Below are 55,283 nucleotides of genomic sequence, written 5' to 3'. Positions count from 1 at the left end.
GAAGGGGTCTACGAGATCCCCGTCGGGCCGGTGCACGCCGGGCTCATCGAACCCGGGCACTTCCGCTTCTCCGTCGTCGGCGAGACCATCATCAAGCTCAAGGCCCGCCTGTGGTTCGTCCACAAGGGCATCGAGAAGCTCATGGAGGGCCGCACCCCCGACCGCGGACTGCCGCTCGCGGAGCGCGTCAGCGGCGACACCGCCGTCGGCCACGCCCTCGCCTACTGCCTGGCCGTCGAGGAGGCCACCGGCACCCGGGTGCCTGAGGACGCCCGGCGCGCCCGCGCGCTGCTCCTCGAACTGGAACGCCTCCACAACCACGTCGCCGACCTCGGCGCCCTGTGCAACGACGTCGGCCACGGCATCCTCAACGCCCGCGCCCAGCACGTCCGCGAACAGCTGCTGCGCCTGAACCAGGAGGTCACCGGCCACCGGCTGCTGCGCGGCGCCGTCGTCCCGGGCGGCGCGGCCCTCTGCTCGGTGCCAGGCACGGCGCGGATGCGGGTGCTCGGCCGGGAGATCGGTGACCTCGTCACCCTCGCGCTCGGGCACACCACCGTCCGCGACCGCTTCACCGGCACCGCCCGGCTCGACGTGGCCGCCGCCCGCGACCTGGGCTGCCTCGGCTATGTCGCGCGGGCCAGCGGACTGTCCGCCGACGCCAGGACCCGCCACCCGTTCCACGACTACGGGCCGGCGCTCACCGTGCCCGTCCACACCACCGGGGACGTCCTGGCCCGCTTTCTCGTGCGGGCCGAGGAGATCGACTCCTCCCTCGCCCTCGTCGAGGAACTCAACGAGCGGCTCATCACCGGCCGCTGGGTGGCGAACCTCGCGCCCGGCAGGCCCGGAGCCACCGCCGCGGGCACCGGCATCGTCGAGGGCTGGCGCGGCACGATCACGACGCGCGTCGAGCTGCGCGGCCGGGACCACACGCTGACCCGGGTGAAGACGGCCGACCCGTCCTTCTTCAACTGGCCGGCGCTGCCGGTCGCGCTGGCCGACACGATCGTCCCGGACTTCCCGCTGACCAACAAGAGCTTCAACCTGTCCTACGCGGGCAACGACCTGTGAGGCCCGGAGAGGGGGATCAGGCTCCCTCGTCACCGGGGTCGATGTCGTGCTCACGGGCCATCCGCAGCGCGTCCTCCAACTCCCCCTCCGCCACGGCGGTCCCATAGGCATCGGCCGCCGCCCGCGCTGCCACCAGCGCGGCGCGGGCTTCGCGGACCCGCTGCCGCATCGCTTCGGCGAACACGCTCACGGCGCCCCCAAGGGGAACGGTGGGAAGGATTCCTCAAGTCTAGGCTCAATCCACGGCTTTGCCCCTGCCCCTTCTCGGCTGTCCCGGTGCGCGGCGCTCCCGGCGGCGGCTACCGGCGGTTCAGCAGGCCCTTGAGCGCCGCACCCGTGGTCCTCTTCCCGGCGGGCATCCGGAGCGAATCGGTCAGCGAGGGGCTGCGCAGCAGGTCGCCGGGGGTGACGAAGTTCGGCTCGGCCTCCATGGCCCTGATCTTCTCCAGGGCCCGCGCGGGCGGGAGGGGCGCGCCGGAGCCGTCCTGACCGTCGGCGCCCTGACCGTCGGCGCGGTGCAGGGCGGTGCCGAAGGCGACCATGGACGACAGCAGTTCCTCGTCGCTCGGATCGGACGGACCGGCCGGGACGGGGACGTGCCGCGCCAGGAGATCGGCCTTGCCGAGGGCCGTGGCGTAGGCGGAGACCAGCGGGGCGAGCGCGGCCTCGGCGTCCGCCGGGGCCGGCCGTCCGGCCGCGGCCCCGGTGGGCAGCGGCAGGCGCGGGACGGCCGGGTGGGCGCGGGCCCAGCCCAGGAGGGTGCCGTCGGGGTGCGTGTCGTCGTCGGCCGTCCTCAGGACGTAGGGGGCGCGGGGCCGGGCCTCGTGGTGGCAGCGGTAGACGAACTCGGAGCAGATCATGGGCTGCCGGCCGCGTTCGGCCATCGCGTTCACCGCTGCCGCCGCCTGGTCCAGGACGGTCCGCACGAGCCGGCGGCCCCCCAGCGGCAGCGGAATGTGGCGGGTGACGCACAGGACGGCCAGCAGCACGATCTGCTGGTGCGCGTAAGAGGTGTGACCCGCCAGATAGCGGCGCGCGACGTCGAGGACGGGGGCCGTGTCCGCCGGAGCGGTCAGGGTTCGGCAGACCGTCAGGTCGTGGCCGTCCATGGCCTGGGCGAACGTGACGGTGCGCAGCCCCTCGCCGACGACCTCGGCCAGCGCGTCCTCGCCGACGGCGAGCGCGGCGTGGCTGACCTCGGAGTCGTCCATGAGGCAGATCGCGCGGGAGACGGACTCGGTCCCACGGGTCAGGACGACGTCCCCGGGCTTGATCTGTTCCGGAAGAGGCATGCGGCGTTCCCGTCTGGAGGGGAGGGGCGGGCCCCTGTCATGCCCCCTGGACGGGTACGGCAAGCGAGCGGTCGCAGACAATGCACCGGATAGGGGAACGCCCCCGAGCGCGGGGGCCGCTCCACGACGTCGGCGACCCCTGCCGGGGGGTGCGCCTCGACGACCGCCGGGCGGCCGGCCGGCGATCAGGCCGCGCCCTCGGCCGTCCACCCCGGGACCTGGAAGCGGGGCGTGAGGTCCGCGCTCGCGACCTCCTCGCCGCAGCAGCGGCAGACGACGACGGAGTCGAGGTCGGCACCGCAGGTGTGCTCCAGGACGGTCGGCGGCACGTCCGCGAGGTGGCGGTCGCCCCAGCGCATCAGCATCAGGAGCACGGGGCGCAGATCCTGCCCGGCGGGGGTGGGGCAGTACTCGAAGCGGGCGGGGCGCTCGTGGTAGGGAACCTTCTCCAGGACCCCCGCCTCCACCAGGCGGCGCAGCCGCGCGGCGAGGATGTCACGAGGGGCTCCGGTGTTGCGGGCGATCGCGTCGAAGCGCCGGACGCCGAAGAAGACCTCGCGCAGCACCAGCAGGGAGTACTTCTCGCCGACCACGCCGAGTGCGTCGGCGATCGAACATGGGCGCGCTGTCGTCATGCCCCTCATCGTAAAGCAGCCGGATTTGCTTCCCCAACCCTGCGTGGAACACGGCCGATCCGGCCTCTGCCACCGCTCTCAGGGGCGGGCGGCGGCGATGAGCTGGCGCAGGGCGCCGTGGAAGACCTCGTGATCGGTCATGGCGGGCAGGATGACGCTCATGTGGCCGGTCAGGACCGGGAATTGCTCCGGGTTGAGCGCGGCCAGGGCGGTGCGCGTGGTGGTGACGGTGGCCTTGGGGTCCCGGTGGTCGACGAAGGCCGCGCTGCCGAGCGTGAGCAGATACATCCGCCGGTAGGCGTGGAACGCCTGCTCCGGGGTCATTCCGGCGGCGATGCTGTCGGCGAGCGTGGGCTCGACCAGCCGGGCGAGCAGCTGGGGCCCGAGCCAGGGCCGGGAGCCGCGCAGCGCGACCAGCCCGGGGTGGGCGGTCAGCAGCGCGTAGAGCGCGGTGAAGCGCGCCTCGGTGGCCTCGGCCCACGGTGTGCCCGGGGGGATGTCCGGCAGCCCGGCGGCGAGGTGGTCGGTGCACAGGTCGAGCAGCCCGCCCAGATCCGTGCAGCGGCGGTGGACGGTCGCGTGGGAGACGCCCAGCCGGTCGGCGACCGAACGGAAGCTCAGGGCCGCGGGGCCTTCCTCGTCGATGACCGCGAGGGCGGTGCGGGCGATGCGGTCGGGGGTGGCCAGGCTCAGGGAAAGGGAACGTCTCGGCATGTGTGACACTGTAACGTACGCTGTAACACAGCGATCGGCCCGATGGCCGCCACGCGATTGAAGGGGGACCTTCCCGTGCACCGCCTCACCTACGACGACATCCGGCAGGCGACCAAGCGGGCCACCGGACACGTCCGGCCCGTCACCCTCGCCCCGGCGGACCCGGCCGGGGCGTACGAGCTGTGGTCGGCCATGGAGTTCATGCAGCACACCGGGTCCTTCAAGGCGCGCGGCGCGCACAACTTCCTCGCCGCCCACCGCGAGGCCGGCACCCTGCCCGCCACGGGCGTCACCATCGCCTCCGGCGGCAACGCCGGGCTGGCCTGCGCCTGGGCCGCCCGGCGGCAGGGCGTCCGGGCGACGGTCTTCCTCCCCGCCACCGCCCCGCACGTCAAGGTCGCCAGGCTCCGCGGCTACGGCGCGGACGTCCGGCTCGTCGGCACCGAATACGCCGAAGCCCTGGCCGCCTGCGAGGAGTTCGCGGCCGCCACGGGGGCCCTCGCGAGCCACGCCTACGACCATCCGCTGATCGCCGCCGGGGCCGGCACCCTGCTGGAGGAGATCGTGGAGCGGGTGCCCGGCCTCGACACCGTCGTCGTCGCGGTGGGCGGCGGCGGGCTGTTCGCCGGGGTCGCCACGGCCGCCCGGCACCACGGGGTGCGGACCGTCGCCGTCGAGCCCGAGAACTGCCGCGCCCTGCACGCCGCCCTGGAGGCCGGGCGGGTCACCGAAGTGCCGGTCGACTCCGTCGCCGCGGACGCCCTCGGCGCCCGGCGCGTCTCCGGGACGGCACTCGCCGCCGCGCAGGACGACGGCGTCACCTCGGTCCTGGTGCCGGACGCCGCGATCGTCGCCGCGCGCCGGTCCCTGTGGGACGACCGCCGCCTCGCGGTCGAACACGCGGCGGCGACGGCGCTCGCGGCGCTCTCGGGCCCCGCGCCCGCCTACGCACCGGCCGGGGGGGAGAAGGTCGCGGTGGTGCTCTGCGGGGCGAACACGGACCCCGGCGACCTGGTGGACCCCCGGTAGACGGGTTCCGGGCGACCTTGCGCTGAGCGAGCGTCAGAGCTGCTGCGCCCGCTCGTGGACCGCGCGAGCCGCCGCACCCAGCACGGGGCCGAACATGGCGGTGCTGTGCTCCAGCGCGTCACCGTGGCTGTTGACCGAAACCAGCGTGCCCAGGCCCGACTTCGCGTCGAAGTCCGCCAGCCACGGGCCGCCGCTCGCCCCGCCCGTCATGTCGCAGGGCATCCGCAGCTCGTCATCCGGGGCGGCAGTGGCCGGGCCCGTACAGGAGAGCAACTGCTGGCCACGCTGCGGGCGCGTCGCCGGATAGCCGAACGCGGTCACCCGGCCGCCCGGCTCACGGTCGAAGGCCACCTGCTGACCGCCCACCGCATCCGTCAGCCGCCTGCCCTTGACCGGGTCGACGGTCAGCGCCGCGACGTCCGCGCGCGCGTCCTGCGCCCATGAGGCGGGGGTGACCGTGGCCCGTACGGGGAAGACGCCGTAGGGCGTCTGCGCGCTCTTCGAGTAGCCGGGCACGAAGACCAGGTCCATATGGGTGTTGGCGGGGGAGGCGCCGCGCCGTACGCAGTGACCGGCGGCCAGCACGACCGAGCGGTTGCCGCTCTTGACCGCCGTGGCCGTGCACCAGGTGTCGTCACCATTGGCGTTGACGAAGAAGAGGCGGCCGACCGTCTTCACCGGCGCGCCCTTCCACTCCTTGGTCAGCGGCCCGGTCTGCCCCAGGTCCACGTTCTCGCTGACTTGCCGCATCCGCGCGGTCGTCCAGTAGGCCAGCGCCTCCTGACGCTCCTTCACCGTGTACGTCACCTCGGCCGTGGCCGGTGCGGCCGCAGTCGCCGGGGACGGTGCCGCGCCCAGGGCGACGGCGGAGGCGAGGGCGACGGCGGACAGCCGCCCGAGCGGTTTCGAAGCGCGCATGGTTCTCCTCGGAATAAAGCGGAATGATCGGGTCTGTCGCGCTGGGAGACGGTCCGTCAGCCGATGGGGTTCCCCGGCGTACGGCACCGGGCCGGACGGGACGCGCGCCTGCCTGCCAACCGGCCGGGACAGCCTCTCGCTAACGGCCCCCGGCGGTGTCATCATCGGTGCCGTGGCACTGAGCTATCAGTCGATCACCCTGCGGGCCCTGCGGGACAAGGGCCCCGACTGGACCCTCCGGGACGGCGCGACCTGGTGCATGGTCACCCCACCGCGCCACGACCGCCGCCCGCAGGGCTGGAAGCTGCACCTGTCGGCGACGCCCGCATCCGCACCCCACGTCCTGGAACGCGCGGCTCCGGTCCTGGTGGCGCACGGATGCGCCTTCAAGTTCGCCGTCTCGCCCCGGGTCGCCGCCGAACTCACCTCCGTCCGCGCCTCCCGGGCGCAATCGGGCAAGTTCCTCACCGCCTACCCCGCCGACGACGACCAACTGCGCGTGCTCGCCGAGGAACTCCACCGTGCCACCCTCGGCCTCGCCGGACCCACGATCCTTTCGGACCGGCGCTACCGGCCGGACAGCCTCGTCCACTACCGCTTCGGCTGCTTCGCCCGGCCCCACGAGCTGGGCGACGAGGGCTTCTACGAAGGGCGGCTGCAGGCCCCCGACGGCACCTTCGTCACCGACACGCGCAACCCCTGGTTCGAACCACCGCCCTGGGCCGCATCACCCTTCGACCCGCCCGCGCCCGGACGCCCGCGCGGCGGCCCCGTCCTGCTCGTCGGCCGCTACCTCGTCAGGGAAGCCGTCCGGCACTCCAACCGCGGCGGTGTCTACCGCGCCCACGACCGGCGCACCGGTGAGGACGTCCTGCTCAAGGAGGCGCGCCCGCACATCGGCGCCGGCCTCGACGGCAAGGACGCGCGGGACTGGCTGAGATACGAGGCCACCGTCCTGGCCCGGCTCGCCCCGCACCGCGTCACCCCGGCCGTGCGCGAGGTGTTCGAGGCGGCCGGGCACGTCTTCCTCGTCGAGGACCTGATCGACGGCAAGAGCCTCCAGCAGTGGGCCGCGGAGCACGCGTGGCGCGACAGCGGCCGCCTGCCGGTGCCCACGGCATGGGAGCTCGCGCGCGAACTCACCCGCCTGATGGGCGAGGTGCACACAGCGGGCTTCGTCCTCCGCGACTTCAAACCGGGCAACGTCGTCATCGGACCCGACGGCACCCCCGTCCTGGTCGACCTGGAATGCGCGGTCCGCGCCGACGCCACCGCGTACGTCGCGGGCACCCACGGCTTCACCGCACCCGAATACCTCGACGGACCCGGCCGCGACAGCGACACCCCGCCGCCCGCGCCCGGCCCCGAAGCGGACTGCTACAGCCTGGGCGCCACCCTGCTCCACGCCACCACCGGCATCAGCCCCGTGCTCGCCCCCGACACACCACCCGGCCGCACCGCCGGCGACCGCCTCGCGGCCCTCGTCGACGCGGCCGCCCCCGCCTTCCCCGCACTCCGGGCGCTCGCCCCCCTCGTCCTCGGCCTCACCGCGGACGGCCCCTCCCGCTGGCCCCTGGAGAAGGCCGCGGCCTTCCTGCGCGCCGACCCCGTCGTACGGCCCGTGACCGCCGGACCCGCGCTGACGCCCCGTCGGACCGACCGGCTCATCGGCGACGGCCTCGCCCACCTGGCGGCCACCGTGGAACCCTCCGCCGAGTACCTCTGGCCAGGGCCGCGCGCCCTGCCGTACGGCGACCCCTGCAACGTCCAACTGGGCGCCGCCGGTGTGCTGGCCGTGCTCGACCGGGCCGTCCGCACCGGCGAGATGCCCGCCGAACCCCTGCTGCGCACCACGGCGCAGTGGCTCGACGAACGGCTCACCCTGCCCAGCCGGATCCTGCCCGGCCTCTACTTCGGCCGCTCCGGCGCCGTATGGGCCCTCCACGGCGCCGCCCGCACCCTGGGCGACACCCTCCTGGCCGAGCGCGCGCGGGAGTACGCCCTGCGGATCCCCCTCGACTGGCACAACCCGGACATCTGCCACGGCCTCGCGGGCGCGGGCCTGGCACAGCTGCACCTGTGGCACACGACCGGGGACCGGCGGTTCGCGGAACGCGCCTCGGAGTGCGCGGACGGGCTGCTCCGGCTGACCGCGCACGCGGACCGCGGGGTGGACTGGGCCGCAGGCCCCGAACACCGCACCGAACTCGCCGGTTCCGCGTTCTACGGCTTCGGACACGGCGTCGCCGGGAACGCCACCTTCCTGCTCGCCGCCGGCCGGGACCTGGCCCGCCCCGAACTCGTCGACATCGCGGCCGGCGGCGGCCACGCCCTGTGCGCCGTCGCCGAACGCCACGGAGACGCCGCGCACTGGCCCAAGGGACCGGGCCGCGCCGAGCGCACCGGTCTCGACTTCTGGTGCAACGGGACCTCGGGCGTGGGGACGTTCCTGGTCCGGCTGTGGCAGGCGACGGGGGAGGCGCGCTTCCGTACGTACGCCGAGCTCGCGGCCGTCGCGGCCCACCGCGACCGCTGGCGGGTCGGCCCCGGCACCTGCCACGGCGTCGCGGGCAACGCCGAGCTGCTGCTCGACCTCGCCGAGGCGACGGGGGAGGAGCGCTACCGCACCTGGGCGGAGGAGGCCGCGACCTGCCTGTATCCGAGGGCCGTGGAACGCGACGGCCGGCTGGTCGTCCCCGACGACACCCTGCGCGAGGTCTGCGCGAGCTACAACGTCGGGATGTCCGGCGTCCTCGACTTCCTCCTGCGCCTCAAGCACGGCGGCCCCCGGTCCTGGCTGGTCGACTGCGGCCACTGACGGACCGCTCCGCCGCGAGCGGAAAGAGCCCCGGAAGGAGGTGAGAGCCATGGAGAACGAGGTACTTCAGCTTCAGGAGCTGCCGGAGACGGACGAGCGCGAGCTGGAGCCGATGATGTGCTGCGACACCGACCACACCAGCGGCCAGTGCACGGATCCGCCGCGCTGTCGCCCGTCCTGACCGCGCCCACCGGTTCCGGGTGGCCGCGCGGCCACCCGGAGCCAACCGATCCGACAGAGGAGCAGAGGAGCAGAGGAGGAGCCGTGGCCGACGGCCACTGGGCGGCGGTGCTGCACGGGTCGACGGCCGCCGCGGCCCTCGACCTCGCCACCGCCCTCGCCGGACGGCCGCGCCCCGTGCCCCGCAGGGTGCGCCCCGACCTCGCCGCCGGCGGGCCCGGACTCGCCCTGGCGTACCACCAGTTGGACCGCTGCCTGCCGGGGCGGGGATGGGGCGCCATGGCCGACGGCTACCTCGCCGCGGCTGTCCGCGGCGCCGAGCGGGAGGGGCCGGCGTTCCCGGGGCTCCACGGCGGGCTCGGCGGCATCGCCTTCGCCGCCCGGTCGCTCACGCCGCCCGGAGCGGACCCGCTCCCCGAGGTGCACGACGCGGTGCTGAGGTCGACATCCTTACGGATCAAGGCACTTGGTGACGCACCCCACGGCGTGCCCGTCCGCGTCTTCGACCTGATCTCCGGACTCACCGGCACCGGAGCGTACCTCCTGTGCCGGCACCACGAACCGGCCTCCCGCGCCGCACTGCACGCCGTGCTCACCGGGCTGGTGGCGCTGAGCGGCGAGCGGGACGGCACCCCGCACTGTCTGACCCCCGCCGAGCACATCGGCGACGCCGCCACGCGAGCCCTGTTCCCGGGCGGAGTGCTCAACTTCGGTATGGCGCACGGAATCTCCGGGCCACTCGCCCTGCTGTCGTCCGCCGTCTCCGCCGCCGTCACCGTGCCCGGTCAGCGGGAGGCCGTCGAGCGACTCGCCGCCCGGCTGGCCTCCGGCCGGACCGATGACGAGTGGGGGCCGCACTGGCCGGGCCGGGTGGGGCCGGACGGACGCCCCGCCGCGGAGGGGCGTGCCCCGGCGACATGGTGCTACGGAGGCCCCGGCATCGCACGGGCGCTGTGGCTGGCGGGGACGGCGCTCCAGGACGCGCGGCTGTGCGACCTCGCCGTACGGGCCCTGAGGGCCGTGCACCGGCGCCTCGCGGCGCGGCCGGACGCCGAGTGCGCGGCGGGGCTGTGTCATGGGACGGCCGGGTTGCTCCAGGTCACCGTGCGCTTTGTGCAAGACACGGGGGACGCGGAGCTGCGCCGTGCGGCGGCGGGGCCGGCGGGGCGGCTTCTGGGGTGCCGGGCGGCGCTTCCGGCTGCCGGGCCGGGGTTTTTGGACGGTGCCGCCGGGGTGGTGCTCGCGCTGCTCGCGGCGGCGACGGATGTGGAGCCGGTCTGGGACCGGGCATTGCTGCTGGCGTAGCCCCGCCGGACACCTCTCTCCCCGGCCCCGCCCCGTCACCGCAGCAGAACCGGCAGATCCTGGAGCCAGTTCATCGTCATGCTCGGCCGGCGGCGGATCTCCGGCACCGGCACGGCGAGCCGCAACCGCGGAAACCGGTCCAGCAGCTTGTCGAAGAGGATCTCCATCTCCGTATAGGCGAGCAGCGCCCCCACGCAGCGGTGCGCGCCGTGCCCCATGGCCAGGTGCTGATGATCGGTGCGGGTGATGTCGAAGCGGTGCGGATCGGGGAAGCGGCGCGGATCGCGGTTGGCCGCGGAGACGGCGATCAGCAGGAACTCCCCGGCGGGGATGGACACCCCGTCCTCCAGATCCACGCGCTCGGCGGTGTAGCGCGGGCCGACCGCGCGGAACGGCCCGTCGTGGCGCAGGCACTCCTCGATGGCACCGGTCAGCAGCGACCGGTCCGCGCGCAGCGCCTCGTACTGCTCGGGGTGGCTCAGCAGCGCGAACATCCCGTTGGAGATGGCGTTGGCCGTCTCGATGCCCGCGATCAGCAGCAGGAACGCGGTCGAGGCGAGCTCGGTGCGGCTGAGCGGCCGCCGCCTGTCCGGCTTCGAGCCCAGCGTGGACAGCAGGCCCCGGGCGGGGTGCGCGCGCCTGCGGTGGTCGAGCCGCTCGCTGAAGTCGGCGAGGATCAGCGAGGTCTGCCGTGCGTTCTCGGTGCCGCGCCGGCACATCAGGGTGTCGAACCAGGCCGGGAAACCGGGCTGTTCGTCCTCGCGCAGGCCCAGGAGCTCGGAGACCACGGCGACGGTGAAGGGGTAGGCGATCCGGGCGCGGAACTCGACCGGTCCCACGTCCCCGGCGGCGTCGAGCTCGCCGAGCGTCTCGTCCGCGAAGAGGTCGATGCGCGGGCGCAGGGCCTCGATCCGGCCCCGGCTGAGCGCCTGCTGGGTGCCCTGGCGCAGCCGCTGGTGCTCCGGCGGATCGGTGTTGATCATATTGGCCCGGATCCGGGTGCTCATCTCGCGGCGCCGCTCGGTCCGGACGAGGTGCTGCTCCCTCAGGTCGGGGCGCTTCCAGTCGTCCTTGCGGACCGAGGGGGAGGACAGCAGTCTGCGGGCCTCCTCGTAACGGGGGATCAGCCACAGGCGGGTGCCGCTCACCCCCGTCACCAGGGTGGCGGGCGCACGGGAGCGCAGGGTGTCGAAGACGGGGTGGGCGTCCTGGAAGAAGGCCGGGGTGAAGACCCCGGGCGGGGCGGCGGTCCGGTCGGTGGTCACGGCGAGCCTCCTCGGACAAGGGTGGACAGGGGCCGCCGGCAGGCTCTCGGTGTCGAGGAGCGTGGCTCGTTCCTTGCGCTGGACGACCCTGGGTGCGATGGGAGTTGAGGGGCGGCGGGGTGGCGCGACGCCCGGGAGCCTACCCAGGGTGTCCAGGTGATTACACATGGCGACGGTGTTTGTGGAGGTGCGGCGTACGGTCCGTGCGCGCGAAGAGGGGCGTGCCCTGGGGCGCGGTCCGCCGGAACGCCGATTCCCGCCCACCAGTGCGAGCCACCCACTAGGGTCGGTGCGGTGCGCAGTCGCCTGGCAGTTGTCGCGTTCCTGGCCGCTCTCGTGCTCACCGCGTGCGGTTCCGGCGGGGGGTCGCCGCGCCCGCCCGCTCCGTCCGACGGCCGTACGGCCCGCGGTGACGGCGCCCAGCTGCTCTACCGGGGGCAGGGGCGGGCCAGCGCCCAGAATCCCGCGTTCTCGCCCGACGGGACGTCCGTCCTCTTCACCCTCTTCCACGACGGTTACAACGAAGGGGCCGCCGCCCTGCGGGTGCTGCCGATCGGGAACGGCGCGTCGGCCCGGCCCGGGACGCTGCTCGACGAGAGCGACCGGGCCGCCGTCAACCTCCCGGGCTCCAGCTGGCACCCCTCCGCCGGGGTCGCCTTCGCCTCCGACCGCGCGGGCCGGGACGAGGTGTGGGTGCTGCCCCCGGGCGGCCACCGGCCCACCCGGGTGACCGAACACCGGGGTGACACCGGCTATTTGGAGCCCAGCTTCTCGCCGGACGGCTCCTGGATCGTCTTCCAGGAGAGCGTCGAGAAGGAGAACGGCGGAAGGGAGAGCGACGACGACCCCTCGGCCCTCGGCTCCCTCTGGAAGGTCCGGCGCGACGGCAGCGAACCCACCCGCCTCCTGGACGGCCCCGCCACCCGTACGGACAACCGCCAGCCCAACTGGTCGCCGAAGGGCGACCGGCTGGTCTTCCAGCGGCGTGCGGCGGACAGCGAGGACTGGGCGCTGTATGTGATGAACGCCGACGGCACCGGGCTGCGCCGGCTCACCGACGGCCCCGGCGAACACACCGACCCCAGCTGGTCGCCCGACGGCCGGTCCGTGGTCTTCTCCTCCACCGCGGGCGGGCTCGACACACCGCAGATCTTCGTGATCCCGGCGGACGGGGGCAAGCCCACCCGGGTGACGAGGAACGGCGGTGGCTACGACGGCGCGCCCAGCTGGTCGCCCGACGGGCGCTGGATCGCCTTCGAGGCCCGCTCGGGGGACGAGGACCGGCCCACGTCGCTGTGGCGGATCCCCGTCCCCGGGCCGGCGAAACCGTGAGGCGAGGGTGAGGCTCAGCCGGTGGTGACGGTCAGCAGCGCGTACTGATTCACCGTCAGCGTCACGTTCGCCGTGGCCCCGACGAGCCGCCAGTCGACCGGCTGCGGCGCGGGGGAGGGGCCGTCCGGCGAGCTCACCGTGGCGGCCAGCACCCGCCGACCCGCGGGGAGCGCGAGCGAGACCGTGCAACTGGTGGGCGCCGTCTTGAACGCGGCCGGGGTGTCGCCGAAGCCGGTGAAGTTCACCAGCTGGACGACGGTGTCGGCGCCGAGCCTGCGCACCTCCAGATGGATCCGCGGGTCACCGGAGAGCGTCACCTCCGGTGGCGCCGCGGCCGTGACCGGCCCGAGCAGCTGATCGGCGCTCGCCTGGTCGGTCGAGGCCAGATAGCTCTTGCCGACGAGCTTCTGCACATACCGGCAGGTGCCCGAACCGAAACGGTTCTGCTTGCTCGTGGGCAGCGGATCCGCCTTGCGGAAGCCGAGCACGTCGGCGAGGGCGTACTCGCTCCGCGCCGTGCCGAACTCGTCGAGGGCGCTGGGTGCCGGACCGGTGATCACCACTGTGCCGCCGCCCGCCACGAAGTCGCGCAGTACGCCCGCCTCGGCGTCCGACACGGCCTGGAGGTTCGGCAGCATCAGCACGCGCAGGCCCGCCAGATCGGCCGCGGCGAGGCCCGGACTGGTCACCGTGTCGAAGGGGATGTGCGCGAACACCAGCGCCTTCACCGTGCCGCGGAACTCGCCCAGCCACTGCTGATTGGTGCAGCTCTCCTCCGCGCTGCCGGAGGCCCACCACTCCTTGACCCCGGACGGCTTCCGGGTGTTCACATACATCCCCGTGCCGACGGCGGGGCTGACGAAGTCCCGCGAGGCGGAGGAGTGGTAGACACCGACGGCCGCCGTGGAAGCGGAGTTGTACAGCTTCTCCTGGTTGGCGGCCACGAAGGCGTACATCCGGGTGCGCATCGCCTTGTCGGTGGTGTCGTTCTTGAACGGGCTCTTCACCTCGTACGGATTGCAGCCCGCGGCCAGCAGTTCGGCCATCACCAGCGACGCGTCGTCGGCCTGCCAGCCGTAGGAGAACGCCCAGGCCGGCTTGGTGCCGCTGGCGGCGCGGGCGTATTTGTACATCGAGATCAGGCACGTCCAGTCGGTGGCGGTCGCGTGGCGCATCCCGTCGTAGTTGCCGAGGATGTCCACCTCCCACACATGGCTGACCCCCTCCGCCTTCCGCAGGTAGGCCCCGTCGAGGCCGACCAGCGTGGCGTACTGGTAGTCCATGCTCACGGTCTCGACGAACGTCACCAGATCCGGGTTGACGGACCGCCCGGCGGCGGCGATGTCCAGCTGCCACTGCAGGAGATTGCGGTGCCGCCACTCGACGTAGCGGCGGAACGGGAGGCTGCCGAAGTCGGCCTTGGTGGGCAGCGCGAGGCCGGTGTCGGCGCGGAACGCGTCCGCCGCCCACGTCGAGGTGTCGCACCAGCTGATCGCGCCGTCGAAGTAGATCGGGACGTCCGGCCACACCGCGTCCAGACCCGTCCCCGCGAGCGCCTTGATCCGGCCCAGGTAGAAGTCCCGCCAGGGGGAGTTGGGGCTGACCCAGCAGCTCTCGTCGCCCGGGTCGACCCAGACCACCAGGCTGCCGTAGAAGACATTGGGCTTGCCGTCGAGGCCGCGCTGCACCCAGGACTTGCCGTCACCGTTCTTGTAGAACGAACGGCCGTTCTCGCCGCCGACGCTGATGACCTCCAGCGAGGGGTAGTACATGACCACGCGGATCCCGGCACCGTGCGCCAGCTCCACAAAGCTCTTGATCTTCCCGAGGTGCTGGGTGAAGTCCGCCTCGGTGATCCAGTTCGACATGATGGTGTCGAGCTCGATGACATTGACGTTCTGCGACTTCAGCGCCGCGATCACGGGCTTCATGTCACGGGTGGGGTCGGCGTCCTCGTCGAAGGTGCCGTCCGCCAGCCGCGCGAAGCGGCTCCACTCCGGAAAGGCCCCGGACGCCCCCTGACGGGCCGCGGCCGCCGCCCAGGCGGGGCTCTCGTACAACTCGAACGGGCCGGGGAGTCGGGGTGTCAGCTGTGCCACCAGTGCGGTGGCACCGGCCCCCAGGCCCGCCCGTAACATGCCTCTGCGGCTGAATCTTCGCATTCCGCTCATGGGACTTCCCCTCGTCTGCGCGACGGTGTCTGCACGGTGCCCGCAAAGTCTGCCCGATCACTTCCGTGGCGGCGGGTGGATTCCGTATATGCACGCGGCACCGCACCCTGGAGTGGTGGCCGTGTGTCCCCGACCTCAGGAGCGAGTTGTGGTGCACCTCTGGACAGTGACCATTGTTTCCGATCGCTATCCGGCACCGGGGCGCATGGAACTGCACTGCTCCGAGCCGGGCTGCCGGCCGGACCCCGTGCCGCTGCCCGCGCCCTCGGCCGCGCGGACGGCCGCTGCGGGGCATCTCGCCTGGCACGGACGGCGGTTGGAGGCGGCACCGGCGGGGGCGCGGTGCGCGTGCCGGGCCGAGGCCGTCCACCGGGTGATCACGCACAGCGAGGCGGGGCGGGTGTGGTGCCTGACCGCGCTGTGCGCGCCCTGCGCGGAATCCTTACCGGACGCGCGCGTGCTGCGCCCGCTGAACCTCCGCGACGGGGCTCCGCCCCACGGGGCGGCACCGGGGTAACGGCCGCGGCGGGAAACCCGCACGATCGGGGCGGGTGCTGGGCCGTACGGAGCAGTGGCGGAGAGTCGTCCACCTCGCGCCGGATAAACTCCCGGAGTTGCTCGGCGAGGGAGGCCGTACTCATGGGGTGCGGCGATCCGTCATCGGCGCACCCCTCGTACCAGGTCTGTCGTGGCCCGGGTGACGGCCACTCGACAGGTACCGACAGTCTGAACACGAGGAGTGCAGTCATGGCCGAGGTAAAGCTGACCGCCGAGCTGCGTACCGAATTCGGCAAGGGCTATGCCCGTCGCATCCGCCGCGACAAAAAGGTCCCGGCGGTCGTCTACGGTCACGGCGCCGACCCCAAACACGTGGCGATCGACGGCCACGCGCTGATGATGGCCCTGAAGACGCCGAACGTGCTGATCAACCTGGACGTCGAGGGCAAGAAGGAACTGGTCATCCCCAAGGCCGTGCAGCGCGAGGCGCTCCGTGGCTTCCTCGTCCACGTCGACCTCCTCACCGTGAAGAAGGGCGAGAAGGTCACTGTCGAGGTGCCGGTGCACACCGAGGGCGAGCTCGCCCCCGGCGGCAACCTCCTCGAACACATCCTCAACGCCCTGCCGGTGGAGGCCGAGGCCACCCACATCCCCGAAGGGTTCACCATCTCCATCGAGGGCATGGAAGCCGGGCACACCATCCGCGCCAAGGACATCCCGCTGCCACGCGGCACCTCCCTGGCCATCGACGGGGAGGACGCCGTCCTCCAGGTGGTCGCGGCGCAGGCCGAGGAGCCGGCCGAGGAAGAAGAGGAGGCCGAGGAGGGCGCCGCCGCACCCGAGGCCGCGGCCGAGGGCGAGGCGGAGGAGAGCTGACGCCCTGCCGGTGTGTGGTCCCCGCCCGGGGACCACACACCGGCAGCCGCCGTCAGGCCGCGGGCGGGATGGGCTTGATGACGGCGAACGGCGCCCCGAACGGGTCCGCGAGCCAGGCGATCCGGCCGACGTCCGGCACATCCGCCGCGGGCATCAGGACCGAGCCGCCGTTCTCCTGCACCCTGGTGACGATCGCGTCGGCGTCGTCGGCCGAGAAATACGGGATCCAGCGCGTCTCGCTGTCCTCATCGGCGGCCACGAGGCCACCGAAGGACGCGTCCTGCTGGTCGCCCTCCGCCGTGGAGAGCACGGTGTACGCCATCCCCCCGGCCTCCATCTCCTGGCTCCGCCACCCGAACAGCGAGCGGTAGAAGGAGAAGGCGGCCGTCGGGTCGGCGGAGTGCAGCTCCGCCCAGCACAGGGTGTTGCTCTCCGAGGCGGCCTCCAGGCCCTTGACCGCGGCGGGCTGCCACACGGAGAACTCGGCACCGGACGGGTCGGTGAGACAGGCCATCCGCCCCGCGTCCATCACGTCGAACGGCGCGACGCGCACCGTGCCGCCGCCCTGCTCGACGGCCTTGGCGGTGGCGTCCGCGTCGGGGGTGCGGAAATACACGGTCCAGGCCGGTGACGCGCCCTCCTCGGTAAGGGGTCCGAGGGCCGCGACGGTCCTGCCGTCCTTCTGGAAGAAGCCGTAACCCCCGGCCTCCGGCCCCGCCGACTCGAAGTCCCAGCCGAACACCGGGCTGTAGAAGGCGGCGGACGCCGCGGTGTCCGGGCTGCCGAGATCGAGCCAGTTGGGCGCGCCGGTCACAAAGTCAGTGGTGAGCATGGTGGTGTGCTCCTTCGACGGATCGTCGCCGGGGCCCGGTCGCCGCGGACGCGGAGAACGCTCGTCCCCCGGCCGCCTTTCAGTCTGGCACCGGCCACTGACAATCGCGCGGTGCCCGGCCGCACCGCGCCCCCGGCGCGCGGAGTCGCGCGAGGGCGGCCGGGGGCCCGCCGAGGACGCGCCTCAGATCGTCGCGGCGTCGATCACGAAGCGGTACCGGACGTCACTGGCGAGCACCCGCTCGTACGCCTCGTTGATCCGGTCGGCGCCGATCACCTCGATGTCGGCGCCCAGGCCGTGCTCACCGCAGAAGTCCAGCATCTCCTGGGTCTCCGGGATGCCGCCGATCATCGAACCGGCGAGGGACCTGCGGCCCTGGATGAGGGCGAACGCGGCCAGCGGCAGCGGCTTCTCCGGGGCGCCCACCTGCACCAGCGTGCCGTCGGTCTTCAGCAGGGAGAGATAGGCGCCGAGGTCGAGATCGGCGGAGACCGTGTTGACGATCAGGTCGAAGGTGCCCGCCAGCGACGTGAAGGTGGCCGGGTCGGACGTCGCGTGGAAGTGGTCGGCACCCAGCCGCTCGCCGTCGTCCTTCTTGCGCAGCGACTGGCTGAGCACGGTGACCTCCGCGCCCATCGCGTGGGCGATCTTCACGCCCATGTGGCCGAGGCCGCCCAGACCCACGACGGCGACCTTCTTGCCGGGCCCGGCCTGCCAGTGGGCGAGCGGCGAGTAGAGGGTGATCCCGGCGCACAGCAGCGGCGCCGCGGCGTCCAGCGGGATGCTGTCGGGGATGCGCAGCACGTAGTTCTCGTCGACGACGATGTGCGTGGAGTAGCCGCCGTACGTGATCTCGCCGTCACGGCCCGTCGCCCCGTACGTGCCGACCATGCCGGACGCGCCGGTGCAGTACTGCTGGAGGCCGGCCTCGCAGTTGTCGCACTCGCGGCAGGAGTCCACGAAACAGCCGACGCCCACGCGGTCGCCGAGCGCGTACTTCGTGACACCCGTACCGACCGCGGTCACCACACCCGCGATCTCGTGGCCGGGGACGACCGGGAAGGTGCCCTCGCCCCACTCGGCACGCGCCGTGTGGATGTCGGAGTGGCAGATGCCCGCGTACTTGATCTCGATGAGGACGTCGTGCTCGCCCGGCTCGCGGCGCTCGATCGTGGTGCGCTCCAGCGGGGCCTTCGGCGCGGGTGCGGCGTATGCGGGAACAGTGGTGTGCTTCATGCTCACGAGCATGCGACCGTCCGGATCCGCTAACCAGCACTCCGCTTAACCTACGTTCGCTGTGCCTACCACTGGCAGTACCACCCTGGGCCTGCGGAGACCCCCGCATACTGGGAGTCATGGACCAGCGCACCGAACTGAGGAGTTCTGTCAACTTGGTATCCACGGTCTGACCAGCAGGAAGACCGATCCGAGCGCCGCGCCAGTCGCCCAGGTACGCCCCGCCCTCAAGTCGCGCCTCATGATCCTCCGCGCGACGCTGGAAGTAGGTCAGAAACCTCTGAGTCCAGGGAGGCGACGGCCATGATCACACTCATCGTGGGGTTCGTGGCCGCAGCAATCGCAATCGCGGCAATATGGCATAACGCTCTTGAAGGGCGTCGAGCTCACGTACGCCAGTCCGAGCAGTTCTATCTAGGCCGGTACTGGCGGCTGCTCGATAAATTGCCGGCAGAGGCGCTGGCAGAAGCGCTGAAGCCGCAAGACTCGCCAGAGCCTGGCCCCGAGCTGTCTCGCATCAGTCTTCTCTATCTGCGGGTCAGCGAAGACGCATGTGAGCAGCGTCAAAGAGGAGAAGTATCCGACCCCACTTGGCGCATACGGTCCGCCGCCATGCGTAATCAAATCAACCGGTGGCCAATATGCACACTTTGGGAAAAAGTGAATGACCCGAACGGTCAATTCCCGCTACTTGGCAATCTCATGAAGAATGATCCGTACGATCCGTGCACGATGAAGAAGCCCTATAAATACTTGCGTGGCCTCACCCCTGGTTTCACAAAGGGCCCGGAATAGCCATACGAGGTAAGGGGCGCTACCACATCTGCCCCAGCGTGCACCCTCGTTTGTGCGCCCCACCTGTGCGCTGTCACTCCGGTATTGCTCGTTCCGTGTTACCGATTCCCTTGAGTGGATCTCCTGACACGCCCAGACTCTGGCTTCAGGGGTCGGTGATATTGGCCGACATTCAGTGGGTGGGATGTGGGGGATCATGGACATACGGCGGGTGTGGGCAGCTGTAGCAGTGTCGACCCTCACGCTGACGGGGGCTTCGTGCACGTCGCCGGATTCCGGCCCGGCCCAAAGCGATGGATCACCGAAGCCGGTGGCGACGCCGCCGAAGGGAAGGACGCCCCATCCGTCAAAAACGTCCCCGACACCGAAGAAACCACCCAGCCCCTCCGTCACGACCGACGATGCCCCCGGCCAGGCTGGCAGCATCCGTATCAGCCCGCTCTACACGAACGGCAAGGGCCTCACCTTCGTGTCATGCGGCGACATCCACGCCGACATTACGCTCCAAGCGCACTACGGGCGGGCCCGCTGGAAAGCCGTCGCTGTTGACTTCGAGCCGCGGGGAACCGAGAACGATAACCCGATCTCCCCCGATACCAGCGCCAACATCGCGCGCGGGGTGAGGCTCGAACCGTCCTCGGGCGTGCTGGAGTCGGGGCAGACCCAGGTGCTCCATATACGCGGCACTTATGACCCATCCTTCCGCCCAGATTTCTGGGTCGCCATTGACTCCCGCAGCGGCAGGGTCCGGGAGTCGGGCGGCTTCGTCTGCCGGTAGCGCCAGAACTGGGCACCCCGCCCGCGCGCCTCGGGGGAGAAGCGCGCAGGCGGGGCTTCGGCTCCGCAACGAATGGGCGCTATGAGGTCCGGAACCTCTCTTCCAGCTCAGCGATTCGCTCGGCGCGGTGGGCCATGAGGTACACGTGGTTGTGGGTGCGCTGAACCTCGTGGAGCAGCGTGAACCCTTGCGGGGCTCCTGTTGGTCGAGCGTGTGGTGGACCGGTTAGTGAGGGATGCCCTCGATCAGCTCTCGGGCTCCCTGGCGCAGGAGATCAGCGCAGACGCGCACACCCAACACGGCGGGGTCGTTGTTGTCTTCGCCCCAGTGCTGGGCGTGGGCGAACGTGGCGCCTTCCCGGGTGAAGACCATGCCGCGCAGGACGAGCTGGCCGTCGGGCCCGGTGACGCAGTGGCCAGCGATCGGGCTGTTGCAGTGCCCTCGGAGGCCGTGGAGCATGACGCGCTCCGCCGTGAGTTCCTTCATGGTCTTCTCGTGGTTGAGCTGATCCATCAGCCCGGCGACCGGTTCGTTGTCACGGCGGCATTCGATACCGATGACCCCAGCACCCACGGCGGGAATCATCTCCTCAATGGACAGGATCTGTTCGGCCCTGTCCTCCAGCCCGAGGCGGCGCAGGCCGGCTAGGGAAAGGACCATAGCGCTCCAGTCCTTGTCGCCCTTGTCGAGCTTCTCGACGCGGTTGCCGACGAGGCCGCGCACGCGCTCCACCTGGAGGTGGGGCCGGTCCCGAAGGATCTGAGCCTTGCGGCGCACAGCCGAGGTGGCGACGGTCGCTCCGGGAGGCAGCTCATCGAGTGAGCTGTACTCCGAGCCCTTGGGGAAGAGCACGGCATCGTGGACTTCTTCGCGTGGCAGGTAGGCGGCAAAGATCAGGCCCTCTGGAAGCGGCTTGTCCCCGGGGACGTCCTTCATGCAGTGCACGGCGACATCGACGTCGCCACGCTGGAGCATTTGGTCGATTGCCTTGGTGAACAGGCCCTTCCCACCGAGCTTCGCGAGGTCGCCCTCCCATAAGTCGGCCTCGGTCGTATGGGTGACGATTTCGGTCCGGGTGTCGGGGGCGTGCTTGTGGATCAGTTCGGCGACCTGCTCGGCCTGGAAGACCGCCATGGGGGCGGCGCGCGTGCCGATCCGGATCAGCTCGGGTGTGTTCATGAGGCACGCCCCATCGCGTGGAGGTAGGTGACTGTGCCCTTGTCGGCGGCTTCGGCCAGCCACTGAATGCGCTGCCAGTCCGGGGGTTTCATCATCGTCTGCCAATCCGTCATGGCCCGTAGGCCCCAATCGTCGTGTTCGTCGGAGAGTGTGACGCAGGCGTCCATGTACTCCACTTCGAGTCGGCCGCCGTCGAAGAAGTAGGCGGCCCGGTTGCCGGTCCAGCCGTGCGCGGGGAGGGAGAAGTCGATGCCGATGAGTTGCAGCGGGAGGCTGCCGGGCGCGACGTTCGCTTCTTCACCCAGCTCTCGGAGAGCGGCGTCATAGGGGTACTCGCCGTGGTCGAGATGACCTCCGGGGAGCTGCCAGGCGCGGGGGCCGGCTCCGGCTTTGTGCAGCATGAGCACGCGTCCGAGGTGGTCACGTATCAGTACGGCGGCCCATGACGTAGTGCGCGGAAGAGACGCTTCGAACTGGTCGCGCGGTACGCGCTCAGCGGTCACGCCATTCCCCCTTCTCGAATACCGACAAGCAGTCGGAAAACGCTCCGACAAATAGTCGGAAAAAGGCATCGCCGAACGGGGGTAGCATGCCCAACACCCAACTCACGGAGGGAAGTTGAAATCATGGCCGCTGTGATTGTCGGATCACGCGCTAGTCGCCTCGCCAGGGCGCAGGTAAGGGAATGGATCGCCTTGATGCGCAGGCAGTTCCCCAACGTCGAGTTCAAGCAGCGCACCATCCTGGAAGGCGGCGACAAGGACCGTAAGACCCCCACACTCGCCCAGGTCGCCAGGAGCAGCGGGGGAAGCGCGTTCTCCACCCGCCAGGAAGCGGCTCTCTTGACCGGCGAAGTCGATGTCATCGTGCACTCGCTCAAGGATCTGCCGACCGCTATGCCCGAGGGCCTGGCCCTCATGCCCACCCCCGGCCGCAGACAGGACCCTCGCGACACCCTGTGTGGCAACACGTTGCAGGGGCTGCCGAAGGGTGCTCGCGTGGGTACCGGTGCTCCGCGCCGTATCGGTCAGCTCCTGGCCGTCCGGCCCGACCTTGAGATGGTCCCGATCCGAGGCAACGTCCCGCCCCGGCTCGCCCGTGCCTCGGGTCCGGGCGCGCTCGACGCCGTGGTTCTCGCCGCCGCCGGCCTCAATCGGCTCGGCTTGGATTCCCACATCAGTGAGCACCTGCCTCTCGACGTCTTCCCGCCGTCCCCTGGACAGGCCGCCCTGGGCATCCAGGTCCGGAAGGACAGCGAGATCGCCAAGCTCCTCGTGGACACCGGAAACGCGATCGTGGACGCGGAGGTGAGGGCCGAGCGGTCGATGCTGGCCGAGCTGCATGGCGGATGCTCTGTGCCCATCGGGGCCTTCGGGAAGGCCCACCCCGACGGCACCCTGACGCTCTCCGCCCAGGTTTCCGCGGTCGACGGAAGTCGGCATGTCACCGCCCACTGTTCCGGCTCGGTACGCGACCCCGAGGGACTGGGCCGCCGCGTCGCGGACGAACTCCTTACCAAGGGGGCGGAAGCCATCCTCGCGGCGATCCGACCAGAGATCATCAGATAACACGGGCGATCTCCACCGCGCCGTACGTGATGACGCGATCGGCCCCACTCCTCTTGAGCATGGTGAGTGCTTCCATCAGGGGCCGTACGTCGCGGGTGCCGTCCTCGCCGGCCGGGGCGAGGCGGTTGTACTCGCCGCTGACGGAGAAGGGCATCAGCGGGGCCGGGCATCCCGCCTCCCGCAGCCGAATCATCGTGTCGACCGTGAAAAGGGCGGGCTCCAGAAGAAGCAGGTCGGCGCCTTCGGCGACCATGTCGAGCCCGGCCCGTACGGCCTGGTCGGCTTGGCGCGGAGCGATTTGGAACGCCCGCGTCTCCGAGGCGGGTGCCGCTCCCATCGTCGCCCTGTAGCCCTCGTACAGGGACGAGTCGAAGATCAAGTGCGGCATGATGCTGACATCCAAGTGCCCGGACTCATCGAGCGCCGCCCGTACGGCCCGGATGGTGCCAGGGATCATCGAGGCAGGCCCCACGATGTCAGCGCCAGCCTCGGCCTGGGTGACGGCCTGAGCGGCCAGGGCTTCCCCCGTCGCCGCGACGTCCACCCTGTGACCGTCCGCGAGGTAGCACTCGCCGCTGTTGGTGTGGGAGCAGACGCACGTCTCCGTCATGACGGCGACCTCGGGCTCCTCGCCTTTGACGGCCTTGATCGACCGCACCATCAGGCTGTGCGGGGACGTGGCCTGAGAGGCCCGGTCGTCTCGCATGCGGCTACCGGCGAAGATCTTCACGGACCGGATGCCCAAGGACGCCATCTCCCGGACCGTCTTCGGGATTTCGCGGACGGTCACGGTCGGCAGGGGGCAGTCCGGCTGCCCGTCGTCCTCGCGCACGAGCAGGACCATCGACAGGTCTGCTGGAGTCAGGGAGGGACCGGCGAGGAAGTGCCTGACAGCGGGGCGGTGAACGGGCATGGCCTACTCCTCAGTACGTCACCAAGCCGTACCGGCGCGGGGACCCTCCCCGTGCCGTCGTGCGCTTGCTGACCCGCCCGGTCGCCGTGTCTGTCCTCCAACAGTGGGGCAACCGGGCGGGCTCTACCTACCCCTCCTCGGGGGAGCAGCGGAGGGGCAGGGGTCTACGAGGTCGAGCGAGCCGGTTTGGGGGAAGGCCGAACCGGCTGGTCCTGGCGCTCGACGGACCTCTCGTGCTCGGCGACCCGGGCGGCGACGATCGACCCCGGCGGGGGGCCGACGATCACGGAGTGCCCGAAGGTCTGCCAAAAACTGCGATGGCCGGTCATCGTCGTGTGCCTGTACATCCACGAGTCGGCGGCCTGCTGGTCGTCATTGATGTTGAACTCCGCTCCGCAGCCGGATTCGGTGCACTCGACGGAGTACTCGGCGCAAGCCTTCGGATCGGGGAGCGTCGTCCAGTCCTCGAACCGGAACGTTCGATTCATCAGCGCGTCCTCTTGTGCCGGGCGATCAAGACCAAGATGTCTGTGACCTCGGACATGTCGCGCCTGTGGCGGGCGTCCACCTTGGCCCTCTCCAGCTCGGCACATTCCGGGCAGGCCAGCATCAGCTTCCGACCCCCGACGCGGCTCGCTCGGCCTTGGTGGCCAGCCGAAGGTCGTCCGGCAGGCAGTCCCACTCACGTCCCCCGTGGGGCGGGCGGAGCCACACCCTCGAAAGCCGCTCCTCCATGACCTCTCCGAGCTTGCCCTGGCGGGTGTCCATCACCAACACCCCGGTGCGGTAAGTCATCGACGTTTCCTCCAACATCACGAAGGCTGATGTTCAGTCAACGCCTGGTATGGGCAAGTGGATAGGTGCCAGGGTGTAGGCCATCTGTATGCCTCTTGTATGCCAGGAGCCCAAAGGGGAGGCCCATGACCCTCGGCGAGAAGATCCGTGAACTGCGCGATGCGCGGCACCTCTCCCAGGCCGCGCTAGCGCGCAAACTCAACGTCGCCCGCTGGGGCGTCGGTTCAGCCAAGACGCAGGGCACGTGCACCGGCCACTACGTTTACCGATGGGAGAAGGGCATCCGGCACCCGGAGGACTGGTTGCCCTACCTCGAACAGGTGCTTGGGGCGGACCTCTCCGGTTACGGTGAATCTCCCGCGCCTGATGCGGATGTTCTTGACCTGGAAGGGCTGGTGCCTCCTGTGGACCGTAGGGCATTCCTTGGAGCCGGGACTGTCGCCGGCATCGCACTGTCCGCCCCCTCAGCCATGGCGCAAGGCCGCCGCATTGGCCGTGCTGACGTCGTCCGCGCAGGCAAGCGATTGGCAGCGCTGCGCAGGCTGGACGACTACAGCGGCGGCGTGTCCGTCTACCCGAAGGTCGTCGCCGAGATCGACACCCTTGCCGGGATGGCAGCTCACGGTTCCTACACGGAGTCCGTAGCGCGGAGCCTTCTGAGCGCGCTTGCCGAGCTGTACCAGTTCGCTTCGTGGACCGCTTTCGACGCCGGGCGCATCCCGCAGGCCCGCAAGTACGCGCTGGCCGCAGCGAGCACTGCGAATCAGGCAGGGAACGACACCTTGGGCTCGACGGCCCTCTCAGAGCTGTCGTACCTGACGGCGTCCGGGGCCGACCCGCGCGAAGGCGTCGCCATGGCCGAGGCATCTCTGGCAAACGCGCCCCGCGACGCCCTGCCTGCCGTCCGCGTGGTCCTGGCAGACCGGCTCGCATGGGCGTGTGCCCGCACGGGAGATGCCTCCGGAGTCGATCGAGCCATCGGGCTGTCGGAGCGAGCACATGATCAGCGCGATACGGATCGGGTGGAGGAGCCGGACACGGTCTATTGGATCAACAGGGACGAGTCGGAGATCATGGCCGGCCGATGCTGGGCAGAACTGCACCAGTCGAAGAAGGCCGTCCCGATCCTGGAAGGCCTGACGGCCCCGTACGACGACTCACACGCCCGCGAGGTCGGGCTTTACGCGTGCTGGCTGGCAGGTTCCTATCTGGATGCAGGAGCCCTTGACGAGGCAACAGCATCGGCTGGCCGCGCCGCGACGCTGAGCCACCACACAGCATCCCCGCGCCTGAACGACTGGGTCCGCGGGACCTTCCACCGATTCGAACCTCACCGCACGAACCCAGGAGTCCGCGAGCTTCTGGATGCCCACGCTGTGTGACATGTCGCCAGTCCCAGGTCACTCTCTGATCGTTCACGCACTGGCCGGTGGTAGCGCCGACGCGTCGTCCGTGACCCACTCGAACGCGGTCGGCTCATAGTGCCCTCCGTCGCCCAGGGCCCAGACCATCAGGGCGAGAAGTGCTCCGTCCTCGCCGGCGCGGCACAGCATCCTGTAATACGCGGGGGTTCCGAAGGGCCTGTCGGGGAGTTCGAACAGCCGCTTCACGAGTGTGCCGTAGCGCCGGAGCACCTGGCCCACTTCGTCGAGTGAGCGGGCTTCGAAGGCGAGCGCGACAGGCTCACCGTGGAGACGCCACAGCCGTGCCGTGCGCCAGCCTCCCGCGCCTTCTTGGGGGACTTGCAGCTCCAGCCAAGCGTTTGCCCCCGATATTCGAGCGCTCACCCATCCATCATTACTCGCCTCACAGGAAAAGCGAAAATGATAGTAGTTTATGGCCCTTAACCGATGTGTTCGGTTTGTTAAACAGGCAAGGAGCCCAAGAAAGCCTTATTCGCGTACCCATGAAACAAGAAAATCCCCCGACCGAACCTGGGGCTCGGCCGGGGTTGTGACACTGTCACGCTGTCATCGCGACAAGTGGGTACCGCTCAGTATCCGCCGTTGCGGTAGGCGATCTTTTCGAAGCTTCCGTAGGTGGCGTTGGCGTACCGGACGCCGGCCACGAGGTTGGCCACGGCGTCGTACGGATCATTGGCGAGGTGCTTGAGCCGGTACGCCTGGAACGTCGGGTCGATGGTCTGGATCAGGCCCTTGGACGGGGTGCCCGCCCGAGCGTTGGAGTCCGTGAGATTGATGGCCCTCGGGTTGCCGCCGGACTCGATCATCACGCGAGCCTTGATCGCAGCCGCAGACGGGACCAGGTCGCCGTTCTTACGCAGCTCCTCGCGGGCCTGCTCGATCCATCCGTCCAGGTTGTCGGCGTAGGTACGCGCCCGTTCCTTCTTCGACGCCGGCGGGGCGGCCTCGGGGGACGGCGTCGTCGGCTTCTTTTTGGGCGGTTTCGCCTTGGGGGCGGCGGCGTCCACGCGGAGCTGCTGCCCGGGGAAGATCAGGTCCGGGTCGGTGACCTTGTCACGGTTGCCTCCGTACAGGCGCCGCCAGTCCTCGGCCTTGCCCAGTTCCTCGGCGGCGATGTCCCAGAGAGTGTCGCCCTCGCGCACGGTGCGCGTGGCCTTCTTGCCGACCGGCCGGTCCTTCTGTGTGGCCTCGGTCGTGCTGGTCGTCGTCGGCGTTACCGTCCCGGAGCCGCCGGCGTAGGTCGTCGCCACAGGGGTCTGCGGTGCGGCGTGGGCGGTGCTGGTGACCGCTCCGGGTATCGCAAGGCCCGTCACCACGGCGGCCATCCGTCTGTGTTTGATCAACTATCTTCCTTCGTTGCTTACCGGTCAGCCCGGGTTGGCTCACCGGTGGCTAGGCGGCCTCGGTGAGGTATCGCGCGAGGTCGAGAACGGCGGCGTGCGTGAACGGGGTGTCTCCCTGCTGGAGGAGTTCACGGGCTCGTACGTACGCGCGCTCGGCGGAGACGGTGGTCGGCTGCGGCAGCACGGCGTCAGCGAACGTCCCGGCCGGGGCGGGGGTGGCGTCGCCCGCCGTCGAGTCCGGGTTCTGCTGTTCCTCTGTGCTCTTCGCCGTCTCGTCCTTGGGAGAGTCGGCCGGGCCGGTCAGCGTGGGGTCGTCGAGCCCGAAGATCGGGAGTGACTGCGTGTCTGCGGGGCTGACAGGGATGGTGTCCGCTTCGGCCGGGGCGGGGTCGCGCTCGATGGCCAGGCCCTCGCGGTTGAGTGCTGCCGTGATGCTGTCCACGTGCTCCTTGCCGGGTGCGGATGCGCGGTCGGCGAGGTCGGCCAGCAGCTCGGCCAGTTCGTCGGCTGCTTCCGCGCCGAGGTAGATCATGCGGGGGGTCTGCTTGAACTCGTGGACCGTGAGGGCGATATCGCCGTCGGAGTCCAGGAGCACGGTCAGGTAGTCGGAGGGGGTGGCCTTGCAGTCGAAGCGGTGTCCCACGGTGTTCTCTCTTCAGGGCAGGGGCGGTCAGCGGCGGGGGTGCCAGCGGTCAGGCGCTCGCGGATGCGGACGGTCTCTCCGCGGCTGTGACGCTCCTGGTCGGCTTCGTACATCTCGATGCGGACGGCCTTCTCGGTGAGCCAGCCGGCCAGCTTGCGCATGTCGGCCGCGGACAGCCACGCGGGGCCCTTGCCGTCGGCGACGTGGAGGCGTACCGAGGTGCGCTCGCCGTCGGCTATGAGGCCGGTGATCCGGCCGGCGCGTACCTTGAGGGTGGCCCTGGTCTCGGTCTTCTCCTGCATGTTCTCTCTCCTCGTTCTGCGTTGTGCCGGCCGCCGGGGCGGCGGGGTTCAGGTCTCGCGCTCTTCGGCGGCCGGGGCGGTTTCCTCCCAGGCCGTCCAGTCGGGGCCGTCCAGTACCGAGGCACCGGCAAGGGCTGCGTCCTCGGGGGTGAGGTGGCGGCTCAAGTGATCTCTTTCGATGGTCAGATGTGGCCCACTTCCCGGGCCTTGCGCAGCTTGGCGCGGGCCCTTTTCAAGGTCACGTTCACGGTGTTGTGGGTCTTGCCGAGCGTGTTCGCCGCGGCGTGCAGGTCCGGGGTGCCCTTGGCGGTGGCTTCGTTGTAGGCGTAGGCCGTGCCGTAGGCGACGGAGACGACTTCCCGCTCGGCCGGGGAAAGGAGGTCGGCGACGCGGCCGGCGATCACGTGACCGACGGCCACCGAGCGCTCGTGCATCTCGCGGTCGGCATCCCGGTCCACCAGGGCCCCGACTTCGCGCCAGGCGTTGCCCTTGCCCTGGCCGAGCGGCTGGCCTGTGTGGATGCGCTCGCGCCGCTTGCTGCCCTTCTGCACGCCCTTGCCGGTGGTGGCCACTCCGCGGCAGCGGACGGCGTCGCGCGAGAGGTCGAGCGGGTGGCACATGGTGTCGGGCAACTCGCCTTGGTGTTCGGCCCACTTGTCGCCGCTGGTGTATTCCGAGACGGGCGCGGGGAGGGCTGCCACCTCGCCCGCGGTGCGGGGGCTGGCGTCTATTCGCTCCGGCCCTTCGAAAGCGGTCCGGACAAGGGCGGCGTACTCCGGGGACAGCCGGCGCTCGGGATCCTCCAGCGTCGTGACGATCCGGACGGCCTCTGCGTAGTCGCCGCCGCACTGCCCCAGGGCTGCGGCGAAGGCGGCCCGCGCCACGTCGCCGATTCCGGGGACGGATGCGCGCAGGGCGGAGCGGTGGGCGTCGAGCTTCGCTCGCTGGAACGCGTACGTGGTGAACTCGGCCGCATTGTCGGTCTCGGCGTCCCAGTCCTGGATGGCGCGCCAGAACGCGAGGCGTGCGTCCTGCATGAGGTCGTCGCGCATGCAGGTACCGCCGGTTGTGCGAACGGCCCGGTCTGCTGCGATCTTCACGGCCGCACCCTCGAGTTCGTTGAGGATGTGTTCGGCAGCGGAAGCGTCACCGTTCTGTGCGGCGGTGATCTGCTCGGCCGAGATGGTGGTACGCAAGGGTCGTGCTCCTTGTTCGGTTCTCCGCCGGGCTTGAGTTCGGGTTGGGTACAAACCCGGCGAAAGCGCCCGGCGAAGGGCCGAAAAAGGGCATGACGAAGCCCCCGTACGGCGGGTTAGCCGGGCGGGGACGTGACTGGTTACAGAAAGGCCCCTGCGCTGTGGTCAGCGCAGGGGCTCAAAGGGAAGTCCTGCGCGTCAGGCGCAGGGGCAAGGGGTCGCGAGGCGGCGGTAGTTGGCGGCTGTTGATCTGCGGCGGACGGCCGCGGCCACGAGGGCGATGCGGGACGCAGCGCGCGCGGCGACCAAGCGACGGTGCACCCGCCGGCAGGCGGCCGGCACGAGGACCACAACCGCCGGCCAGAAGGCCACGGGAGGCCGGTAGACGCACACTGCGGCAGCGAACTGGAAGCCGTCGGCCACCGACGGGTACGACCTCGCCCAAAGGGCGAGGAGAACGATGAACAACAATGCGCCGTGCCAGGAAGCTGCACATTGCACGGCCCTCATCCTTTCTCTGCCGTTTTGGGTTTCAGGTACTTAAACCCGCCACGAGTGGTCTAGTCCACTTTTCAGGCGTAAATCCTGCGCGGGAATGATGGCCTACATATTTCGGCATCCCTCACCTTGCGGCCGGGCTCCGCCTCGGGCAGGAGAGTTGATCTCCCGGCGTTATCTCCGCGTGACCAGGCCACGGGTGGATTCCAGCACTGCACGCAGTCAGGGCCCTGATCAGCCGTGCACCTGGGCTCGGAGATCAGCCGTGCGCGACAGGTAGACCGCAGCCGCTTCCAGGACTGCAGGATTGTCGGCCAGCAGTCCCAGCGCCGCGTTGCACGTCGAGTGCAGCAGTCCGCGGGGCAGGCCGGACACGTGGTCGTGATCGACCACGAGCCTGCCGCCGATTGGGGGCCGGTCGCCGCAGACCAGGCAGCGCCAGCCCTGTGCGGCCCCCATCGTCCGGTAGTCCTCCCCGGTGATCCCGTACGCCCGCCACAGGCGGCGCTCACGCTCGCGTGCGGGGTCGCGGGCCCTCTTCCTGCGGGCCGCCGTGCAGGCCAGGCAGCGGGTGGTGCGGCCGTCCGCGCTGGAGCGGTGCCGGGGGAACCGGGCCAGCGGCAGCAGGTCGCCGCATTCGCGGCACGGCTTGACGCTCACCCGTTCACCTCCTCAGTAGTCGCCGCCCTTGAGGCTGCCCCAAGATCGCTTGCCGATATCCGCGCTCGCCGTGATCGGCACGCCGTAGAGATCGAAATTCATTGCTTTCTCAATGCCGCGCGCAACCCCTTCGGCTTCCCCGGCCGGCGCGGAGGCCAGTACCTCGTCATGCACCGGGAGCCGGAGGAATTCGAGGAGGCCCGCGTCGTGCATGTCGCACAGGGCTTGTCCCAGGCAGTCCCTGGCCGCTGACTGGACCTGGTAGTTCACGACGGCGTACGTGCGGTCGCGGTCGAGCGGGAGCCGGCGGCCGGTCACGGTCTTGGTGATCATGCCGTTCGCCGCCGCTTCGCGCTGCCACACGTTCGAGGCCCGCTTGATCTCCGGGAACACGCGGTCGTACATCCGCATCGCGAACCGGACGGAGTCTTCGTCCGCGCCCGTCATGCGTGCCACGCCGGACGCTCCGCCGCCGAAGATCTTCCCGAACCCGATGCCCTTGCACAGCGCCCGCAGGTGCCCGCCGGGGTCGTCCACGTCCCCGTAGACCAGCGACCGCGTGTAGCTGTGCAGGTCCTCGCCGGCGAGGATGGCGGTCTTCATGCGCTTGACGTCGGCCAGGGCTGCCATGACCCGCATTTCGACCGCGTCGAAGTCGCACGAGATCATCACGTGCCCTTCGTCGGCGAGGATGGCTCGGCGGATCATCACGTCCCGCCCCGGGAGTGTTTGCAGCGCGGGGCGGGTGATCGACATGCGGCCCGTCCGTGCGGCCAGTGAGTGGATGAACGGGTGCACACGTCCGGAGGCGTCCAGCGTTTCCAGGAACGTTTGGGCGTACGCCGACTTCCACTTGCCCGCCCGCTTGGAGCGGATCACCGCATCGGCCAGGGGGTTGGGCGTCCGGGCACCGATGCGTTCCCACGAGGAATCGAGGTCGGCCAGGGCCAGCAGGACCGGCTTGTCGACCCGGAGCGCGCCGCCGGCGGTCCGCTCGGTGAGCGCTTCGCCCATGCCGAGCAGGGCGTCCGCGACCTGCTTGGGCGAGTTGATCGACTCGACGCCGTAGCGCCGGGCCTTGTGCTCGTACTGCTCGGACTGTTCGCCCAGCCGACCGGACAAAGCCTTCGTGTACTCGGCGTCGCACACCAGGCCCGTGCGCTGCATGTGCGCGCAGATGAACGCTATTCGGTGCTCGTATTCCAGCAGCGCCGGGCGGATGCCCAGCTCGGTGTGCACGCGCTCCAGCGCTTCCAGCAGCCGCGAGGTGAGCAGAACGTCAAGTCCCGCATAGGTTTCGTAGGTTGGGTGGTCCAAGGGGATGTTGGCGAAGCCCTCGGCCTTGGTGAGCTTCAGCGACCGGAAGATGCCGGTCAGATCTTCTTGGGTGTCCGGCGCGGCCGGGTCGATGTAGTGCGCGGAGAGCGCCTTGAGCCCGGTCCCGACACCGCCCTCCTGGACCTGGCGCGGGTCCACCAGGGTGGCCATGATCTTCGTGTCCGCGGTGCGCGGGTACAGCTGCTCCAGGCGGACGCCGAGGCACCTGTCCGCCACGAGCCAGTCGAACGCGGCGTGGTGGATGACGATGCGCGGCAGGTCCCGCAGGACGCGACGCGCGGCATCAGCGAAGAGCCGGCCGCGCTCCACCGGCAGGACCCATGCGGTGCGGCTGTCGCCGAACTGCGCGAGGCGCAGCCGGTAGCCGGTGCTGTAGATGTCCAGGCCGGTGGTCTCGGTGTCGAAGGCGACTGGGCAGCCCGCCATGATCTGGCGAGCCGCCCAGTCCTCGAATTCCCGCACGTCCCGGGCGTCTTCCACCACGTGAATTTCGACCGGCTCGCCGGCCAACTGATACCCGTGCGTGCGCAAAACGTCTTTCCTTTAGTTATCGCCCCCGAAGATTCCGGAGCCCCGCTGTGCGGGTTTGGAGAGGTCCAGGAGATTGCGGAATCCGCGCTGCCCCTTGTCGGCTCCCGTGCCTTGACCTTCCGTCACGCCGGGGAATGACCGCACGGCGTCGTAGAACCGGTTGCGGGTCATGGGATGCTTGATGCCGCACTCCTCGACCCAGGTGCGATATCGCTCCCACGTCACCGGCCGGCTCGTGAAAGCGCCGGACTCCACGCTGAATTCCTCGCCGATGAATCCGGACAGCGGGTGCGAGGCATCGCGGTAGTGGGCCGTCCGCGTCTCGACGGCCGAGGGGAAGTCCAGACCCTTTCCGGCTTCATGCTTTTCGAACCAGCGGACCGCCCCGGCCACCGCCCAAGCGGCGATTCCTTCGCGCTCGCGCCGGAGCGCGGACTGAAGGTGCCGGTCCTCGCGGCCCCGGAAATCCTGCTCCCATGGGATGACCCGGACGCGCTGCCACAGCGCGGCATCGGTCGCATCCACATCCGGGCAGTAATTCGTGTCCACCTGCACCAGGCAGGTAGGGCGGAAGACGATCTCGTTGCGGGCATAGACACCGCGCGCACTGATGGTCTGGTCACCGGTGATCGCCTTCATCAGGGCTTGGTCCAGCGGCATGGACGCCGGCCACTCCGAGCTGATCACCAGCCGCTTGCCGCGCAGGCCGACGATGTCCGCGCGCGGCCCGCCCGACTCCCGCCGACGCTGGAAAAGCGAGGCATCTACGCGGTGTGCGGCAGCGCCGAAAACATCCTCAAGCGTCGCCGTGAACGTGGTCTTTCCATTGGTCGTGGGGCCCACATGCATGACAAAGCAGCGTTCTACCGAATGGCCCGAAAGCCCGTATCCGGTCAGCTCTTGCAGGAATCCCGGCATGGCCTCGCTGTCCGGGTGGCATTCCCGCAGGAACCGTTCCCACCGGGGAGCCGTGGCCTGCGGGTTGAAGTCCACATCCACGTAGAACGTGTTCATGTCCTGGGGCTGATGGTCACGCAGTTGGCCCGTTGCCAGGTCCACCATTCCGTTGCGGAAGGCGAGTTGGCGCGGGTCGGCGTCAAACTGTTCCACGCTCGCGTAGACACCAGGGATGGAGGACAGCATGTCCACCATCCCCCGCACGCGCTGTGCTCCCTGGGAAAGGCTTGTCCACTTCGCCAGCGCATCGGGGTTGGCGTGTCCGGGCTCGGCGGCCATTTCCTTGATGACGGCGCGCACATCGGCGTACAGGGCCTCGGTCGGCACCTGCGCCCACTTGCGGCCCTCCCATTTGAAAACACCCGCCCCGGGAACCATGCGGACGTGTCCGCCGAGTTTTTGGTAAAGGCGCTCGGCGTTGCCGAGGTCGGTCAGCGGAAGCGGCCGGGGGCTCTCCCCACCGGCCGGTGCGGCGGCCGGCTCGGGCTCGGCGGTCTTGACCGGCTGTGCCGCCCGTACGGCTCGGTGCAGCCTGCCTGCGAACGCTTCCGGGTCCGCTTCCCGCCACTCCGTCAGGTCCAGGCCCTCCGGGATGCCGTCGAGACGGCGAACCATCACACCGGCCCGTGCCAGGGCATGCGCGAGGTCGTCGGTGAAGGAGTCCCCCGCGCGGTCGCGGTCGCCGGCCAGGACGACGTCACGGTCACCCAGGCCCGCCGCCAGCTCGGCCACCAGAACCTCGTTGCGGGCCAGGCCCGCCCCGCGCACGGCCACCGCGTCGTAGCCGGCCGCGGCGGCCGTCAGGGCGTCCGAGGGACCTTCGGTGATGATGACGGTGTCGAAGCCGGCACCGCCCTTGAACACCCCGTACTTGGCCCAGGTGCCGCCGTCGATGTTGGCGAGCGACACCCAGCGCGCCGGGCAGCGGCCCGAGATGTCACGGCCCTGTGCCCCGCGTGCGACGCCGTCGAATCCGATGAGGGGGACGACCAGGCGAGGGAAGCGGGCGAAGGTGTCGGAGATGAACTCCGGGTACTCCGCGGCCGGTTGCCACTCGCCCAGCTCCAGCGTCTGCGCCTGCTGCGCGGTCAGCCCGAAGCGCTCGGCCACGTAGCCGTACACACGGTCGCCGGCGGCCATCATCCGCTCGTCCAGCCACACCCGAAGGCCGGCGACCTCTGCCGGGCCCACGGGGGACGGCCGCTGCGCCGCTACGGTCAGGCCCTCCCCTTCGGCGTCGAAGAGGTCGGCGAAGGTCAGGTCCGCGGCCTTCAGCACGTGCTCCGTCGGGCAGTTCGCCCGGCAGGTCATGCGGACCTTGTGGTCCTCGCCGCGCCAGATGCGCAGGGAGGGGCGGCTGTCGGGGTGGCCGGCGCACCGGGCCAGGTACCCGCCGTCTGCATGTTCCGAGACGTCCTCGAAGCGCGCCAGGATCGAACGGAACTCCACTTGCTTTCTCTCTCCTCAGTCGTCGGGGGTATCGACCCCCAGAAGCCGGGCCCGGACCCGGCGGAAAGTGCGCACGTCCATCACGGCGTAGCCGTCGCCGACGCCCTTGCGCGGTCGCTTGATCAGCGCGACACCGAACGGCATCTGGGCGTTGCGGGCCTCGCGGTTGGCCTGCTCCACGAAGTCGGCGAGGTCGTACGCCTTGACCGCCTTCGCTTCGCCGGTGAAGGGGTAGGCGTCCAGGTCGCCGATGTCGTTGACGCCTGTCTGCACGTTGCGGCGTACCTGGGCATTGCGGTCGGTCAGCCCCTCGTTGAGGTAGCCGCGCAGGGCCGATTCCCAGGCCGTGCCCTTGGCCTTGTGCGCGTTCGCCACTACCGGACGTGCCGCCAGCTCGTGCCGTCCACGATGTGGCGTGCCGCCCGCTCGGAGATCCCGAACGCGTGGCCCAGGGCTGCCAGGTGCGCGCCGGCTGCGGCGGCCGACCGGATGGCCCGCACCTTGGCCTCGTTGAGCTTGGCGGAGCTGTTGCCGGTGCCGGTGGAGGGGTGCAGGTCCGCCATGCCGGGCAGCAGGTCCTGACGGAAGGGGAACCGCATGATCTCCTCGGCCGTCAGCATGCGGCGCGGGAGCGTGGTGGTGCTCAACCTGACTTTCTCCATGAGTAACTTGAGGACTGGAGACCCGCCGCGGTCATGTCACCGGCGGGCCCAGGGGGGAATCCACCAGTGGGTGTCAGAACGGGGCCTCGTCGGCCACGGGGGCGGGCTTGTGGACGTCGATCACGGGCTTGCGGTAACGCACGTCGATGCCGCTCTTGGTCTGGAACTCGACGAGTTCGAGCCGGAGCGTGCACAGCGCGGGGCCGCCCACCTGGTCCAGCTTGTTCTCGATCTCGTGCAGGACCTTCACCAGCTCCCACGAGCCGGAGACGAACCGGAAGCGCCCGAGGTCGGGATCGGAGGCGAGGCGGAACGTGACTTCGACCGAGGGTGCCGGGCCCCGCCCGGTCTTGGCCGCTGCCTTGCGGTCCGCCAGCAGCGCGGGGCAGCCGCACGGCTGGCCCCTGTCTTCCTCGGGGCTGAGGAATTCGACGCCGTCGCACTCGTGGATGGGGCCCTGCCGGCCCCACAGCACCATGCGGGAACGGACGGTGTGCGTGCCGTCGATGATGATCTTCACGGACTCGGCTTCGGTGACGACTTCCAGGCCGTCCTCGGCGGAGGTCTCCCACGCCTCCGGGGAGCCGCCGTACGCCTTGGCGATGGCGTCGGCGACCTCGGGGTCTCCGGTCGTCACGCGCCAGGTGCTCAGCGATTCCGGGCGGTTGCCCGCCATCCGGCCCGACCGGAAGCGCCCCACCGTGTCGCTGCTGAAACGCGGCTTCGGCCGGCTCTCGGGGTCGGTCTCGAAAATGCGCAGGCTCAAGTAAGTCTCCGTGCTCTGTACTGCGTTGATTGAGAGCGGAGAAAGGCGCGGTCAACGGCTCAGCCGGGCCTGCGCGCCTCCCTCTCGGAGGACTTGAGTTCGGGCGGGGTACAGCCACTCAGCGCCGGGGCAGCAGGGCCCACAGCAGTACGGCTGCGACCAGGGCCACGACCACAGCGGGCTCGGATGTCACCGGGCCCTGCGCTGGGTACCGGTGACCAGGGTGGAGCCGCCGGACATCACGGGCTTGCCGATGACCGCCTTCGACCGCTCGCGCTCCCAGTCGAACGTCTTGCGCAGCGCCAGGAAGTGCTCGAACACCTCGTCCGAGATCTCCACCGGCTTGAGGGCCCACTGGTCGGCGGTCACGTGCAGCACCGCGCCCGCGTCGCACTGCGGCATGGGGTGCTTCTCGCCCTCGGCGTCGATGATGTGATCCGCCCGCGCGTAGGCCGTGAGCTGGAGGGACACGTCCGCGTAGGTGTCCTTCGACGTCTTGTAGTCGAGCATCACGGTCTCGCCGTCGATACGGCAGATGGCATCGAAGGAGCCGGCATAGGTGTGCCGGTCGCTCCACGCCACGTCTTCCATGCGCAGGAATTCCGGCTGCGCACGGTCAAGGAACTCCGCGAAATGCGCCCGGTACGGTTCAAGGTCGGGGTGGACTCGGCGCACCGTCTCACCGCGCGCCAGGCGCTCGAAGAGGTCGTGGGCATCCGAGCCGAGGGCCGCGCGCTGCTGCGTGTACCGCCGCGCCGCGCCCTTGAGATAGTCGATCGCCCCGTCCGCGTCGTTCAGCGCCAGGCCCACCACGGAGCCGAGGTTCTGCACGGCGCACTCGGCCGTCATCTTGGCCTGCCAGAAGGCCAGGAACGGCTTGGGGAGACACGAAATGATGCTCGTGACGCCGGGGGCCTTGATGCCGCTCTCGGGCTCCACGTAGAACCGTGAGCCGCCCCGCATGATCGTGTTCGCGCCTGCCATCCGTACCTCTCCGCCCTCCCCGCCGCGGCGGGGGTTGTCGTCTGCGGAGGGCTTGAGTTCGGGAGGGGTACAGCGTGGATGACAAGGAAGCAGAAGACCTGCTTCAGGAACCTTCTTTCCTCATGCACACGTAGGAAAAGAAGGTTCGAGAAGCCGTTTTCTAGCTTCTCCGAGCGTGATCAAGCCTCCGATCGTCACTCTGTGCTGCTCGCATGTGGACGGAAAGTGGTCGACACCCCAGGTACACGAAAGCCCCGCCCCCTGTCCTTGAGTTGGCTCTGAAGGGAGCCAACGGAGGCCAGCATGACTGACAACGGCTGGCGCAAGGGCGCTGGTTGGCGCTGGTGAACCTCAGATTGATCACGGCGCTGGCCTGTCAGTCCTCGCGGATATCCTCGCCAAGAGCAGCGTGATCAAGAGGGGGAAAGATGGCCAACCTGCGGTCTGGCGAGTTCAGCGATCACCAGATGAGGCGGTCTGGAGACTGCCTCATCTGTGGCCGCCCCATTGGGGCAGAGGGTGAGCCAAGGCCCGGCGATTGGATGCCAGAGGTCGATACCAAGCGTTCATTCGGGCTCCATAGTCGCCGTGAGGACTGCACGGACCGATGGATCGATCCCGGCAGCGTCCATACTGTGCCCTCCCGCGCTCTAACTCAGATCTGGCCACCCGTGTGTGTCTACTACTCAGGAAGCGTGTGGCGCGTCACCTCCGCGTGTGAGATGTCAGATAGCAGCACTCCTTGGCTCGGCATCGCAGTGCATCTGGAAAAGTACATCGCGGATTCGACCGTGCCCCACAAGGCCAGCAGCCCTATAAGAGTGCTGTGCCAACCCAACGATTTGTGGATCTTGGCAGGGAGAGGGAAAGGAGCAGTCGACGCCCCGCTCTACAGTCTGCGAACTGTGCGCAGCGCAAAGGATGCGGAAGAGCTCACTCCGCAGGAGTTCGAGCGTTTGGTTGCTGATCTGTGTTATCGCGACGGCCTTCGCCTAGTACAGGAGCATGGGCGGCCGGGCGACCGGGGAGCGGACGTGATCGCTGAGAGGGCAGATGGGTACCGGTTTGTCTTCGATTGCAAACGCTACGTTCGTGGATCCGTCGGTTTTGAGGATGTCGCCAAGCTCGGGGGGACCGCCCGTCAAATCCATCACGCCGACCTCCCAGCCGTCGTCACCCCCGGCAGCTTCACTAAACGTGCCTTGGAATACGCGATCCAGCAGAAGATAGCTCCCATAGGGCGGAGCGCGCTGGACGCGTGGATCCGGGGAACCTCCCTCCCAAACGTCCTTGACTGGACGTCGGTCCCAGCCGGTCCTGCCATCTTCTGATCTGACGCCGAACCTTGTCCACGTCTGGTCCACACTCGCTGATCAGCAGTGGGAATCCGACGGCACGGAGTGAGACAGACCAACAGTGCGAAAGGGTCGCCCCAACTCGGGGCACCCATTCTGACCAGCGCCTACGCTGGTCTCGGCGGAGACTGTGGGATTCGAACCCGCAGTGACATCGGTGCCCCGACGGTTTTGACAACCGCGCTCCTTCAGAGGCTGGGACGTACCAACCAGGAAACGAAAATGGCCCCCACGACCGATCCGGAGACCGGCCACGGGGGCAGGGGGAGCGTCAGCGAGCCCGATTGATGGACGGCACGCCGTCCCGGTAGCCGAGCACCTCGGCGCGTACTCGGGCGTCCGCCGCGCGCTGCTCGCGCAGCTCGCACGGTGTCACCGTGGCCTGCGGACGCTCGTCCACGGTGTTCAGTACGTTCTCGGCGGGGACCGCCCGGAGTAGCTTGATCAGTGCGTATCGCATTTGTATTCCCTCGTGCGCGCCATTGCTGCATCCACCTGGCGGTAGAGGTCGGCAAGGGTTCCGTTATTTGAAATCGTCAACTCGCCCACTTTTAGGGGTAGTTGTTCTGACTGGTGCGCCATGAAGCTGACGCCGGCTCGCTCGACAGCCCAGACGGTGAAACCTCGCGCTTCGAGGGCGCGGACCTCGTTGTCGAAGCGGACGTCCGGCACGACGACGGGGCGCCCGTCCCCTGCCAGCCGTACCGCTTCGGCCTGGTTGATCAGCGCGTCCACCCAGTGGCTGGCGCTGACGTGCTCCCGCACGCCTTCCGTGCCGAGCCGCTGCAGGAAGCAGCGGGCCTCGGGATGTCGCTCCTTGACTGTCTCCCAGCCGGATTCCCGTACCGCCTCGGCGAGGTGCACGGGGCGGTACCCGAGCTGTGCTGCCTCGTAGCAGATCACGGGGTCTACCCCGAGGGCCATGTCCTTGAGCGGGTCGGCCAGCGCCATGCGCTGAAATCCGTGCGCTTCGACCAGCCGGGCGGCCACGGTGTCCTTGCCGCTGCGCGCCCGGCCGATGATCCCGATTCCCTGCACTCCTCACCCTCCGTCGTTGGCAGAGGGGTTGAGTTCGGGAGGGGTACAGGTTCAGCCGAGCCGGCCCCGTTCCTGGTCCTTCTTCGAGAAGGCGGGCAGGAGCACCGTCTGGTCCTCGGCCGGGCGGGCCGCCTGGGCGCCCAGGATGGCCTCGGCTTCCTCGCGGAGCACAGCACGGTGGTTGGGGGTGACCCGGGCTCGTGCGCCGCGGCCCAGGAGGAGGGTCACGCCGGCGACGAGGGCCCCGACCGTGGGTTCGGTGTGCTCGATGCCGGCGAGGGCGGGAACCCACGCTCCGAGGAGCGAGAGAGCCGCCACGACGGCGGCGCGGACCATCACGGGATTGTCGCGGATGTCGTCTCTCATGGTCATGCCCTTCCGGTCACGCGGACGGCTTCGGCGACGACCGCGCCGAGGGCGGAGACGCCCGCCAGCGGGGCCGCGTACTTCCATCGTTCGATGGCCCGTAGCCGTGTCTCATGGTCGGCCAGCTCGGCGGCCGTGGTGGTCTGTGTCTGGGTCAGGCCCCGTACGTCGTCGCGCAGGCCGACGATCTGGTCGTAGATCTCGCGTGCGGAGATGCTGACGCCGAGGGAGTCGCGTTCGTTCACGCCGCCGTCACCGCCTCGGGCACGGCGCGCACCAGCTCGGCGCGGGCGGCTTCCTTCTTCGAGGCGGGCCTGACGGGGCGGAAGGTGATGGAGCCGTCCGCGTTCTTCTCCATCGTCCACAGGCCCTCGCCCATCGGGTCGGTCGGCGAGGGCCTGTCCTTCTCCGGGGGTGTGGCCGGCTTGGCGGGCTGGGGCTGATCCGGTTTGGCCGGTGCCGGGTTCACGGGCGCGGGCTTGGGCTTCGCGGGGGCCGGGGTCAGCAGCTTGTGCAGTGAGGCGGGGCCGGGGATGCCGTCGGCGTCCGTTCCGGTGTAGCCGAGGGAGCGCTGGTACTCGGCGTAGGCCAGCCGGTCCGCCTCGCTCCAGCGGGGGCCGGGCCCTTCCTTGTAGTGGCGGCCGAACCCCTTGTCCACCAGGGCCTTGCCCAGTGCGGTGATGTGCGGGCCGTACGCGCCGGGGCCGTACTCCTGGCCGTCGATGCTCACCCGGGCAGCGTCCGGCTTGGCTTTGTCGGGCTCAGTCGGCTTGGAGGTTTCGCCGGGGGTGGGCTTGGCGGTGGCCGGGATGTTCAGCTCCTGGCCCTCGTTGATCTGGTCGGCGTCCTTGACGCCGGGGTTGAGGGCAAGCAGCGCTGCAACGGTCGTGCCGCACAGTGCAGCGATCGCGCCGAGGGTCTGCCCGCGCTTCACCGTCCAGCGGCTCCCGCCGGACGGGGTGCCGGTCGTGCCGCCAGCGGTGCTGGTGAAGGCGGGGCGGCCGAAGCCGAGGATCATCGACCGCGGACGGGTGCGGTAGTAGACGCCGTCACCGTTGTTCTGCGAACCGGCGTTGCCGCTGGAGGTGTTGCCCTCCACCGTCCGTACGCTGGCCCCCGGCTCGGCGTCGGCCAGCACGATGCCGACGTGGTAGGCGATGCCGTCGCCGGTGTGGAAGAACACCACGTCGCCGGCCTTCACCGCCGACCGCGGCCCGTACCACTGGCCCCGGTTCTTGAAGAACTCGACGTGCGAGGGGCAGTAGGCGAACTTGCCGACCGCTGCCGCGTTTCCGGTCTCCTCGGCACAGTACGACACGAACATGTCGCACCACGGTTGCCAGTTCATGGGGTACCAGCGGCCGAAAACAGTGTCGTTGTTGCGGCCTTCCCTGTACTTCTGGTCGGCCCACTTCCGCGCCTCGGCGAGGAAGGCGTTACAGGAACCCAGTTCGGGCTCCTCCTTTCGAGCATGCGAAAAGCCCGCCCAGGTCACGCCCGGACGGGCCTTTCAAGCGGTGGAATCCACCGCGCTATATGAACTGCGGCGCCTTATCGACCTGCGCCAGCTCCTCGTCGCTCAGGTCGTCCTCGCCCAGGGCCGTCACGGTCGGCACCCAGAAGGAGGCGCTGGAGGTGTCGGTGGCGGGGGTGTTGCCGCGCAGGAAGAGGCGGTCCGCGCCGTCGCCTTCGGACCAGCCGGAGCGGCCGGGCCAGCGCCAGAACCATCGCAGGGTGCGGTACTTGATCGCGCCCAGGCCGGGGACGTCGTAGGACCGCATGTCGTCGGGGCGGACCACGGCGCACCGGTATCCGCCCGTGTCGTGGGTGGTCTTGCCGGTGTTCGTCTTCAGCTCGACTTGCCAGTCCCGGGCGGAGAACAGGCGGGCCTCGACGCGCAGGACGGGTTTGTTCATGCCGGAGATCGGTACCTCGGCGAGGTCCACCCAGCCGGGCCCCTGGAAGCGGTGTGCCGAGCCGGGGTAGACGGCAACCGACTGGAAGCGGTCGGTGCGCCCGCCGCGTGGCGGGGTGCGTTCCATGTCGCGCAGGCGGCGTTCGAGGTCGGCGAGCTGGTTCACCAGGTTGGGCTCACGGACCAGGGAAGCCCGTCTCATCAAACAACTCCTCTTGTACCAGGGACAGCTCGCACCGGTCGGAGCCGTCGGCGTCGATCACCACCCGCGCCTCGGTGATCACGTACCAGCCGTCGATGCGCATGAACTCGTTGCCGGAGACGAGCCGGATCTTCTGGCCCGCGTTCGGCTCGAAGTCGCGTGGGTCGAAGGTGTCGGGGTAGGTGATCACCCGGGGTGTGACGATGCCGGTCGCGCCGAAACGCAAGGCGGTGTCCCCGTGGAGGTCGAGCGTGCTCTGGTGCTTGATCGATCCCATGGTGTTGACCACGTCGCGCTGCGGGAACTGTCGGCGCAGCGCCTTGTTGTCCCGCCTGGACCACACGCCGGCGGTCTTGTCGCTGCCGCTCGCGCCGATGGTGTACGCGGTGGTGGCGATGTTCTCGCCGTTGAGGAACAGCTCTTGGATTTCGCAGGTCTGCCCGTCCACGAGGGCGGGCAGTTCCTTGCCGCTGGCGTCGACGGCCGGGCGCGGCTTGCGGTCGGCGGTGTTGCGGATGCCGTGGCGCAGCTCGGTGCCGTCCGTGCTCCGCCATGCTTCGCTGCGGAAGAAGAACCCGCCGATGTTGTCGGCGAGATCCTGCATGACGTCCAGGGAGGGCTTGAACTCGTTCTCCAGGAACGACATTTCCCGCTTGCGGGGCATGGCCGTGACGGCCGCGGTGGTGGTCTGGATGCCCCACTCGGCGCGCAGGGCCATGCGCTTGAGGATGTCGGACTGGAAGTCGCCGCCGCGTGCGGTGGACCACCCGCCGTAGGCGTGGTTGGTCTCGTAGTACGACAGGAAGTCGCGGCCGGCCAGCTCCAGCGTCCGCTCCTGAAGGTCCACGCGCATGTTCCACACGATGCCGCCCCAGACCATGACGCCGTCGCGGACGATGCCCAGCACGGTGCGGAACGGCTGGATGGCCGGGTACCGCAGCGCCGCGTCATCGAGGGCGGCCAGCGGGATGGTCACGCTGGCCTCGGAAGGCTTGTCCACGGACCTGCGCCACCCGACGCTGACGAACCGGGGCGAGGCCCGGTAGGCGGCCTTCCAGCCCCGTTGGCGGAAGCTGTCGGGGTGCCACCCGGTGCTGCCGGTGCCCCGGGTCTGGTCAAGGCCGGGGTCTCCGTCGGGTATGAATTCGTACAACCGGGCCTCGTAGCCCGATTCGGTGACCGCCAGCGCGGCCCCCTCTCATGCCGAAGGCCGGCCGCGGTGGCCGTGGACCACCGGACCGGCCCTTGTGTGTCGTGCGGGTGTCAGCGTTTGGGGTACGCCACCGCGTGGAGGTAGGTGAGCTGTCGCGTGGTGCGGATGGTGGCCTTGGTCTTGTCGCCGGCGTGCAGCGCGGCGAAGGACTGGACGACGACCGGCACCCCGGCAGGGGCCTCGACCTGCGTCGCCACGTCCGCGCCGCATCCCTTGGGCGTGCGCAGCGGGCGGGCGGGGGCTCGGAAGACGGTGGCCAGCTTGGTCTCCGCCGCTGCGCCGGTCTTCACGCGGATCTCGATGTCGGCGGAGGCCGGGGCCTGGTCGGGGAAGTCGGCCCACCACGAGGAGGTGAGTTCGATCTGGCGCGGGTACGGCTTGGCCTCGAAGCGCACCTCGCCGAACAGGACCCAGCGCACATGCCCGGTGACCACCAGGTTCGGGGCCGCGTAGTCCTCGCGGTACTGCGCTCCCGGGCCGGCGAGCGGTACCCAGGTCCCGGCGGCTGTCCGCGCGTACTCCGCCCCGCTGGCGGTGTCCAGGTAGAGGGTTCCCGGTGCCGCCATCAGTCCCCTCTCGGGTGCAGGGCCACGCGGAGGTAGTTGTCGTGCGGCCGGTTCGCGCTGATCTTGAATGTCATGCCGGAGGTGTTCTGTCCCTGCTCGGCGCGGAACGTCGCGTCCATGGCGTACGTGGCGCGCTGGCCGGCGGGGATGGTGTGCATGGTGACGGTGTCCGTGCCGCAGCCGTTCGCCCAGGCCGGGGCCCTGAACATCACGGCCAGCTCGTTGGACGCGCCCTCGCGCACCCGCAGCGACACCGATTCCGGTGTTCCGCCGGCCAGCGTCCCCCACGCCATGGCCTTGATGACCGCCACGCGGTCGTAGAGGGCCGGCTCGACGGTCAGGGAGGCCAGAGGCTTCCATGTGCCCTCATCCGCCCCGGTCAGCGTCGTGGCGGGCGGGAATGCCTCGGCATAGCCCATGCCCCGCCCCGCGCGCCGCCAGGTCCCGGAGCGGTCGGCCCAGTACCGGTCACCGGTGCGTGTGTCGGTGTACCGGGCTCCTGGTGTTGCTATGTCGTGCTCCCTTGGTCCGGGTAGGCCGTGGCCCGCAGGAAGGTGCCCGGTTCGCTGTCCTCGGCCTTGACCGTGCACACCCCCGTGGCCCGGGGTTCGATGCCGTTGCAGTGGCCCACCAGGCGGTAGGTCGCCGATGCTCCGGCCGGTAGCCGGTCGTAGGTCGAGACGTCCGCGCCTCCGCCGTCCGTCCAGCACGGTTCCCGTGTGGCCTCGCCGACTCGTCCCGTCAGGGTGCGGCCGTCCGCGAGGCGTACGTCCCGCGTGATCGTGGTGGTGGTCGAGTTGACCCTGGTGGTCGTCCCGGCGGAGTGCCACGCGATCGAGGCGTCCACCGACACGATCCGCTCGTAGGGTGCGGCCGGGATCACGAGCGCGCCCAGTTCTACATCCGGGGAGGCGTTGCCGGTGGGCGGCATCCTGAACGTGTACTTGTTGTTCTCGATCCGGGCCGCTCCGCTGACCGGTCGGCGTTCCGCGGCCTGCCAGCCACCGTTCTGCAGAGCGGTGTAGAGGGCTCCGGTGCGGGTGTCCACGTACGTGGTGCCCGGTGTGACCCGCTCAGCCACCGCCACCTCCGCCGGCGGGCTCGACGGCGGTTACGGCCGGGGAGGCGGTGAAGCCCGGGGGCGGGCCTTCGCCGGCAAGGATGAGGTCGCTGGAGCCGACCTTGAACGTCTTCCCGCCGGTGCCGGACTCCGCCACCCACAGTGCGCCGTCCAGCGAGTACAGGACCGCGCCTTCGGTCGGTTTGCCGGGCGCGGAGGTGGCCGTCCCGATGCCGACGACACCGGCCGCGGTGACCTTGAACCGCTCGGCGCTGATGTTCTGCTTCACCACCAGGTCGCCGCCGACCGTCGCGCCGGTGTTGGCCGCGACGGTGCCGGTGTCGCCCTTGGCGCCCTTGAGGCTGCCGAGGAGCGACCAGTCGCCGCCGGTCTTGTTGAACAGGCCCATGGTCGCGGTGTTGATCCACTGGTCGCCGTTCAGGCCCTCGAACTTCGAGGGGTCCACCGCGTGGGCGTAGAACTTGTTGCCGTCGCGGTGCCAGCCCTCGGCCGTGCGGACGAACCGGTTGCCGGTCGTGTAGTTCGTGTACTGCGTGCCGAGCCGGAACCGTGCCAGCTCAGCGGGCGAGGGGTCCTCGCCGCGCGCCGGGCCCGTGCGGGTGATCAGGTACTGCCCCCACCCGTAGGCGAACCGCTGGTCGTAGTCCGGGGGCAGGTCGATGGTGCCGTCCGGGTAGCGGCTGAACCTCGCGACGATCAGCCGCCGTCCGCCCTCAGCGGTCGGTGCGGGGATCTCGGGGAGCACCTGGGGGACCAGGGCGTTGCGCAGGTCGCCCCGGGTGATGTCCTCGACGTACAGGGCGATGTAGCCGGCGCGGATCGAGGAGGGCACGGGCACTTGGAGGGCGGTGTCCGACTCGATCCAGTAGACGCCGCCGGCTTCGTCGCCGTCCTTGGCCCAGGCCCGTCCCGGGGCCAGGGCGATGTAGCCGGGGCCGTTCATGGTGGACAGTGACGGCTCGAACGCCTCGCGGCTGTCGAAGCCGGCCACGAAGTCCTGCATCGAGCCGAACATGCGGCGGAAGACGTGCGCCGGGTAGTCGGCCTCTTCCTGGAATCCGACGGTGATCACACGAACCTCCCGGGCTGCCACTCGACGTGGCCGCTCGCGGCCCCGTCGTAACTCGTCTTGGTCTGCTCGATGGACACCTCCACCGTCCGGCCCGCCTCGGCCCGCACCCATTGCGTGTGCGTCGGCGGGACGGCCGTACCCGTGCTGGTGCCGTCGGCGTAGTGGGTGAGTGTCGGCGAGCCGACCGCGGGGACCTCGACCACCAGGCGCTCGCCGGCCGTCAGCCGGAACGGCGTCCCGTCCGGCCATTTCTGCACGCCCATGCGGCCCACCACTGCGCCGTTCTCACGGCAGACCAGCGTGGGCCCTTCGATGGGGCCCCGGATCTCTGCCGACAGGGCCGCGTCATCCATCGACCCGTTGGTGAGCATCGCCCTGCGGGGAGGCCCCCACCCGCCGTTACGCGGGATGTTCAGCGGCATGCGCAGGGCGCCCCGCCGCTGGAACCGGAAGCCGCCGCGCTGAAAGTCGGTGGATGCTTCCAGCTGCTTGAGGATCGGGTGTACAGCCCTGATCCATGGCTCGGCGCAGTCGAGCTGTACGTCCACCAGCGGGTGGAACTGCCCGTACGTCTCGTCGATGCTGCTGTCCCTCTTGCGGACACGTCCGTTCACCCGGGCCCACGCGCCCTGGGCGACGCCCGGCAGCGCGAACTCCAGGGGCCGCTCGTTGCGGGAGTGTGTGAAGGCCGCGGCCACCTCGCCCATGAGCAGATCGAGGTGTTCGGAGGAGTCGGCCATCACCCGGAACGTGATGCTCACGACGCGGCCGCGCATGTAGTCGCGGCCGGGCAGCAGCCCGTCATAGTTGACCAGTTCGAGGTCATGGGCCTTGATGTCCGGCATGGCGGCCAGGCCGTCTACCCGGACGGGCAACAGGGGCGAGTCTCCGCCGAGGAGCACGCCTCCGTAGCCCAGCGTCCACGGCACCCCCGCGAACGGGATACGCGCCGACTTCATCTCTTACCGTCCAATCCGCAGCTGCCATGCGACCTCGCGGCCGATCTCGCGCGGGTCCGCGTTGGTGTTGGCGTTGACCGTGATCGGCGGATTCCACCGCTGCCCCCGCGTCTCGTCCTTGCGGGTCTCGCGGCCCTGGCCGGCACTGCGCGCGGCCGTCTTCCCGAACTCGCCGACCACGCTTCGGCGCATGACCTGCTGAAGCGGCTGGAGCGCGTCGGCGAACGGGTCGCTGTACGCCACGGCCGACGGTCCGAAGTCGGCCGCCAGGGTCATCAACTGCGGCGTGGCGGCCAGCGTCATGACGTTCGACGCCGGGGCGGCCATCGGCATGGAGAAGCCCATCACCGCGTCCTTGATGCTCGACATCACGCCGCCGACGGATACGGACTTCAGGCCGCTGATGAAGCCGTTCACCGCGTCCTTGCCCTTCTGGACAAGCCACGAGCCGGCATCGCCGATGGCCCCGAGGACCTTGTCCTTCAGGCCCCGGCACCAGCTCACCAGGTCGCCGAGCTTGGAGACCGCGCCGTCCTTGGCCTGGCCGAACCAGTCCTTGAACTTCCCCGGCAGCTCGCCGAGTTTCGCGCAGTGGTCGCGCACCCAGCCGACCGCGCGGGATACCGCGTCGGAAATGGCCTGCCAGACCGTTGCAGTTACGTTTCTGCACGTGGACCAGGCGGCGGACAGCTTGTCCTGCACCCACTGGGCGCCCTGGGACGTCGAGCTGGTGATCCACTGCCAGGCTGAGCTCACCTTGTCCGAGCACCACTGCCAGGCTTCACCCGTCTTGTCCTGCACCCACTGCCAGGCGGCCGGCACCTCGGTACGGACCCAGGTCACCGCCGTGGCGATGCCCTGGCGCATGGCCTCCCAGGCTTGCGCGAAGAGGTTCAGCGCGCCCATGGTGGCCTGGAGCCCCTGTACGAACTGCATCAAGATCCACGATGCGAGATCGACCAGGAGTTGCATCGCCTCCGGGTTGTCCGACAGCGCGTTCATCACGCCGCGCAGTGCCTCGGCGAGGGTGTTCAGCGCCTGCGGCGCGAACTCCGACAGGGAGACCAGCAGATCAGCGAAAGCGCTGGTCACGACCGCCAGGAAGCTGATGAAGGCGTCGAAGACCTTCGTTAGGGTCGGCGCGTTCTGCGCGAGCTTGACGAAGAAATCGCCGGTGATGCTGCCGAGTTCGGCGAAGCCCGTCGAGACGTGCTCGACGAACTCGTTCATCCCGGACTCGTTGAGCGCGCGAGTCAGGCGCGGCAGCAGCTTGTCCGCGAATCCGGTCAGGCTCCTGACCAGGGGGTCGATGTACTGGCTTCCGGCCTCGAAGAAGGACCGGAACATCCCTCGGGATGAGCCCAGCCACCCCCGGATGTTGTCCAGCGCGGCCTTGACCGGCCGCTCCATCACCGAGGCGGCGTCCGAGAAAACGGACTTGGCCTCGGAGGCGACCCCGGAGAAGGAGTCCTTGAGCTTGTCGGTCCCCAGGGCCAGCGCCGCGATGCCGGCGGCCATCGGCAGCAGCGGGACCGCCGCCAGGGCCGCGACGGCGACCAGGCCCGCGCCCGCGACGACCGCGAGGGTCATCAGCGAGGCGACCGTGGCCATCACAGCCACCTGCACGCCGCTTCCGATCGCGCTGCCCGCGGCTCCGGCCGCGCCCGCGATGCCGCCGAACGTCTGCTGCCCTCCTTGGAGGAGGTCAGAGAATCCGGCGCGTACGGAGGTGAACGCGGTGCCGAAGCTGGCCGCGACCATCTCGCCGGCCCCCGACACGAGCTGGCGGGCGCCATCGACCGCGCGGCCGATGTTGCCGAGGAAACCCCGGTCCACCCGCGCCTGAATGCGCACGGTACGCCGCCGCGCGAGCGCCATCAGGCGCGACTCGGCGCGGCCCGCGTCCACATCGGGACGGATGACCGGGGTGATACGACGTGCACGGCGGGCCAGGTCGTCCAGCCGGCCCCGGGCCGTGGCGTCGTCGATGTCCACATGGACACGCACCCGCGCCTGCCGCTCGATGCGGTCGAGATACCGCTGGAGCGACCGGTGAAAGTCCGACGTGTCCGGGAGGACCTTTACATGGACGCGGCCCGCTTCGGACCCGCCCGGTCCCCCACCTGCCAAATGGGACTCCTTGCTAATTGACGAGGAAAGGGGGTGTCCCGGGCTGCTCCTGTGAGTTCCCTGAGTCAACCTCTATGCCGCCAGAGCCGCCTCGGGATCCTGATTGATCTTGTTGTTGGCCCGATGGGTATCGGGGTCGTAGCAGGTGCCGGTGCGCCAGCAGGCCCACATCACCCGCAGCCAGGCGCGGGCGAGGATGCGGGCGGCGTGTGGATGGCGTTTCTTGTTCGCCCGCGCGTCGTTGTAGATCTTCGGAGCCCAGTCGCTTGCGTGCCTGCTGTTGTCGGCGTAGCCGACGACGGCCAGGCGGGCGCGACGGTTGGCCGCGTAACGGAAGGTCACCACGCGGGACTTGCCGGACGCCCGGGTGACCGGGACGACGCCGGTTTCGGCGATGAACTGTTCGCTGGTCTTGGAGCGTTCCAGGATCGGACCGATCTCGCCGACGATCTGCCCGAGGTTGACCGTCCCAATGCGGGGCATGGTCGCGAACAGCTGTGCGTAGGGGTGGGCGGCGACCGCGTCGGCGATGGCCTCGTCCAGCGAGCGGATCGTGGCCCGGATGCCCTTGACCAGCTGGACCTGGACACGGACCAGCTGTGCGATCACGCTGTCGCTGAGCCGGGAGGCCGGCTTCGGCGAGGACCGGAGGCGTTCGATGAGGACGCTTCCGGGCTTCTTGCCGGAGTAGCCGCGGCGCTTGCACCATGCTTCCAGGCGCCCGGCGGTGAGCTTGGCGGCCGCGGCTGGGGTGGGGTATCGCTCCAGGAACGCCAGGGCGATGTCGCTGTCGAGGCTGGAGAAGACGGCCTTGCCTCCGGGCCAGTGCGTATCCAGCAGCGCGGCGAGCTGGTTGATCGCGGCGATGCGGGCCGCGACGTGGTCGGCCCGCTGCCGGGTGAGGGCCTGCAGTTCCATCGTGACCTGCTCGGTCGGCTCCAGCCGGGGCAGGAAGTGCCCGTCGGTGCGCAGGTAGTCGGCGAGCTTGAGACTGTCCCCGGCGTCCGTCTTGGCCTTGGAGGCGCCCCAGCGCGGACGCATCGCGTGGAAGGCGTTGGGGTGCACCGGCACCACCGGGTGCCCGGCGGCCAGCAGCCGGTCCACCACCAGGCCGCGGGTGGTCTCGATGGCGACCGGAAGATCCGCCGGACTGCCGTGCTTCGCCAGTTTGGCCAGGGTTCGGGCGATGCCCTCCTCGGTGTGCGCGAGCTCCCAACGGGCAACTCGGGCACCGGAGTTGTCCATGACAGTCACGTCGTGGGTCTCGGTCGCCCAGTCCCATCCGATGAACACGAAAGAAGTACTCCTGTGTCGTGCGCGGAGCACCTGCCCGGTGGAGAGGACGTCTGCCGGAAGCTCATTAATCGGCCCTCTGCGGGGCGTGTCCCTGATGCCGATCAGACGGCCTCGGCCCGGCGGGGCTGGCACAACTCACAGTGGCCATCGAATGGCTCGCGCCACAAGCCATGCACCCACCGGGACCGAGAGGTCACAACCCTACCGAAGAGGGCTGCAGAAGGGATGGTCCCCTAATGAGCGCTGCGCCACAACCGCCGGGATCGCGAACGACGCGCGAACCGGCGTCACCTGCGGCGGCACGGGCATCTCGCCGGCCAATGCCGAGGCGAAGGGGTTCGACCGCTGCCCGCCTGGGGCCGCCGGGCGACCGGGGCGTGGGTACGGCTTGGGCTTCTCGAGAGCCCCGGGCCGTTTCGCCTTCTGCGCGAGCAGCACGTAGGTGTTCCACTGCACCGCGTCCACCAGGTCCGCGAGGATGTGCGACTGCACGTCCCAGCCGACGGCCTGTCGGCCGCCGAGCAGTGCGGCCATCACGGCCGCGTCATCGGGAAGGTTCTCGACAAGCGCCAGGACAGCGCGGGCCGACATCTCGCCGCGGAAGTACGCCAGCAGGTCTACCGAGTAGAACCGGCGCAAGTCCGCGTAGAGGGCGGCCCCGTGCTCGTCCAGCAGCCTGACGAGACTCAGGCTTCCGGGACCTCCGCGGCCTCCGTCCACGCCTCGAAGATCCGCGACCGGCCGTCCAGCGGCAGCTCGTCCAGGGCCGCCGCCATGGCCTTCTTGTCGGTCGCGACCGCCACGAGGGCGGCGTCCATGGCGTGAATCTTGGTGACGTCGGAGACCTTGTCGGAGCCGAGGGCATCGATGTGCGCCAGCACGGCCTTGAGGTCACCGCCCGGCACGGTCGCAAGCGGGCGCAGGTGGATGGTCTCGCCGTTCGGGCCGATGAACGTCAGGCCCTCGGCCGCCTTGCTCTCGGCTTCGGCCTTGAGGTCAGCGAAATTCAGGGTGGTCAAACTCGATCTTTCTCAACTGGCGCACCCAGCGGTGGAATCCACCACTGCGGGCGACGGGGCCGCGCGAAGCCGCGCGCGGGCGTTACGAGCCGACGCGGCGGGTCAGGAGGTTAGAGTGCGTACCGCTCGGTGACGGTGCCGGTCTTGCCGTCGTAGCCGAGGACGGTTGCCTTCACGGGTACCTCGGACAGGGCTGCCGGGTCCAGGGTGATGGAGTCGCCGCCGATCAGGGCCACCTTGGGGTAGTGCCAGGCAACCGCGTGGGTGCCGTCGGTGCCGACGATCAGCAGGGCCTTTTCCGTGGCCGCCGGATTCAGGGGGATGTTGAACCCGACCGGCTTCGAGGTGACCGGGTCCGTGATGACCGAGGCGTCACCCGCGCCGTAGTAGAGCTTGTACGTCTCGACCGTGAAATCCTCAAGGTTCACGGTCAGCGCGTACGTCTTCTTCGGGTTGGTCTGCTTGAGGTTGGGGTTCTGCCAGGAACCCAGCGTCTCGGCGTCGTCGCCGTCCACGCTCATCTCGATGCCGTTGTCCAGCGACGTGTTGCCCACATCCCGCCACACGGCGGACTTGGCCCCGTTCACCTGCGGCATGCTGGCGTTGGGGTCCTTCGGCTGGATCGGGAGCGCCGGCATGGGAGTGCCGACCGGGGCCACGTACACGTACCCCTGCGAGGGGTTGATGACGGGCTCGATCTTCTCGGCCAATGGCCGCCTTTCAGGTCATGCAACAGCCCGCCCGGAACGAACTCCGGACGGGCTGTGTCGTTCACGAATTGTCGAAGTGCGGCGGCCGACCGCCCTGGGAGCCACGGTTCTTGCGGTTGCCGCCTGTGATGGCAATGCCGCGCGGAGGACTGCACCTGATCGGGTGGTTCTCGCAAGCGAACGCCGCTCACGCCTGGATGTAGGGGCAGTGATGATCTGGCGGCGTGTGGCCGCTCGTGGTCGAGACGGAGGACGAACACATGGTTGTGAACATCCCGCAGTTGATCTTCGAAGCAGCTCTCAAGCTCATGTCCAACAAGTCCATCACTCCGAAGGAAGCCGTCGCGCAGGCGAAGAAGAACATCCCGGGAGCGGCCCTCATCGACACCACAGCAGTTGAGAAGAAGCTCCAAGATCACGTTGACAAGCAGAAGAAGGAGGAAGCGGCCCTGGACGACTCCGTCGGCATGCCTGTCGGAGAGATCGACATTCCGCCCGTCGAGTCCACTGGCGACTGAGCACCGCCGCTGACCTGGGGATTTACCAGTTAGTGGCGGTGTCGCTCATGGGTCTAGCCCGCCCATTGATGGGTGATGCGCGTGGACCACGCGTCAGCGCCCTTGACGGACACGTCATACGCATAGACCTGGCCGCGCGTCGGGCTCGCCTCGGGAGCCACGTACGCCTGGAAGTAGCCGTACGGGTTGGGCGGACGGCCGCCTGTGTTCAGGGACTTGATCAGTGCGCCGTTCTTGAACACGCGGACCGAGTAGTCGTCGTAGCCGGCGATCGGCAGCCACAGCACGCGGACCTCGTTCCACGCGCCGCCGTCGCGCCAGACCTGTACGTCCTTCGGGGCCTGGGGGCGCGGCTTTGGCGAGGCCAGGACGACGGAGAAGGAGACGCGGCGCTGCATGCGGTCCTCGAACCAGCCCTCGAAGCGCGTCGCCGTCCCCGGATAGGTGTGCTGGCAGGTCACCGCTGCGCCGTCCGCGGGGACCGTCACGGCTTCAGTGGCCATCAGTCACCCCAGTTGATCAGGCCCTTGCCCACCACGGCGTTGCGGATGGTGGCCGACACCTTGCGCGGGTCGTCCTCGAAGTAACCGATCTGGACGTCCAGCTCGCGCGGGAGCCGCACGGTGACCGAGGCAGTGGCCGTGTGGCCCTCGAAGCCGTTCGCCTTCCACGAGGGCACCGTGACCGTGATGGTCCGCTTCCCCTCGGAGGTGAAGGCGTGGCGCTCGGTGAGCTTGCCGCCGGAGACGGTGGGGGTGGCAGGCTTCGAGCCGTCGCCCCAGTCCACCGTCACGCCCGGCTTGACGCCGCTCGCTGACAGCACGCCTTCGAAGTTCGAGCCGGGGTCCATCGCCCAGGAGATTTCCACCGGCAGGATCGGTTTCGTCTGCACGGTGCGGGTGTTGCCGTCCGCGTCGGTCACGGTGACCGTGTGCGGACCGAGCTTCTTGTACTCGTGCTCGACCACGTACGGGTCCGAGCCGATATCGATGTCGGCCACCTGGCCGTCTCCCCAATCAAGTCGCGCGGGGCCGGCGGCTGCGCCGGCTACCTGCGCGCGGTAGTGCCTAGAGTTCGACCCATTGACAGCCAGGGCCAGAGCGAAAGGGCGCGGCTCCGGCGCGGCGAGCAGGGGGCGGGCGTTGACCTGGTAGGTCGCGGTGAAGCGGAAGACTTCGGGGTTGCCGGTGGTCAGGCCGTCGCCCGTCATGAATGGGCCGGTCACTTCCGTGAAGTGCGCGAGATGGCCGTCCGCGCCCCGGTACTGGTCCCGGCATGCGGCCAGGAGCGCGCCCCGGGCCTGCCGCGCGAGCAGTGAGGCCGCGGCGCGGGAGCCGGCCAGGGTCTGCACGGTGAACATGCCGGAGTCGATGAACCGGGGGTCACGCGCCTTGCCGCCCACCCGGCGGGCCACCACCAGCGGCAGCAGCGCCGCCCACTGCTGCGGCATCGCCACCCGCACCTGCGTGCCGGTGGGAAGGTACGCGCGCAGCGCGTCCAGGACGAGCGCTTCAGAGTCGGGCAGGACGTACAGGGATCACCTCCGGCTCCGGGGCCCACGACCCGCGCCCACCACCTGCTCGACCGCGTGAATGCCCTCGACCCACGCGCCCTCCTTGGTGAAGTGGCCGTAGTTGATCGAGGCGCTGTTGCGGTCTTCGAGGTTCACGGCGTAGCCCTTGCGGAGCCGACGGACCTTGATGCCGTGCTCGAACGCGCCGGTCTTGCGGTGAGGTGCGGCCACAGCCTTGATCTCGCCCGCCATGACCGTGGCGTGGCTCTTGAGGTTCTGCATCACCCCGGGCAGGCCCGCCATCGTCTTATTGATGCCCGGCTTCACGTACGCCACCGCTGCCCCCTTCGATCACGGCCGACAGGTAGCGGGTACGGCGCGACGCCCCGTGAACGCGCGGTGGGTCCACGACATGCCACGGCTCACCATCCACCTCGACCCGCGCCCACACCCGCACGGCTTCACACGACCCCATGAGCACCTTCAGGCGCACCGGGGCTGCCCAGCCCGTCGCAACCCCTTCGGGGGCGTCCATGGGCTGTGCGAACGCGCGGACGGTCACCGGCTCGCCCAGGCCCGGGGCCGTGCCGCCGTACCCGTCGTCCGCCTCGGCCGGCGGGAAGATCCGCAGTTCGACGGGGGCCCGGCGATGGAAGATCACACCAGCCCCCGCTGGTCTGCCGGGTCCGGGTACGGGTAGCCAGCGGGCCGGTCCGTGAGGAGCACGGCCCGCACGGTCTCCAGCGAGCGCATCGCGTTACGGCCGGACAGTCGCTCGATGAGCAGCTGCTCACCCTTCGACAGCGAGCCGCCCACCGCGCCCTGCTCGGGCATGCGGTAGCTGTACTCACCCGCCGATTCCGATACGAAGCCTTCGGGGTTGCGGACCCGGCGTTCGGCCACGGCCAGGACGACGGCTCGCACAGCCGGCGGGACCGGACGGGGGCGGCCGTCGATGACCGCGCCCCAGCTCGGATTCCCGTATGCGCGGACGATAGCGGACGCGTCGTCCAGGGCGGCCTCGGCCTGCTGCCTGTCGGCTCCGGTGAAGGTGCCGCCGTAGCGGCGTTCGAGGTCGGCCAGTGTCGCCAGGGGCCCCGCGGACTGCGAGTCCGTCATCGGGCCGCCTTACGCCTTGGTGCCGTTGCCCTTGAGGGTGATGGGCACGTACCGGGGGAACTCCGGGGCGTTCGTGATCGGGTCGGTGCCCTGGAACAGCGCCTTGGCGCCCACGAAGACGTCGCAGATCGATAGGTCCGACAGACCGGCGGTGTCCCAATCCTGAATCCAGCGCATCGCGTAGCCCTGGTAGGACTCGGAGCCGGAAAACTTCGCGCCCATCGACGCCTGCGGGGCGCGGACAGCCAGGGCGAA

General features: G+C 69.9%; 63 protein-coding genes (2 of these 63 cut by a window edge). 14 read left to right on the top strand and 49 right to left on the bottom strand.

Annotated features, from left to right (window positions below):
• A protein-coding gene (locus tag DXZ73_RS07010; RefSeq protein WP_116210146.1) for an NADH-quinone oxidoreductase subunit C crosses the window boundary here: on the top strand, positions 1–1,074 show its 3' portion. The gene continues 432 nt to the left of window position 1, outside the view; 1,074 of the gene's 1,506 nt are visible here — the last part of the coding sequence; the start codon falls outside the window, past its left edge; it ends in the stop codon at positions 1,072–1,074.
• Between the two features lie 16 nt (positions 1,075–1,090).
• On the opposite strand, the gene DXZ73_RS37970 is transcribed toward DXZ73_RS07010, so the two are convergent.
• From DXZ73_RS37970 to DXZ73_RS06995, 4 genes are all read right to left on the bottom strand, one after another.
• Positions 1,091–1,264: a hypothetical protein gene (locus DXZ73_RS37970; RefSeq protein ID WP_162889876.1), complete on the bottom strand. Its 174-nt coding sequence runs from the start codon at positions 1,262–1,264 to the stop codon at positions 1,091–1,093.
• Between the two features lie 109 nt (positions 1,265–1,373).
• Entirely contained in the window at positions 1,374–2,366 is a 993-nt protein-coding gene (locus DXZ73_RS07005) for a hypothetical protein (RefSeq protein WP_116210145.1), read from the bottom strand.
• Between the two features lie 185 nt (positions 2,367–2,551).
• Positions 2,552–3,001 carry a winged helix-turn-helix transcriptional regulator gene (locus DXZ73_RS07000; RefSeq protein ID WP_116210144.1) on the bottom strand — a complete coding sequence of 150 codons (450 nt, stop codon included), beginning with the start codon at positions 2,999–3,001 and terminating at the stop codon, positions 2,552–2,554.
• Between the two features lie 78 nt (positions 3,002–3,079).
• Positions 3,080–3,715: a TetR/AcrR family transcriptional regulator gene (locus DXZ73_RS06995; protein ID WP_116210143.1), complete on the bottom strand. Its 636-nt coding sequence runs from the start codon at positions 3,713–3,715 to the stop codon at positions 3,080–3,082.
• A 75-nt stretch (positions 3,716–3,790) separates the two neighbouring features.
• On the opposite strand from DXZ73_RS06995, the gene DXZ73_RS06990 reads away from it, so the two are divergent.
• Positions 3,791–4,744: a serine/threonine dehydratase gene (locus DXZ73_RS06990; protein ID WP_116210142.1), complete on the top strand. Its 954-nt coding sequence runs from the start codon at positions 3,791–3,793 to the stop codon at positions 4,742–4,744.
• Between the two features lie 33 nt (positions 4,745–4,777).
• Here DXZ73_RS06990 and DXZ73_RS06985 read toward each other — a convergent pair whose 3' ends face one another.
• Positions 4,778–5,662: a trypsin-like serine peptidase gene (locus DXZ73_RS06985; RefSeq protein ID WP_116210141.1), complete on the bottom strand. Its 885-nt coding sequence runs from the start codon at positions 5,660–5,662 to the stop codon at positions 4,778–4,780.
• A gap of 172 nt (positions 5,663–5,834) precedes the next feature.
• Between DXZ73_RS06985 and lanL the strand changes: the two genes are divergently transcribed.
• The 3 genes from lanL to DXZ73_RS06975 all read left to right on the top strand — a co-directional run bounded on the left by lanL (position 5,835) and on the right by DXZ73_RS06975 (position 9,965).
• Positions 5,835–8,480, top strand: coding sequence for a class IV lanthionine synthetase LanL (lanL, locus tag DXZ73_RS06980; RefSeq protein WP_240351246.1), 2,646 nt, complete (start codon positions 5,835–5,837; stop codon positions 8,478–8,480).
• A 49-nt stretch (positions 8,481–8,529) separates the two neighbouring features.
• Entirely contained in the window at positions 8,530–8,661 is a 132-nt protein-coding gene (locus DXZ73_RS40040) for a hypothetical protein (protein WP_275898570.1), read from the top strand.
• An 83-nt stretch (positions 8,662–8,744) separates the two neighbouring features.
• Complete coding sequence (locus tag DXZ73_RS06975) at positions 8,745–9,965, top strand: lanthionine synthetase C family protein (protein ID WP_240351245.1); 1,221 nt, start codon at positions 8,745–8,747, stop codon at positions 9,963–9,965.
• Positions 9,966–10,000: 35 nt separating this feature from the next.
• Here DXZ73_RS06975 and DXZ73_RS06970 read toward each other — a convergent pair whose 3' ends face one another.
• Positions 10,001–11,230, bottom strand: coding sequence for a cytochrome P450 (locus tag DXZ73_RS06970; protein WP_162890094.1), 1,230 nt, complete (start codon positions 11,228–11,230; stop codon positions 10,001–10,003).
• 294 nt (positions 11,231–11,524) lie between these two features.
• Here DXZ73_RS06970 and DXZ73_RS06965 point away from each other — a divergent pair, with 294 nt between their 5' ends.
• Complete coding sequence (locus DXZ73_RS06965; RefSeq protein ID WP_116210139.1) at positions 11,525–12,562, top strand: TolB family protein; 1,038 nt, start codon at positions 11,525–11,527, stop codon at positions 12,560–12,562.
• A 14-nt stretch (positions 12,563–12,576) separates the two neighbouring features.
• Here DXZ73_RS06965 and DXZ73_RS06960 read toward each other — a convergent pair whose 3' ends face one another.
• Positions 12,577–14,661 carry a hypothetical protein gene (locus tag DXZ73_RS06960; RefSeq protein ID WP_240351244.1) on the bottom strand — a complete coding sequence of 695 codons (2,085 nt, stop codon included), beginning with the start codon at positions 14,659–14,661 and terminating at the stop codon, positions 12,577–12,579.
• A 223-nt stretch (positions 14,662–14,884) separates the two neighbouring features.
• Here DXZ73_RS06960 and DXZ73_RS06955 point away from each other — a divergent pair, with 223 nt between their 5' ends.
• Both DXZ73_RS06955 and DXZ73_RS06950 read left to right on the top strand, forming a co-directional pair.
• Positions 14,885–15,250, top strand: coding sequence for a hypothetical protein (locus DXZ73_RS06955; RefSeq protein WP_162890093.1), 366 nt, complete (start codon positions 14,885–14,887; stop codon positions 15,248–15,250).
• A gap of 230 nt (positions 15,251–15,480) precedes the next feature.
• The gene (locus DXZ73_RS06950) at positions 15,481–16,107 is read left to right on the top strand and encodes a 50S ribosomal protein L25/general stress protein Ctc (RefSeq protein WP_116210137.1); all 627 of its coding nucleotides are present in this window, start codon (positions 15,481–15,483) and stop codon (positions 16,105–16,107) included.
• Between the two features lie 52 nt (positions 16,108–16,159).
• On the opposite strand, the gene DXZ73_RS06945 is transcribed toward DXZ73_RS06950, so the two are convergent.
• Together DXZ73_RS06945 and DXZ73_RS06940 are read right to left on the bottom strand one after the other, a co-directional pair.
• A complete protein-coding gene (locus tag DXZ73_RS06945; protein WP_116210136.1) occupies positions 16,160–16,939 on the bottom strand; it encodes a VOC family protein in 780 nt (259 codons plus the stop codon).
• Positions 16,940–17,122: 183 nt separating this feature from the next.
• Positions 17,123–18,175, bottom strand: a complete 1,053-nt coding sequence (locus DXZ73_RS06940) for an NAD(P)-dependent alcohol dehydrogenase (protein WP_116215460.1) — start codon at positions 18,173–18,175, stop codon at positions 17,123–17,125.
• A gap of 303 nt (positions 18,176–18,478) precedes the next feature.
• Here DXZ73_RS06940 and DXZ73_RS37965 point away from each other — a divergent pair, with 303 nt between their 5' ends.
• Both DXZ73_RS37965 and DXZ73_RS06935 read left to right on the top strand, forming a co-directional pair.
• The gene (locus tag DXZ73_RS37965; RefSeq protein ID WP_162890092.1) at positions 18,479–18,970 is read left to right on the top strand and encodes a hypothetical protein; all 492 of its coding nucleotides are present in this window, start codon (positions 18,479–18,481) and stop codon (positions 18,968–18,970) included.
• Between the two features lie 310 nt (positions 18,971–19,280).
• Positions 19,281–19,748 (top strand): hypothetical protein, encoded by a 468-nt coding sequence (locus DXZ73_RS06935; protein WP_162890091.1) that lies wholly within the window; start codon positions 19,281–19,283, stop codon positions 19,746–19,748.
• Positions 19,749–19,973: 225 nt separating this feature from the next.
• Here DXZ73_RS06935 and hemC (DXZ73_RS06925) read toward each other — a convergent pair whose 3' ends face one another.
• Positions 19,974–20,927, bottom strand: a complete 954-nt coding sequence (gene hemC / locus DXZ73_RS06925) for a hydroxymethylbilane synthase (RefSeq protein ID WP_116210134.1) — start codon at positions 20,925–20,927, stop codon at positions 19,974–19,976.
• Complete coding sequence (locus tag DXZ73_RS06920) at positions 20,924–21,430, bottom strand: NUDIX hydrolase (RefSeq protein WP_162890090.1); 507 nt, start codon at positions 21,428–21,430, stop codon at positions 20,924–20,926. Before DXZ73_RS06920 ends, hemC (DXZ73_RS06925) begins: the two co-directional genes overlap by 4 nt.
• 123 nt (positions 21,431–21,553) lie before the next feature.
• Here DXZ73_RS06920 and hemC (DXZ73_RS06915) point away from each other — a divergent pair, with 123 nt between their 5' ends.
• Positions 21,554–22,495, top strand: a complete 942-nt coding sequence (gene hemC, locus DXZ73_RS06915; protein ID WP_116210132.1) for a hydroxymethylbilane synthase — start codon at positions 21,554–21,556, stop codon at positions 22,493–22,495.
• Here hemC (DXZ73_RS06915) and DXZ73_RS06910 read toward each other — a convergent pair.
• The 3 genes from DXZ73_RS06910 to DXZ73_RS06900 form a co-directional block, all read right to left on the bottom strand.
• Positions 22,488–23,408, bottom strand: coding sequence for a porphobilinogen synthase (locus tag DXZ73_RS06910; protein WP_116210131.1), 921 nt, complete (start codon positions 23,406–23,408; stop codon positions 22,488–22,490). The genes hemC (DXZ73_RS06915) and DXZ73_RS06910 overlap by 8 nt on opposite strands.
• 164 nt (positions 23,409–23,572) lie before the next feature.
• Positions 23,573–23,896, bottom strand: a complete 324-nt coding sequence (locus DXZ73_RS06905) for a hypothetical protein (protein ID WP_116210130.1) — start codon at positions 23,894–23,896, stop codon at positions 23,573–23,575.
• A 121-nt stretch (positions 23,897–24,017) separates the two neighbouring features.
• The gene (locus DXZ73_RS06900; RefSeq protein ID WP_116215459.1) at positions 24,018–24,203 is read right to left on the bottom strand and encodes a hypothetical protein; all 186 of its coding nucleotides are present in this window, start codon (positions 24,201–24,203) and stop codon (positions 24,018–24,020) included.
• 125 nt (positions 24,204–24,328) lie between these two features.
• On the opposite strand from DXZ73_RS06900, the gene DXZ73_RS06895 reads away from it, so the two are divergent.
• Positions 24,329–25,585: a helix-turn-helix transcriptional regulator gene (locus DXZ73_RS06895; protein WP_116210129.1), complete on the top strand. Its 1,257-nt coding sequence runs from the start codon at positions 24,329–24,331 to the stop codon at positions 25,583–25,585.
• A gap of 33 nt (positions 25,586–25,618) precedes the next feature.
• Here DXZ73_RS06895 and DXZ73_RS37960 read toward each other — a convergent pair whose 3' ends face one another.
• The 12 genes from DXZ73_RS37960 to DXZ73_RS06830 all read right to left on the bottom strand — a co-directional run bounded on the left by DXZ73_RS37960 (position 25,619) and on the right by DXZ73_RS06830 (position 36,956).
• On the bottom strand, positions 25,619–25,990 hold the full coding sequence (locus DXZ73_RS37960; RefSeq protein ID WP_162890089.1) for a hypothetical protein: 372 nt from the start codon (positions 25,988–25,990) through the stop codon (positions 25,619–25,621).
• 206 nt (positions 25,991–26,196) lie between these two features.
• Positions 26,197–26,970 (bottom strand): LysM peptidoglycan-binding domain-containing protein, encoded by a 774-nt coding sequence (locus DXZ73_RS06885; protein WP_162890088.1) that lies wholly within the window; start codon positions 26,968–26,970, stop codon positions 26,197–26,199.
• A 49-nt stretch (positions 26,971–27,019) separates the two neighbouring features.
• Positions 27,020–27,613, bottom strand: a complete 594-nt coding sequence (locus DXZ73_RS06880; protein WP_116210126.1) for a hypothetical protein — start codon at positions 27,611–27,613, stop codon at positions 27,020–27,022.
• On the bottom strand, positions 27,568–27,915 hold the full coding sequence (locus DXZ73_RS06875; protein WP_116210125.1) for a hypothetical protein: 348 nt from the start codon (positions 27,913–27,915) through the stop codon (positions 27,568–27,570). The genes DXZ73_RS06880 and DXZ73_RS06875 overlap by 46 nt, the downstream gene beginning before the upstream one ends.
• 182 nt (positions 27,916–28,097) lie before the next feature.
• Positions 28,098–29,111 (bottom strand): sigma factor, encoded by a 1,014-nt coding sequence (locus DXZ73_RS06870; protein WP_116210124.1) that lies wholly within the window; start codon positions 29,109–29,111, stop codon positions 28,098–28,100.
• A gap of 732 nt (positions 29,112–29,843) precedes the next feature.
• A complete protein-coding gene (locus DXZ73_RS06860) occupies positions 29,844–30,269 on the bottom strand; it encodes an endonuclease VII domain-containing protein (RefSeq protein WP_116210122.1) in 426 nt (141 codons plus the stop codon).
• A 12-nt stretch (positions 30,270–30,281) separates the two neighbouring features.
• Positions 30,282–32,087: a DNA polymerase gene (locus DXZ73_RS06855; protein WP_205519126.1), complete on the bottom strand. Its 1,806-nt coding sequence runs from the start codon at positions 32,085–32,087 to the stop codon at positions 30,282–30,284.
• 63 nt (positions 32,088–32,150) lie between these two features.
• Positions 32,151–34,544 carry a phage/plasmid primase, P4 family gene (locus DXZ73_RS06850; RefSeq protein ID WP_240351243.1) on the bottom strand — a complete coding sequence of 798 codons (2,394 nt, stop codon included), beginning with the start codon at positions 34,542–34,544 and terminating at the stop codon, positions 32,151–32,153.
• A gap of 15 nt (positions 34,545–34,559) precedes the next feature.
• Positions 34,560–34,919: a hypothetical protein gene (locus DXZ73_RS06845; protein WP_116210120.1), complete on the bottom strand. Its 360-nt coding sequence runs from the start codon at positions 34,917–34,919 to the stop codon at positions 34,560–34,562.
• Positions 34,919–35,191: a hypothetical protein gene (locus tag DXZ73_RS06840; RefSeq protein WP_116210119.1), complete on the bottom strand. Its 273-nt coding sequence runs from the start codon at positions 35,189–35,191 to the stop codon at positions 34,919–34,921. Before DXZ73_RS06840 ends, DXZ73_RS06845 begins: the two co-directional genes overlap by 1 nt.
• Before the next feature lie 88 nt (positions 35,192–35,279).
• A complete protein-coding gene (locus DXZ73_RS06835; protein WP_116210118.1) occupies positions 35,280–35,972 on the bottom strand; it encodes a hypothetical protein in 693 nt (230 codons plus the stop codon).
• 189 nt (positions 35,973–36,161) lie between these two features.
• Entirely contained in the window at positions 36,162–36,956 is a 795-nt protein-coding gene (locus tag DXZ73_RS06830) for a hypothetical protein (protein WP_116210117.1), read from the bottom strand.
• 428 nt (positions 36,957–37,384) lie between these two features.
• Here DXZ73_RS06830 and DXZ73_RS06825 point away from each other — a divergent pair, with 428 nt between their 5' ends.
• Positions 37,385–38,287, top strand: a complete 903-nt coding sequence (locus DXZ73_RS06825) for a restriction endonuclease (RefSeq protein ID WP_116210116.1) — start codon at positions 37,385–37,387, stop codon at positions 38,285–38,287.
• 295 nt (positions 38,288–38,582) lie between these two features.
• On the opposite strand, the gene DXZ73_RS06820 is transcribed toward DXZ73_RS06825, so the two are convergent.
• The 17 genes from DXZ73_RS06820 to DXZ73_RS06740 form a co-directional block, all read right to left on the bottom strand.
• Complete coding sequence (locus DXZ73_RS06820) at positions 38,583–38,771, bottom strand: hypothetical protein (RefSeq protein ID WP_116210115.1); 189 nt, start codon at positions 38,769–38,771, stop codon at positions 38,583–38,585.
• Complete coding sequence (locus DXZ73_RS06815; protein ID WP_116210114.1) at positions 38,756–39,349, bottom strand: hypothetical protein; 594 nt, start codon at positions 39,347–39,349, stop codon at positions 38,756–38,758. Before DXZ73_RS06815 ends, DXZ73_RS06820 begins: the two co-directional genes overlap by 16 nt.
• A 51-nt stretch (positions 39,350–39,400) precedes the next feature.
• Positions 39,401–39,715: a hypothetical protein gene (locus DXZ73_RS06810; protein ID WP_116210113.1), complete on the bottom strand. Its 315-nt coding sequence runs from the start codon at positions 39,713–39,715 to the stop codon at positions 39,401–39,403.
• A gap of 2 nt (positions 39,716–39,717) precedes the next feature.
• Positions 39,718–39,960: a hypothetical protein gene (locus DXZ73_RS06805; protein WP_116210112.1), complete on the bottom strand. Its 243-nt coding sequence runs from the start codon at positions 39,958–39,960 to the stop codon at positions 39,718–39,720.
• Positions 39,957–41,063, bottom strand: a complete 1,107-nt coding sequence (locus DXZ73_RS06800; RefSeq protein WP_275898569.1) for a peptidoglycan-binding protein — start codon at positions 41,061–41,063, stop codon at positions 39,957–39,959. Before DXZ73_RS06800 ends, DXZ73_RS06805 begins: the two co-directional genes overlap by 4 nt.
• Positions 41,064–41,247: 184 nt before the next feature.
• A complete protein-coding gene (locus DXZ73_RS06795) occupies positions 41,248–41,832 on the bottom strand; it encodes a hypothetical protein (protein WP_116210110.1) in 585 nt (194 codons plus the stop codon).
• Positions 41,807–42,985 carry a hypothetical protein gene (locus DXZ73_RS06790; RefSeq protein WP_116210109.1) on the bottom strand — a complete coding sequence of 393 codons (1,179 nt, stop codon included), beginning with the start codon at positions 42,983–42,985 and terminating at the stop codon, positions 41,807–41,809. Before DXZ73_RS06790 ends, DXZ73_RS06795 begins: the two co-directional genes overlap by 26 nt.
• Positions 42,986–43,095: 110 nt before the next feature.
• On the bottom strand, positions 43,096–43,611 hold the full coding sequence (locus tag DXZ73_RS06785) for a hypothetical protein (RefSeq protein WP_116210108.1): 516 nt from the start codon (positions 43,609–43,611) through the stop codon (positions 43,096–43,098).
• The gene (locus DXZ73_RS06780) at positions 43,611–44,030 is read right to left on the bottom strand and encodes a hypothetical protein (RefSeq protein WP_116210107.1); all 420 of its coding nucleotides are present in this window, start codon (positions 44,028–44,030) and stop codon (positions 43,611–43,613) included. The genes DXZ73_RS06785 and DXZ73_RS06780 overlap by 1 nt, the downstream gene beginning before the upstream one ends.
• Positions 44,031–44,119: 89 nt before the next feature.
• Entirely contained in the window at positions 44,120–44,692 is a 573-nt protein-coding gene (locus DXZ73_RS06775) for a hypothetical protein (RefSeq protein WP_162890085.1), read from the bottom strand.
• Positions 44,685–45,764 (bottom strand): hypothetical protein, encoded by a 1,080-nt coding sequence (locus DXZ73_RS06770; RefSeq protein WP_116210105.1) that lies wholly within the window; start codon positions 45,762–45,764, stop codon positions 44,685–44,687. The genes DXZ73_RS06775 and DXZ73_RS06770 overlap by 8 nt, the downstream gene beginning before the upstream one ends.
• Positions 45,761–46,723, bottom strand: a complete 963-nt coding sequence (locus DXZ73_RS06765; RefSeq protein WP_116210104.1) for a hypothetical protein — start codon at positions 46,721–46,723, stop codon at positions 45,761–45,763. The genes DXZ73_RS06770 and DXZ73_RS06765 overlap by 4 nt, the downstream gene beginning before the upstream one ends.
• A gap of 3 nt (positions 46,724–46,726) precedes the next feature.
• Positions 46,727–48,853, bottom strand: a complete 2,127-nt coding sequence (locus tag DXZ73_RS06760) for a phage tail protein (protein ID WP_116210103.1) — start codon at positions 48,851–48,853, stop codon at positions 46,727–46,729.
• A gap of 72 nt (positions 48,854–48,925) precedes the next feature.
• Positions 48,926–50,146: an IS110 family transposase gene (locus DXZ73_RS06755; RefSeq protein ID WP_116210102.1), complete on the bottom strand. Its 1,221-nt coding sequence runs from the start codon at positions 50,144–50,146 to the stop codon at positions 48,926–48,928.
• Positions 50,147–50,350: 204 nt separating this feature from the next.
• Entirely contained in the window at positions 50,351–50,869 is a 519-nt protein-coding gene (locus DXZ73_RS06750) for a hypothetical protein (protein WP_116210101.1), read from the bottom strand.
• Positions 50,836–51,168 carry a hypothetical protein gene (locus tag DXZ73_RS06745; protein WP_116210100.1) on the bottom strand — a complete coding sequence of 111 codons (333 nt, stop codon included), beginning with the start codon at positions 51,166–51,168 and terminating at the stop codon, positions 50,836–50,838. The genes DXZ73_RS06750 and DXZ73_RS06745 overlap by 34 nt, the downstream gene beginning before the upstream one ends.
• A gap of 110 nt (positions 51,169–51,278) precedes the next feature.
• Entirely contained in the window at positions 51,279–51,878 is a 600-nt protein-coding gene (locus tag DXZ73_RS06740) for a hypothetical protein (protein WP_116210099.1), read from the bottom strand.
• A 260-nt stretch (positions 51,879–52,138) separates the two neighbouring features.
• On the opposite strand from DXZ73_RS06740, the gene DXZ73_RS06735 reads away from it, so the two are divergent.
• Entirely contained in the window at positions 52,139–52,396 is a 258-nt protein-coding gene (locus DXZ73_RS06735; protein ID WP_162890084.1) for a hypothetical protein, read from the top strand.
• A 53-nt stretch (positions 52,397–52,449) separates the two neighbouring features.
• Here DXZ73_RS06735 and DXZ73_RS06730 read toward each other — a convergent pair whose 3' ends face one another.
• The 6 genes from DXZ73_RS06730 to DXZ73_RS06705 all read right to left on the bottom strand — a co-directional run.
• Positions 52,450–52,899, bottom strand: a complete 450-nt coding sequence (locus DXZ73_RS06730) for a hypothetical protein (protein WP_116210097.1) — start codon at positions 52,897–52,899, stop codon at positions 52,450–52,452.
• The gene (locus DXZ73_RS38750) at positions 52,899–53,846 is read right to left on the bottom strand and encodes a hypothetical protein (RefSeq protein WP_205519125.1); all 948 of its coding nucleotides are present in this window, start codon (positions 53,844–53,846) and stop codon (positions 52,899–52,901) included. The genes DXZ73_RS06730 and DXZ73_RS38750 overlap by 1 nt, the downstream gene beginning before the upstream one ends.
• Positions 53,847–53,933: 87 nt before the next feature.
• The gene (locus DXZ73_RS06720) at positions 53,934–54,245 is read right to left on the bottom strand and encodes a DUF5403 family protein (RefSeq protein ID WP_162890083.1); all 312 of its coding nucleotides are present in this window, start codon (positions 54,243–54,245) and stop codon (positions 53,934–53,936) included.
• Positions 54,217–54,570 carry a hypothetical protein gene (locus DXZ73_RS06715; RefSeq protein ID WP_116210095.1) on the bottom strand — a complete coding sequence of 118 codons (354 nt, stop codon included), beginning with the start codon at positions 54,568–54,570 and terminating at the stop codon, positions 54,217–54,219. Before DXZ73_RS06715 ends, DXZ73_RS06720 begins: the two co-directional genes overlap by 29 nt.
• Positions 54,567–55,028, bottom strand: coding sequence for a hypothetical protein (locus DXZ73_RS06710; protein WP_116210094.1), 462 nt, complete (start codon positions 55,026–55,028; stop codon positions 54,567–54,569). The genes DXZ73_RS06715 and DXZ73_RS06710 overlap by 4 nt, the downstream gene beginning before the upstream one ends.
• Before the next feature lie 9 nt (positions 55,029–55,037).
• Positions 55,038–55,283, bottom strand: the 3' end of a protein-coding gene (locus tag DXZ73_RS06705; protein WP_162890082.1) for a P22 phage major capsid protein family protein. It continues 711 nt past the right edge of the window; 246 of the gene's 957 nt are visible here — the last part of the coding sequence; its start codon lies off the right edge, out of view; its stop codon occupies positions 55,038–55,040.

The organism is Streptoverticillium olivoreticuli subsp. olivoreticuli (assembly GCF_003391135.1).
Classification (GTDB): domain Bacteria; phylum Actinomycetota; class Actinomycetes; order Streptomycetales; family Streptomycetaceae; genus Streptomyces; species Streptomyces blastmyceticus.
Note: the sequence above shows the minus strand (reverse complement) of the source record. Positions and strands in the feature narration are given on the sequence as shown.

Excerpts from the sequence above, each read along its gene's own strand:
- DXZ73_RS07005 (WP_116210145.1), bottom strand. The coding sequence starts at position 2,366 with ATGCCTCTTCCGGAACAGATCAAGCCCGGGGACGTCGTCCTGACCCGT.
- DXZ73_RS07000 (WP_116210144.1), bottom strand. The coding sequence starts at position 3,001 with ATGACGACAGCGCGCCCATGTTCGATCGCCGACGCACTCGGCGTGGTC.
- DXZ73_RS06995 (WP_116210143.1), bottom strand. The coding sequence starts at position 3,715 with ATGCCGAGACGTTCCCTTTCCCTGAGCCTGGCCACCCCCGACCGCATC.
- DXZ73_RS06985 (WP_116210141.1), bottom strand. The coding sequence starts at position 5,662 with ATGCGCGCTTCGAAACCGCTCGGGCGGCTGTCCGCCGTCGCCCTCGCC.
- DXZ73_RS40040 (WP_275898570.1), top strand. The coding sequence starts at position 8,530 with ATGGAGAACGAGGTACTTCAGCTTCAGGAGCTGCCGGAGACGGACGAG.
- DXZ73_RS06950 (WP_116210137.1), top strand. The coding sequence starts at position 15,481 with ATGGCCGAGGTAAAGCTGACCGCCGAGCTGCGTACCGAATTCGGCAAG.
- DXZ73_RS06945 (WP_116210136.1), bottom strand. The coding sequence starts at position 16,939 with ATGCTCACCACTGACTTTGTGACCGGCGCGCCCAACTGGCTCGATCTC.
- DXZ73_RS06940 (WP_116215460.1), bottom strand. The coding sequence starts at position 18,175 with ATGAAGCACACCACTGTTCCCGCATACGCCGCACCCGCGCCGAAGGCC.
- DXZ73_RS37965 (WP_162890092.1), top strand. The coding sequence starts at position 18,479 with ATGATCACACTCATCGTGGGGTTCGTGGCCGCAGCAATCGCAATCGCG.
- hemC (WP_116210134.1), bottom strand. The coding sequence starts at position 20,927 with ATGAACACACCCGAGCTGATCCGGATCGGCACGCGCGCCGCCCCCATG.
- hemC (WP_116210132.1), top strand. The coding sequence starts at position 21,554 with ATGGCCGCTGTGATTGTCGGATCACGCGCTAGTCGCCTCGCCAGGGCG.
- DXZ73_RS06910 (WP_116210131.1), bottom strand. The coding sequence starts at position 23,408 with ATGCCCGTTCACCGCCCCGCTGTCAGGCACTTCCTCGCCGGTCCCTCC.
- DXZ73_RS06905 (WP_116210130.1), bottom strand. The coding sequence starts at position 23,896 with ATGAATCGAACGTTCCGGTTCGAGGACTGGACGACGCTCCCCGATCCG.
- DXZ73_RS06900 (WP_116215459.1), bottom strand. The coding sequence starts at position 24,203 with ATGACTTACCGCACCGGGGTGTTGGTGATGGACACCCGCCAGGGCAAG.
- DXZ73_RS06895 (WP_116210129.1), top strand. The coding sequence starts at position 24,329 with ATGACCCTCGGCGAGAAGATCCGTGAACTGCGCGATGCGCGGCACCTC.
- DXZ73_RS06875 (WP_116210125.1), bottom strand. The coding sequence starts at position 27,915 with ATGCAGGAGAAGACCGAGACCAGGGCCACCCTCAAGGTACGCGCCGGC.
- DXZ73_RS06830 (WP_116210117.1), bottom strand. The coding sequence starts at position 36,956 with ATGGCAGGCGCGAACACGATCATGCGGGGCGGCTCACGGTTCTACGTG.
- DXZ73_RS06825 (WP_116210116.1), top strand. The coding sequence starts at position 37,385 with ATGGCCAACCTGCGGTCTGGCGAGTTCAGCGATCACCAGATGAGGCGG.
- DXZ73_RS06820 (WP_116210115.1), bottom strand. The coding sequence starts at position 38,771 with ATGCGATACGCACTGATCAAGCTACTCCGGGCGGTCCCCGCCGAGAAC.
- DXZ73_RS06810 (WP_116210113.1), bottom strand. The coding sequence starts at position 39,715 with ATGAGAGACGACATCCGCGACAATCCCGTGATGGTCCGCGCCGCCGTC.
- DXZ73_RS06800 (WP_275898569.1), bottom strand. The coding sequence starts at position 41,063 with ATGAACTGGCAACCGTGGTGCGACATGTTCGTGTCGTACTGTGCCGAG.
- DXZ73_RS06795 (WP_116210110.1), bottom strand. The coding sequence starts at position 41,832 with ATGAGACGGGCTTCCCTGGTCCGTGAGCCCAACCTGGTGAACCAGCTC.
- DXZ73_RS06785 (WP_116210108.1), bottom strand. The coding sequence starts at position 43,611 with ATGGCGGCACCGGGAACCCTCTACCTGGACACCGCCAGCGGGGCGGAG.
- DXZ73_RS06780 (WP_116210107.1), bottom strand. The coding sequence starts at position 44,030 with ATGGGCTATGCCGAGGCATTCCCGCCCGCCACGACGCTGACCGGGGCG.
- DXZ73_RS06765 (WP_116210104.1), bottom strand. The coding sequence starts at position 46,723 with ATGAAGTCGGCGCGTATCCCGTTCGCGGGGGTGCCGTGGACGCTGGGC.
- DXZ73_RS06735 (WP_162890084.1), top strand. The coding sequence starts at position 52,139 with ATGGTTGTGAACATCCCGCAGTTGATCTTCGAAGCAGCTCTCAAGCTC.
- DXZ73_RS06730 (WP_116210097.1), bottom strand. The coding sequence starts at position 52,899 with ATGGCCACTGAAGCCGTGACGGTCCCCGCGGACGGCGCAGCGGTGACC.
- DXZ73_RS38750 (WP_205519125.1), bottom strand. The coding sequence starts at position 53,846 with ATGCCGCAGCAGTGGGCGGCGCTGCTGCCGCTGGTGGTGGCCCGCCGG.
- DXZ73_RS06710 (WP_116210094.1), bottom strand. The coding sequence starts at position 55,028 with ATGACGGACTCGCAGTCCGCGGGGCCCCTGGCGACACTGGCCGACCTC.